This is a genomic window from Snodgrassella sp. B3882, assembly GCF_026535915.1.
In the GTDB taxonomy this organism is placed as follows: Bacteria; Pseudomonadota; Gammaproteobacteria; order Burkholderiales; family Neisseriaceae; genus Snodgrassella.
In genome coordinates this window covers 1,119,998-1,177,668 of sequence record NZ_JAFNPF010000001.1, presented here as the reverse complement: position 1 = coordinate 1,177,668, position 57,671 = coordinate 1,119,998, and the positions used below count along the sequence as shown (strand labels likewise).

The window sequence follows — 57,671 nt, the reverse complement described above, 5'->3', positions numbered from 1 at the left end:
TGCAATTTCTTCCGAACCGAAATGATAGCGATAGTTAAAGTGACACAGGCAATCAGCACCATGGGCCAAGCGTTGTGAAGAATTTCACCCGCTGGCATATTTTTTAAAAAAACGCCATGTAAAATAATCAGATAGTGTTTAAACGGCATCAACTCTGCTAGCCATTGCAGCACCTGCGGCATATTTTCTACTGGCGTAGCAAATCCGGACATCATGACCATCGGTATCATGACCCCAAACACCCCTAAAATAGCCTGTTGCTGGGTAGAGCAAAATGCGGATATAGCCAGCCCGATACCAGTAATGGAAACAATAAATACCATCATCGCCATCAGCAACAACAGCAATGAACCGGTAAACGGAATGTTGAAAACGAGCACTGCCGCCAAAATCATCATGGAAGACAAAATAATACTGATCATGAAACCAGGGACACATTTTGCAATGATGATTTCAGCCGGCGTACAAGGTGATACCAGCAGCTGATCAAAAGTGCCCAGTTCTCGCTCACGTGCAATCGATAGAGCAGCTGTCATCAGCGCAATCACAAAGATCAGGATGCCGGATAATGCTGGAACCACAAACCAACGATAATTCAAATTTGGATTAAAGAAATTTCTAGCCGCAATCCGTTCTGTCTTCTGTGCCTGCACGCCCATCTTCTGGACAATTCTCTCAATATAGGAATAGGCAATCTGGCCGGCATTGGCACGACGGCCATCTATAATCACCTGCAAACTGGCAGGTTGACCGGCAGCGATAGCGCGCGAAAAATCTTCTGGAATAGAAATCGCCAGCAGTACCTGTTTGCGGTCAATATCGGCATGCAATGCAGATGGATTGTCTGTAACCAGCACCTCTTTTACAAAACCAGCGTGTTCTATGGTTCGCACTAGCTCCTGCGACCAGTAACCATTGTCACGGTTATAAACCCCCACTGTGACATTGCGTACATCCAGAGTAATCGCGAAAGAAAAAATCATTAATTGCATAATCGGCGGCACAATCAAAATAAATCGCGCCCTTTTATCACGCAGCAAACACAGAATTTCCTTGATAATCTGCGCGCGCAACTGAAGCGAAAACAGCATCCTTATCCCTCCAGACTTTTATGACATTTTGCTCGAGCCAACATAAACAGTAGACCGCCAATGAGTAGCATGGCTAGCATATCGGTCAATAACAGCGACCATACATTGCCTACCAAAAAAACCGTTTGCAGCGCTTCAACAAAATAACGCGTCGGAATAATATGAGTGATCAATCGGATCGGCCACGGCATACTGTCTGTTTCATATAAAAAGCCGGACAACATAAACGCTGGCAAAAAACCCGTGAATGCAGCCAATTGCGCGGCGATAAACTGATTTTTAGCTAATATTGATATCACCAACCCCTGTCCCAGAGCCGGAATTAAAAACACGGCTGCCAGTAGCATCAATACCAGCCAGCTACCTCTTAGCGGTACATCGAAAGCAAAAACGGCCAGCAGTGCTGAACCAAGTGTCGCCAGCATACCCAGCACAAAATACGGTAACAGTTTACCCAGTAGTATTTCTGTAATCGTTGCCGGCGTAGACAGCAATCCCTCCATCGTCCCACGCTCCCACTCTCTGGCCACCACTAATGCCGTTAACAACGTACCAATCATAGTCATAATAATGGCAATCGAACCCGGAATCAGTGAACGCCGGCTTTCTAACTCAGCGTTAAACCAGAAACGCGGTTGTACAGAGACAGGAGCGACAGAAACATAACCATGCTGAGCCTGCCACAGCGAAACAATGCCTTGCGCATAGGCGGTGACAAAATTTGCGGTATTAGGTTGCGACCCATCGGCAATCACCTGAATCAGCGCATCATCAGTCCGACTATGCAGACGGGTTTCTATGTCAGCCGGAATCACTACATAACCCCTTATTTTACTGGCTATAATTGCTGATTTTGCTTCCTGCGTATGACGCATAGGCAAAACAGCAAAGTAACGTGAACCAGAAAAAGCTGCCGCCAGCGATTGTGCCGTCGGCGTATCAGAACTTAGCACCACACCTACCGGAACTTTACGTACATCCAACGAAACAGCAAAAGCAAACAACAGCAACAAAATCACTGGCAACACAAAAGCAACAAATATTGCTGAAGGGTCACGCACAATTTGTAGACTTTCCTTATAAATCAGAGCAGCGAGACGGTTCTTACCTGCACTTTTGTTTGGTGTCATACAGCCTCCGTGCAAGTTTTAGCTTCAGCAGAATCTTCACAATTCACTGCTTCAATAAGACGGATAAATGCTTGCTCCATGGTCGGTTCTTCGGTTTCACTGACACGTACCTTTTCTTTAAGCCGGTCAGGTGTATCCAAAGCAATCAATCGCCCCTGATACATCAATGCCACACGGTCACAATATTCAGCTTCATCCATAAAATGTGTCGTCACCATCACCGTCATCCCTTTCTGCACCATCCCATTAATATGAATCCAGAATTCCCGACGGGTGACGGGGTCTACGCCAGAAGTAGGCTCATCCAGAAACAAAACCGGCGGACGATGCATTAGCGCACAGGCCAGAGCCAGCCGCTGTTTAAAACCCAAAGGCAACTCATCCGGCGAACGTCTGAGGTAAGGTGTTAACTGAAAAATATGAATCATTTCCTCAATGCGCTGCTGCTTAATGAACCCACTTAAACCATACATACCCGCAAATAGATTCAGGTTTTGCTCCACATTTAACAAGCCGTAAAGCGAAAATTTCTGCGCCATATAGCCCAGTTGCAACTTGGCTTTTTTCGTGGCATGGCTCAAATCTATTCCAGCCACATGTGCTTGCCCGCTGCTCGGACGCAACAGACCACACAGCATTTTGAATGTGGTAGATTTACCAGCACCATTAGGGCCAAGCAATCCAAAAATTTCTCCTTGTTTCACCTGAAAACTGGAATCATCGGTGGCCACAAAATCACCAAATTTTTTGGTCAGATGAATACATTCCACCGCAGCCGAAGCCAAAACCGGAAAAGACGACATTGTTGCCGCCAACGCTGAAGTTCCAGCCGGTCCTCCGCCAAGTAAATCAATAAATGCATCTTCGAATCTGGGCAAAACAGCCTGTATTTCTCCACCAACTGTTGCCGCTAGTTCATCGATTTGTTTTCTGTCCTGCCCTTTTTTGAGTACTAATCGCAAAGATGCGCCTTGAATCGTACCGTCACAGACACTGGGCAAATTTAATGCCTGAGTTAAAAGCTGACGACGATCCTGTGTAAAACCACTCATGCGGTAACTTCGTCCGCTTAATGCTGCAGTCAACGCTGGAGGTTCGCCAGCAAAAACCAACTCTCCTTCATTTAATAACAGCACCGCTTCGCATTGTTCTGCTTCATCCAAATAAGCAGTCGCCCAGACAACGGCAACGCCTTCATCGGTCAGCTCAGCCACCATTTGCCATAAATCCTGTCGGCTAACCGGATCCACGCCCACACCGGGTTCATCCAACAGTAATACTTTGGGTGAAGCCATCATGGCACAGGCTAGCCCTAACTTTTGTTTCATACCTCCGGAAAGCCGACCGGCAAGTCGATGAGAAAAAGGCTGCAAACGGGTAAATGCCAACAGACGGCTAAATGTCTTTTCACTGGATTGAGCACTCAACCCACGCAAATGCGCATATAACTTCATATTTTCCAGCACCGTTAGATCTTCATATAACCCAAAGCGCTGCGGCATATAACCAACATACTGAGCTATGCAATCCGCATTTTTCACCGTATCCAAGCCTGCAATAGTGATCTGACCGGCAGCCGGCTGCAACAAACCGGTCATCAACCGCATCAACGTCGTTTTTCCGGCGCCATCTGGACCCGCTAATGCCGTTAATCGCCCGGGATAGATCGCCGCATTAACCTGATGTAATGCCCTTACTTCGCCAAAGTAACGGGAGACATGATCAAGAACGATCACCGGCTGATCAGACATATCACACTCCCTTTGAGTCAAAACGAATCGTCACCGGCATACCCTGTTTCAGCGCATCATCATCATTCAACACAGTAATTCTGAGCCGATAGACCAAATCTGTACGTAAATCTGTGGTTTCAACAGATTTAGGTGTAAATTCTGCACGTGGTGAAATAAAACCTATCTGGCCGGAATAAACTTTAGCCGAAGAATCCGTATAAATAAAAACCCGCATCCCTTGCGCAATTTTGCCCAAAGCGGGTTCATCAACATAAGCACGAACATATACTGGCTTGCGTAGCGACAGCGTATACACCGCATCCTGTGTACTTAGCATACTGCCCGGTTCCCGCACACGGCTCATCACCACTGCATCATCCGGTGCACTCAGCACCGTATCATTTAATGCCGTACGCGCTTGCGACAACTTTGCCTGAGCACCTTGTAAGTTCGCCCTCGCTGCCGCAATTTCTTCAATTCTTGCTCCTGATTTTTGTAGCGATAAAGTCTGCTGTGCGGAAGCCAGAGACGCAACCGCTACATCCCGATCCCTACGTGCCTGTTCAAGCGTTTTTTCACTTGCATCACCTGCTTTAACTAATTGCTGCTGACGCTTTAGATCCGCTTCACTCTGCTGCAACACCGCCTGTGCTTTTGTTACTGCAGCAGCTGCTACCTTGATATCCTGCTGTCTGTTTCCGGCTTCAAGTTTTTGCAGCTCTGCCTGCGCTTTTGCCACTTCAGCTTCAGCCTGAGCTAATGCATGGCGATAAGGCACATCATCCAGCAACGCCAATATTTGCCCCTTTTTAACCTTATCACCTTCTTTCACTTTTACCGACATCAGACGGCCTGGCTGACGAAAACCCATATTCACTTCGCGGATATCAACATTTCCATAAAGCGTCAGCGGCTGCCTGGCAGCCTGATAAAAATGCCATCCTGAGTACAAGGCAATTAAAGCGATAACGACAACCACAACAGTCAGCATCCGTTTTCTGCTAATCATGCTCATTCTCCCTCAGGCAAAGACCAACGCAATAATGTTGCGATGCACAACTGGCAATATTTTCTGCAATTCTTCCTCACCAATTGTTGTCCAGTTCATTCGTCTCAGAATACCCGTACGGACCACTCGCCAGACAACGAGCAACCCAAAAACACTGAACGTGATCATTGCAGCCTCATCTTCATCAGTATTACGCAAAACTTTTATCAAACTAATAATTTGCGTCAGCATCGGTCTGATAAAGGTTGAAAACACATATTCAAAAGCAGCTGTAGGCTCCTGCTGTTCACGCATAATCAATTGCGCCCACTCTTTGGTTTTATCACTGGTCAGTAGTTGCAAAAATACATTTGCCATCTCCAGTAACAACGGCAAAAGAATTTCCTTCCTTCCATCCATATCCAAAGTCGACCAATCATGTCTTTCTAGACAGAGGCGAATCTTGTCTTCTACCGGAACTATTTCACTTTTTATCTGGGTGGTAATTTCCTCAAAAGCCGCTAAATACAGCCCTTGTTTTCCTTTAAAATAGTAGTTAATCAGCGCCAAATTCACATTGGCTGCATTAGCAAGCTCCCGTGTACTAGCCGCATGAAAGCCATCTCGAGCAAACACCTTTATTGCCGCATCAATCAATGCCTTGCGAGTGGCATCTCCACGTTCAACATCCTTATATTTATCATTCATGCCAAAACCTTTGCTTAAATCATGCCTGCTATTTTAATTAAACGATTGATTAAATCAAGCGTTTAATTAAATTTTAGATTTAAATTATCTTAATAACCTGTTTTTCCAAAATATTTTTTTTACTCAGCTCTGGACTTTATTCCTGCGTTATTTAACCAGCGCAAACATCGCTAGCCAATATTCAGATGACTGAAACAAGCATATAGCTTTCAGACCATGCAACATAATTAAGATTTCTTCTAAGCGAGGTTCATCTTAAAGTTTTAAATAAACATGATCATAGCAACACATCAGAAAGATAAGATTCGCCCTGAAGCTTGAAGGTAATAGATAGAAACCAATTATCATACCAAATTTTTTTGACTACGATTTTAAACTGCTAATATGAGGATTTTTATGATATTTTTGAATAAATTAACCGCCTAGCAAATCACCTGAGAGCAAATAGGTTATTTGAAAAGCTTATTAGCAAACTTCCACCGACAGAACTGCCTCAGTGTTAAGAGATTGTAGCTAAGCCATGAATACAATATTGGCAAAATACAATACCATCATTACGCTAGTCTAACTTTTGATTACATGCATGGCACTTTAGATAAATTAATTTGGCTAGCGTTATAATCAAACAGTAAACATAAAACGATGGTCTGAATAAAAAATTTCAAATACGATTACTCAAACTTTTGCTCTCGTTGACTATTCTCTTTTGCCTCAAGCTCTCTTTGATCATCTATTTTCTTATTTAACTCAATAAGCTTATCCCTCGTAATTTTTTGCACCTCAAAAGAAGGATGATTTAATAACTCAGCAAATGCCTGAAATCTTTCTTCTAAAATATTTGCTAGCGACCCTATCCAGCCTTTCATTATAGTCTTATTGAGTATAGTATTATCGAATATAGTCTCTACCATAGCAGTTTTATCTTCAGCCACATCAAAAAGTGCTTTAATATGAGGACTAAGAGTTACTTCTTTTGACTTTTCTGGCAGTCGAGATTTTTTATCTAAGCATATGTAAGGTGATACCAAGCTTGCCACTCTTTGAATTCTATTTTGATCTCCATTACACCAATTTAATACGCGCTCAATAGATAATAAATTTATCGGTGAAACTTCTTCAAATGTTTTATCTTGAACAAAAAGACAGTCTACAAGCTTCTCACTACTTTCGCTAATCAAGAATATGCGGTCTAAAACGTATTCTGCATAATGCCCCATTAAATAGTTTATAAATTTTTTTTCAAAATAACTGAAAGTAAGGCTTACTGTTTCAACACTTTTTTCAACATTTTTACACAGCAGGTCGATGATATTACGTACTTCATTCTCTGTTGCCGATTTAGGCAAACAGTTATTTATTAAAAATTTTATTTCTCTACTCCCAATCTTTTGAATGTGTTCTTCATCTCGTGGCAATGAAAGCAGTTTTACAATAATATGTTTTCCAATAGCATATAATTTTTTGCTTGCAGTTTTTGCTAATAATCGTAAATACAATAACCTAGAGGCTACATATATTCCATCTTTTAAATCATTTATAGCAAGCAGCAATTTTGATAATTCATTTTCTTCAAAATAATTTTCTAAATAAAATTGCATGTCCCTAAAACTTGATATTTCTAATTCTTCCATTCTTGTTAATTCAATAAGTTTGTCTGTTTTCCAAGACGCTTTAGGTGTGGTCAGCAAAATTTTGATAAAATGTGGTTTTAGTTCTGGAACATCTAATATTGACAATTGAAGTTTGCGCGATAAAAGAGGATTAGTTTCATAAACGCCTGTAATAAAGCCTTGAAAAACTGTAGATTGAACTTCTGCCAACTTTTGCTGCTGCATTAAATAGATAAGTGTTTCAAAGGTTGAAGTTTGGTCTAATGAACCTTTCGCTAATCCCTTACCAAACATAATAAGGGCGTTACTTGGGGTCAGCCACAGTTTAGGTGCTAAGCGTTTCAGATATTCTGATTTTGCTACCGTAAGCTCCCCTAATTTTTCTATTTTCTGATAAAGTTCTTCTAATTTATTTTCCTTATTCTCGCACCAAAGCTCAATGTGATCCGATGTATTAGTAAGTGCGTAGTATTCAATCTCGGAATATAGATCAGTTGGTGCAGCTAAACTCTCTAATTCTTTTAGCCTACTTAATATTTCAGGACTTGGCTTGTTTTCAGGATTATGAATGGTTTCTTTTATAGCCTTCCAAACACCAGGCCACTTACCAGCAACGCCATGTCTTTTCACAATATCCTCGAGAACATCATAGCAACCAGCATATTGCCAGAGTTGCTCAAAATTCTTCGCCAGTATGCCTTCTGCCCAACTAATTTTAGATTCATCGTTTGAGTCAAAGAATGGTATCAATAGCTTAATAAAACCGGCATACCAATCTAATTGCTCTTGAACAGTTTCTGGCTGCCACCCAAAATCCCTCTGACGAGCACCAAAATCAAATTGTTCAGATGAAGTCCAATGAACTGTCTCAAATGCAGAATGAAAAATAGCCTCTGCAATCTCACGTTGCCACACACCATCACAATCTAATATTTTTTCAACAAAGGAAAATCTTTGAATTGGTTTAGCCTGTGTACCTGAAATAAATAAAGAGAATAGCCCCGCCAAAGAGGAAACTATCCCAAGGTTTGTTCCCTCTTTTATTTCTGATTTTGCAAAAAATAAAATCAATTCAGCCGCACGATTAAAATACTGATCTTCATATGCAAGTTTGCGAAGTAAGCGTACAATAATTTTTAAATGATGGTGATTTCTTAAGTAAAAGTCTAAACTTATTGAGGCATTTTCTATAAGGGATAATACCTTATTTGGGAATATTGGGGCAATATATTCTAGGATAGTTAATTCTTCTGCATTGCATTGTGTAATATCATGAAATGGTTCGTAATTTTTCAGCCAAGAACTGGCAAGGGTTTGAGCAGGCTCAAAATCGTGTAAATATCCTAAACGATGAGCACATGATTTAAAGAGTCGCCTGTTATTTGCTTTTAACAACTCCGCATTAATCTGATCTGGATGAATGTTTTGAAGAGCTCGACGTGCCAGTCGATTAGCTAAAGCATGTGGTAATATCGCTAGCCACTCTCCGCGTTGTTGAACCAGCTGCCGCCGAAACAGTTCAGCACGATCACGATATAGCTTTTTGCGATCTGACCCTCCAATTTGAGAAAGAACGCTAAGTTCATCATTATACTCATTCGAAGATATATTAAATGAATAGACTAATGATAAAATTTCAGCACTCTCCAGCAAACCATCAGATTTGCCTTTTCGTTGATTGAATATTCTTCGGAACAATTCTTCATCGGAAAAATTGGTTAAAGTTTCATCTGCCTCTACTCGACTAGCCAATACAATAGCTAAACGGGCATTGCCGCCAGAGAACTCGGCAACCTTGTCTGCGTTTACACGCCCAAGAAATGGAAATCGTTTCAGAACGAGTTTACTAATAATTCTTATACTTGAGGGCTCGATATTTATTACTTCTGTTTCCTCAGGTTGGTCATCTGAAATATCATATTCAATCGTAAGAAGGCTTAATTTTGCTCGATGAGATACTTCCTTTTGTATTGTCCTATGGATCTCTGGCGGGCAGTTATCTAATACAACATAACATGTACAATCATTTGTTTTTAGGTAAGTAACCAGATTCAAAACTGATGGCGTAGGTTCATTACCAAGATCAGCATAGATTACGTTGGTTTTGGGTAGTGGATTTTCACCGACATTTTCTTCAAAAAGTGCTTGGGCAAATCGCGTTTTTCCAACTCCTGAAAGCCCAATTAGTCTTATCACCGCACCAGATTTACCTAGCTTTTCACGCACTAAATTAATACCACTGGCTATGGACATAGGTTTTTTATGCCGAGAATTTAAGTCAGTGACACATAGATGTTCATCCATCAAAAATTCATCATCCATTTCCTTAGGCGTTCCAGCCCATCTCTGATAAGGAAACCATCCAGATACAGATTGTCCACCTAATTTCGAACGAACCCATAAGGAAACGCTAGGATATTGTCTTAGCCAAGCACTCAGTCGATCCCTACCATAGAAGTCAAGAAAAATCTGCTCCTTGCTAGTTATATTTTCAATAGCAGACTGCATACCCTTAATACGATCAGTTAGCATTTTATCCGAGCAATCATCTTTGCCACTAACAATGATATAAGCCCCTTGTTGCTCGATTAAACTGCGTATCACCTCCTTTACTTCTCCCCTCATAAGCATTTCTTCTCTGCAAGCTGCTTTGCCCATACTGCTTTTTTTTATTTGAAAACCAGTATTTTTACGTGGCACAAAGCCGGGGTTTAATAAGGGAATTTCGCTTTTTACGCGAATATCCAGTCCTCCATCAGCAGCTTCTTGCGCCCCACCCCATAAAATACAAGAACGCTGTATTTTTTGGTCATGTAGTTCAGCTTCACAAAGCCTGGCAACCATTTCTCTTAGGTCAGCATCATTTAGGTTTGAAATATCCGAAGGCTTGAGTTCAAAGAAATTCATCAATTAATCATCTCTAATATTCATTATTTTTATGACACCAACTATTTACACAGTAAATAGTTAAATACATAGAATTCAACGGTATATGAAATTTTTTCTGCTAAAATTTATCTAATGTAATCAACCGGATGATTTATTATAATCTGCTGGATTGATTGTTAATGTTAATATATTTAAGTAAAGATATGGTGATATTGATCCAAATATCAAGATATTCCTTGGTCTAAATTTTGCTCAGTATTTTAGCTTTGCTAATAACTCTCAATTTTTGGAATACCTGATTTAGACATTAAGATAACAACTGGCAAAAATCCATTAATCATCAGTTAAGTCAGATGTATATACTAACGAAAAAACTGTCTATTTAATGCACTATTACTCTGTTACTACTTTGATTCTTGACTCAATCAGTCCCATTCTTCCAAGAAGCTAAATGCTGCTTTCGGAATAATGTAGATGTTTGAACGGAACTTAAATCTTTAAAATGCAAATATAAAGACAAACTAACTTTTGCCATTTATTAATGCAAATAACATATTTAATCTTGATCATATATAGAATCGCTCAAAGCTGGATCAATTGCTAACATATCTAAAATAATGTTTGGTTTATGCATCTCGAACACATAAAACCATTTTTAGCTCCGGCCAAGTGCATCAGCAACTCGCAAGGACGAGCAATGAACTGAGGTCTTAAAGCTCTTGGTAAGGTTTTTCATGCATTGACAGACAGGGCTATTCAAGTCCCATATTTGACTTAGTAACAATAATCATAAACTAATGCAAGCCTTGAATTGACCGCATCGAAAAATGGCGCACAAAATCTTAATACAGCGTAACAAGGTAAGCGGTACATGTATCAAAAAATAGATGGTTTAATCTGCCCACCTGCTCGCAGCAGATTTCAATACATATAAGTATTTTATTGAGTATAGGAATACGCAAGTCTGATTTAATAAAACTTTATGCTTAATAGATTAGAAATTAATCTTGTAATAAAGATATATTCGTCAAGAACGTTCGAGTGACGTGGCGGAGAGGAAGGGATTCGAACCCTCGATACGCTATTAACGTATACACGCTTTCCAGGCGTGCGACTTCAACCACTCATCCACCTCTCCGTGAGCATGGAAGCGCGCATTATAGCCATAGCAGCCGCTTATGGCAAGTACCATGATCATTCACTATAGAAACAATGACAACATACCGGCTGCGATCAATGGACCAACCGGCACTCCGCGCCAAAAAGCAACCCCAATAATCGTCCCGATCATCAATCCCGTGACAATGGGTGGATTCACCTGCATCAACTGAATGCCACGTCCACCTAACCACGCCACCACCGCGCCAACCAAAATCGCTGCCACAGTTTTCCAACTGGTAAACAATGCAGCGATTTGGGCCGCCGGTACTTTCCCTGTAATTAATGGCGCTAAAACCCCAATCATCAGCAGCATAATTCCCAGCTGCAAACCGTATTTTTCCAGCAATGGCGCAAATTTAAACAATGGAGTTTGCTGCACCAGTAAAATAATCAGAGCTGAAATCGTTATTGAAGGGTTATTGCCAATAATACCCAATGCAACAAACACCAATAACAACATTGCATTTGCATGACCTGCCCAAAAAGACATGTTCATCCTCGCTTATCAATCATTAACACTATATACAATTGCCCACTCTGCCAAGTAGCCAACCAGACAACTTAATCAATTACTACATTAAATCATAAACTGCACTGGAGTAAATTCAATCCTTATTAGCTGTTATTTGCCCAACTTCATGCGGATTAATACGCGCGTTATCTTCCTGCCCCAAGCCCACCAAACTCCGTAGGCGCGTCATATAAGCGTTCACATCAAGCCCTTGTCCATAGCGCTGTGCCTGCCAGAGTGTTTCCGCCAATGCTTCAATCATCTCATGTTCTGCTTTTACCCAATCACCGGCATAATGTGCACATAAACGTTGATGAATAGCCGCAATGCCTGCAGGTTGATCAATCGCCACTTGCTCTTGAACTGATAAATGTAACGACAAATGCAAAAAAGGGTTGGTTTCGCCCTCCTCTGGTCGCCAGGTTCGGTTCAGAAACTGCTCCACATTTTCTAAATACGGCGCATATTCAGTATGTGCAGCAATAATTCGCAACGCTTTTTGTTGTAATGCATTCAGTAACTGTGGCTGCTGGCGCTGCCGCCATACTTCAGCAAAAAAATAGCGCACATCATGGGTATTCACATCGTACATAACAGCATTCTTATCGAATTGAGCCTGAGCCATTATAAATCAATGCCATCTACATCGATACTTCTTGGTCAAGAGCTTAGCTACAGTGAACCGACATTTAGGCATCGCGCGTGGTCATTCTTTGTTTCAAACAATTTTTTGCAACCACAATTCTATTATTCCCAGCTCGATCAAGATTAAACCCTTAGTCTTAAATCCATAAATAAACTCAACCAACTTAAAATCGTGTTTAATAATGAATCTTCATCAATTGCAGGAACTAAGAGACTTTAAACTATTTAGTTAGCCATTAACCAAAAGTCATTGCAGCATCTGATTGGTTGAGGTCTTGTCTTGTTCACTTTGAAATTAATGTGTTTAACCACAGAATAGGACTTCACTTTCCTCTTTTATGGCTTGAAGTCAGGCTAAACGTAATCTGGAATTTTAGACAGGCTAATATAAAAAAAATGAGCATTTTTAGGTATGAACAACTTGTTAATTTATTTTAGATTGATTTTTAAAAGGTCACTTGCATGCCATTGCGTTGGAACTTAATGACCTATTTAGATCAATGCAAGTTTGGTACTGAAATATTTAACCAGACATGGTTAACAACAAAGAGAGCAAACTCAATTGATTTTTGTTACTAGGCATATAACCAAAAAAAAAGTATAATTACAACTTGCATCTGGGGGCGACCTTGGTTTCGACGGGGGTTGCAAAGCAGATGCGTGCATACCGGGGTCTCAGATACCCGTTAAACCCTGAATTTATATAGTCGCAAACGACGAATCTTACGCTTTAGCCGCTTAAGGCTAAACGTTGCAACGGTTGGCCGATGGGCCGTGTGAGGTAACTCACCGCAACGACATTTACATTGGCTGGTTTAGTGTTGTGTTGCTTAGCACTGAATAAGATTTAAGGCAACTGGTTTTCAAACAGCCTGTCTGTCGGCGGTTTGGAAATAAGATTTCAAGTTGGCAAGACTAAGTATGTAGATCGCTCTGTAGAGGACTTTCGGACGGGGGTTCGATTCCCCCCGCCTCCACCATCATTTCATCTCTTTTGTTTATTTTTTGTGGCTTTCTAATATTTCTATCATAGGTTTGGTTGCAATATCCAAAGGGCTTCTGCCATAGTTATTTTTGTGGTTAGGATCGGCACCATGTTCCATAAACAGTTTAACAATTAGTAGCTCATCTTTTTCTTTGCCTTTTATACCAGCATTATGAACAACAGAACCTAACGGTTGGTTTCCATAGGTATCAGTGATATTGATATCTGCCCCGTTATCCAGCAATAGTTTGGCAATCTGTAAGCGGTTTTCCGCTGTTGCACTCGGTACGATACCAGGGTCTCCGATGTAATAAAGTGGGGGCCTGCCATAAACATCTAACGCATTGACATTTGCCCCATATTTTATAAGCAGTTTTACTGATTCAACTAAACCATCTGAAACAGGAATAAATATAGGCGTCCATTTCATCCCTTTTTCCGGTTCATTAATCTGTTCTATTGAACATTTAGTCAGTACTTCTTCTAGTTTTTTATAATCTCGGTTAAAAGCGAGTTTATGTAGGTCGTGTTTGGGAGTGCCTCTAAATTTTTGGCGTAGACGTAGTATTAGTTGATGTAATATTTTACGCATTATTTATTTAATTCATATTTTTAAATTATTTGAAATAATATAGTATTTTTATTATCACTGGTCAAATTTATCATATGAATTGAATCTGTTCTCTTATACGTTTACTGTGTACTTCCTCTCGTTTTTTATCATCCTTTCTAAAACGCGTTTGTCTAAGTCGTATTTTATAATTGCCTCAAAATTTTGGCGTAAACACATGCTGGTTTTTTTATTTTTTGTGGCTTTCAAATATTTCTATCATAGGTTTGGTTGCCATATCCAAAGGGCTTCTGCCATAGTTATTTTTGCGGTTAGGATCGGCACTATGTACCAACAATTGGAAGCTCTTCTTTGCCTGTGATACCAGCATTATGAACTACAGAACCTAACGGTTGGTTTCCAGAGGTATCAGTGATATTGATATCTGTCCCATTATCCAACAATAGTTTGGCAATCTGTAAGCGGTTTCCTGCAGTTGCGCTCGGTACGGGGCTAGTGTCTCCGATGTAATAAAGCGGTGGTCTACCGTAAACATCTAACGCATTGACATTTGCCCCATATTTTATAAGCAGTTTTGCGGATTCAATTGCACTTGCTAAAACAAAAAAAAGATTGGAGTAAATCGCAACCCTTTTTTCGGTTCATTAATCTGTGATACTGAGCATTTACTCAATTCTTCCTCTAATTTCTGACAGTTATTTTTAAAAGCAAGTTTATTTGATTTGTCTTCCATATTTAACTTTTTTAATTTTTAAGTATCATTTTTATAACGTAGGATAATAAATAAATATTGAAAATTATAAATCAAAATCATCTACGAAGAAGTTTAACTCCTGCACTTGCACATGGCTGGTGGTCGGTGTTTCCTTTCTATAATATTGCGGGTCATTTTAACTGGCCACTAAACCGTTCATATTTTTTTAACATTACTGCTTCAATATTCTTTCTGCACCATATTTTAATTTAAATAAGTAGATTTTTATGGTTCAGCAATTGTCCCAACCGTTTTAATTCTCTCGCAGCAAACTTTTCAATTTAATAGCAAGAAATCGGTTCTTTTATCTTTTATTCTCGATTTTCTTTTATCATTCCTATGGGCTGAGCTAAGAGGTATTAACCCATTCCCATCTGTTATCCAATATATATGGGTAGGAGATAAATGATGTAAAAATCAGATATCATTGATCAAATTTAAGATAAAAGTTTAGTTGTCTGTAAACACTATCATTAAAAAATACCATTATTGCTAACATGCCCGTAACCAAGCTCAAAAACGCTATTGTATGTAGCCGAGTTTGCGTCCAACTTTTCAGATTCCATCATTGATTCTAAAGTAATATTTTATCGCGCCCAATTCTACAAAGAAAAAGTGTTTGATTCATTGGTGTCTCAGCATAATTTTTGCTTAAAAACTTGATTATATTTAATTAAAATTATTTTTTTTGCAGTGACATGATTAGTTCTTACTTATTTAATAGGCAATCACTAAAGAATATTAGAGGCAATTAGCCATTAAACAATAAATTTAATTGAATTAGCATAAAATAAATATTTTAATGCTTAGTCAGGATGTAAATTTCAACTTTATGACCAAAATCGGAGTAAGAAAGTGTGGTTTAAACCGAAATTCAGCGAAAAACTGTGTCTATTTCCGACAAAAATCCCCCTGAAATCCCGCAAAATACTTGACATAAATCAAATAATATTAACTTACCTGCATTTTTATATTTGGATCATAGTAAGTCTTATTCTTCTTTATTATGCTGATGACGTTCAATATAGTATTGTGCGAAATAATCATTTCCATTAATATTTTAATATTCAATATATTGAAAATTATCAATTTTATATTTTAACATCATATAAAAATGATAACTAATACAAGCAGATTTTCCTTATAGTAAAAATGTCCTGGATAGAAAATGTCTGCGTGATAAAAAACCATTAATATCCTATTAACAAAAAAATGAGATTATTTTTCATGATAAACGTTTATTTTATCTGTAAAAAAATACATCATCAAACCATTAGTATTAATTAATTTGCTATTCTTGCCATTGATTAGGTTTATATAGATAATTCGTAAACGTATATTAATTATGTAATAGATTAGTAAACGAAAAACCAGATGGTATTATCCATTTGAACTGAATTAATATGTATATAACATATTAAATTAACTGAAAATTTAGGATTTTAGACAAAATTTCCAAAAATTTTTTTTTCATTGTTTTCGTTGCAAAGAAAGGAATTACCAACATAATCTTAATGCTTATTAACATTACTTTATGTATAATAAGTTTTAATTTGACATTAAAATTTTAATATTTAATTAAATATTTTAATCTCTAATATGGTTTTAGCTTTAAATTTATGCTGCAGTTATAGTTTCAAAATCAATATTATACATTGAATAGGTAAAATAACTCTTGTCAAAATTTTAAGTTTAAAAAATATTTATCATATTAGTCATCTCAGAAACCATGAAATGTAAATTGAGAATAGCTATTAAAGAGCATTAACCATTTTAACAATCCATAGATGCACTAATTTAACTAGTCATTAAATTTTTTTTAGGACAAAAAAGGGAAATTATGTTTAGCGGGAAAAAATTGGGTGAAGCTATTGATGCGGCCATCAAATTAAAAGGGGTACGTAAAGCCGATGTTGCTCGGGCTTTCGCCATTAAGCCACCCTCTGTTACCAGCTGGATAAAAACAGGTAGAGTAAATAAAACCCATATTGACAAGCTGATATCATACTTTGCCGATGTGGTCACTCCAGAACATTTCGGTATTTCCTCTGTTGAACCATCCAGAAGTGATTACTGTAATGTCAAATTGCCTTTACTGACTTGGGAAGAAGCTGGCAAGTGGCAGCAAAGTTGTGCGGATTTAACTGCCGACAGATATATTTTAACTCCTGCATTTTATAAACCAAGTGACAAAACATTTGTGTTAAAGGTTTTAGGCGACAGCATGGAGCCAGAATTTGTTTCGAGTGACTTCATTATTGTTGAGCCTGAATTAGAACCACAGGATAAAAATTTCATTATTGTGTATGAAAATGAAGCAGAAGCCATGCTGAAACAGTTAATTATTGAAGGTAGCAGACATTATTTAAAACCATTAAATCCTCGTTATCCAATTATTGCTATGACAAGCCAGTTCAAAATCTGCGGTGTTGTGGTTGAGAAATTTAAAATTTATACCTAACCAATTGGTTAAATAGTAGATACAAATTAAATCTGTCACTCATTTGATCTTATCCAGCATTTAAAACAGCGTATGGTTTTTGGTTATTGATATTGGTAAAAAATCTGTAGCGCATTTTAGCCATGATGTGTTTGTCATCACGGCAATTATATGAGTATAAACTGATAAATTATTTAATAACGACGGCTTCTTATCAGTTGTGCCCGGCGTTTGAGATAAATTAATGTGCCAAACCCGCTCCAGACATGTACTAATCGGGTAAATGGGAATATCACAAATAAACTCATCCCCATAAACAAATGGAGTTTAAATATCGGGTGAACATGGGCTATGAGGTCAGCAGCGCCACTTCTGAATGTTACTATGTGTTGTGCCCACTGCATCAGGATGAGCATTTCTGAACCATCTCGATGATGGGCTGATACATGAATGGTTCCCAGACCCAGACACAGCGTGATCAATATCCAGAATAGAACTAATTTATCACGCCAGCTACTATTGGCTAATAAACGCGCACAACTAAATCTACGGTGAAGTAGGATGAGTATACCGATTAATGCCAGTAGACCCATAAAACCGCCAGCATACATTGCGGTTAGCTGCTTGGTTTGATGACTGATTCCTAGCGCATCCCATACGGCAACTGGGGTTAGCAAGCCAACTAGATGACCAAAAAAAAGCCCCAAAATGCCAATATGGAACAAAATATTGCCAGTACGCAGAAGATGCGGATATAACAGCTGGCTTGATTCAGATTTCCAAGAATACTGGTTGGTGTCAAACCGGATCAAACTGCCTAGAAAAAAGACGCTAGCAGCTATATATGGATAGATGCCGAAAATAAATTGATTTAGATAATACATGATGTCTCCCGGCTTAACTGTGTGTGTTTTGGCGGAAAAATTGCACTTCCTGCACTGATGGTTGATGCAATAATGGTTCCAACCCTTCTGCAGTCGGTCCAAATTTTTCCAGTGCTTCGTCCATATTTCGCACTGGCGCCGCTTGTAAGGGTTGCGCAGCCACTGGTGATAAAGCAACCACTGCATCCATTACTTCAGCATAAACAGATTGGTTTTTATGCAGATTCTTAGCTATGTAATTAATCACATGCACCGCATCAGTCATAAAATTTTGTGCTTGTTCCAGTTCAATGGTAGATAAAAATTCCAAAAATAAAGGCAGATAATCCGGTAGTTCGTTATTGTCGGGTTCCAGTCCGCGCGCTTGATATTCTGCGAGTAAATCTACCATTGCTTGCCCACGTGCACGGTCTTCGCCGTGAAGATGTTCAAACAGATGCAAGGAATGGTTGCGACTACGGTCGAATGTATTGACATAAATTTCCTGTAGGCTAATCTCATCGTGCTCGCGTAAATGGGAAAAAAAGGGATTTAACGCTGCAGCCTGTTCTGGTGTTGCCTCTTTTCTAATAGCGTCATGTAATTGGTCGACATGATCAAGCCAATATTGGCGCGGATAACTTAGCAAAATGGATAATATTTTATACATTTATCATCCTCTTAAACTGATTGACGGTCTTTTTTCTTACGCAGACCGTGAAAAACAATCGGGGCAGCTTTACGAGTGCCAAAAAGACTCTGTTGACTGTGTCCGTTATGACAGCCTTCACCAAAAGAGAAGCCACAAGCTGACTTTTCCGCAAATGTATTGTCGACCCATTCTCGATGGGCACTTGGAATGACGAAACGATCTTCATAATTGGCGATAGCCATAATCTGATACATCTGTTCAATTTGTTCCGCACTTAATCGCGCGCTATCCATCAATTGCTGCGCTCTTTCGTCAGAGTAGATAGATTTGTTGCGCATGTATTTGCGCATATCAACCATGGTCTGTAGCGCATTGACGATCGGTTCTGTTTTACCAGCTGTTAGCAAGTTAGCCAGATATTCGATGGGGATGCGCATATCTTTAATTTCCGGAATCAAACCATTCTGACCTACCACTCCAGATTCCAACGCAGACTGAATGGGAGATAATGGCGGGATGTACCATACCATGGGCAATGTCCGGTATTCAGGATGCAGCGGAAAGGCTATTTTCCATTCCACCGCCATTTTGTATACCGGTGAATTTTTTGCGGCTTCTATCCAGTCTGCCGAAATACCTTGTGCCAATGCTTGTTTTTCGATTTCAGGATCGTTCGGATCAAGGAAAATATCCAGTTGCTGCTGGTATAAATCCTGTGGATTTTCTACGGAAGCACTGGCGCTGATGCGATCGGCATCATAAAGTAAGACACCCAGATAGCGGATACGGCCAACGCAGGTTTCGGAACAAATGGTGGGTTGACCGCCTTCTATACGCGGATAACAAAATATGCATTTTTCGGCCTTACCAGCCACCCAGTTATAATAAATTTTTTTATACGGACAGCCGGAAACACACATGCGCCAGCCACGGCATTTGTCCTGATCTATGAGTACAATGCCATCTTCTTCGCGCTTATAAATCGAACCGGACGGGCAACTGGCCACGCAAGCAGGATTAAGGCAATGCTCACACAAACGTGGCAGATACATCATGAAGGTATTTTCAAAAGCAGCATAAATATCTTTTTGGATACCATCAAAAAGCTTATCTTTAGACCGTTTAGCAAATTCCCCACCCAAATCATCTTCCCAGTTTGGTCCCCATACAATCTTATCCATTTTGCGGCCGGTTAAGACTGATACTGGTTGAGCTGTAGGTGGTGTCTGCATCAGAGGAGCGTTTTGCAGATGTTCATAATCGTAGGTAAAGGGTTCGTAATATTGGTCAATAGCTGGCATATTGGGGTTAGCAAAAATATTCGCCAAAATTTTCAATCGATTACCCTGTTTCAGTTTGATTTGACCAGAGCTCTTTCTTACCCAGCCACCCTGATACTGTTCCTGATCTTCCCAATTTTTAGGATAACCAATACCTGGTTTGGTTTCGACATTATTAAACCATGCATATTCCACCCCATCACGGCTGGTCCAGACATTTTTACAGGTTACTGAGCAAGTATGGCAGCCAATACATTTGTCCAGATTTAACACCATTGCGATTTGTGCACGTATTTTCATGAGTGTGTCCCTTGCTTATTCTGCCAGCGGTTTTTCTGCTGGTTGATCCAGCCAATCCACTTTATTCATTTTGCGTACCACCACCAGCTCATCACGGTTGGTGCCGACTGTACCGTAGTAGTTAAAGCCCCATGAAAGCTGTGCATACCCACCGATCATATGCGTTGGCTTCATGACCACTTTGGTAACGGAATTATGAATTCCACCACGCTTGCCCGAAATTTCAGAACCAGGGACATTAACAATTTTCTCCTGCGCGTGATACATCATGATCATGGTTTCAGGCACGCGTTGGCTGACAACCACTCGTGCGGTCAGGGTTCCATTTACATTAAATACTTCTACCCAGTCGTTGTCCTGCAAACCGGCACGTTGGGCATCGATTTCAGATAGCCAGACATGTGGGCCACCACGTGACAATGTAAGCATGCGCAAATTGTCAGAATAAGTGCTGTGAATACCCCATTTCTGGTGTGGAGTAATGAAATTTAAAACGATTTCCGGATTGCCATTACTTTGGTGTCCCTGCACATTCAGAGTAGTTTTTAAATCAACCGCTGGGCGGTAAGATACCAGCCCCTCTCCAAATAGCCGCATCCATTGATGATCCTGATAAAACTGCTGTCGACCAGTCAGTGTGCGCCAGGGTATTAGTTCATGCACATTTGTATAGCCGGCGTTATAGCTGACTTTTTCACTTTCCACTCCTGACCAAATTGGTGACGAAATAATTTTACGTGGTTGCGCCTGCACATCACGAAAACGAATGGCATCATCTTCACGAGCTTTAGCTAAATGAGTATGGTCAATACCGGTATTTTGGGATAATGCTTCCCATGCTTTAACCGCTACATGTCCATTGGTTTCCGGAGCCAGCGTTAGAATCATTTCTGCTGCATCTATCGCACTGTAGATTTTTGGCTGACCTGCGGCGACACCTTCTTGCTGGGTATGATTGAGCTGACGTAATAAATCTATTTGTTCCGTGGTTTGCCAGGTAATGCCTTTGCCACCATTACCTATTTTTTCTAATAAGGGTCCGACTGAAGTAAATTTGTCATAGATTGCGCCATAGTCCCGTTCGACTACGGTCATTCTGGGCATGGTTTTGCCCGGCACGGCTTCACACTCACCCAACTTCCAGTCTTTAGGATCAAATGGTTGAGCCAATTCTTCTGGACTGTCATGCATTAACGGCGTTAACACCAGATCCTGTCGCACACCCAGATAATCTTTTGATAAGTCTGAAAATACTTTGGCCAATCCGCGATAAATATCCCAGTCAGTTTTACTTTCCCATAATGGTTTCACTGCTTCACTGAGCGGATGAATAAACGGGTGCATATCCGAAGTATTCAGATCATCCTTTTCATACCAAGTAGCTGTTGGCAACACTATATCGGCATAGAGACAAGTAGTCGACATGCGAAAATCCAGCACTGTAAGCAGATCAAGCTTGCCTTCAGCTGCGGGTCGTACTTTGACGTCTATGGGTTTAATGGCATCGCCTTCATCACTCATGAGGGCATTTTGTGTGCCGAGCAGATATTTGAGAAAATATTCATGTCCTTTACTGGAGGAACCCAGAATATTTGACCGCCATACAAATAGATTACGGGGGAAATTTTGCGGATTATCTGGATCTTCACTTGCCATCATTAACTGACCAGTTTTAAGCTGTTCAACCGTAAAAGCTATCGGATCTTGTTGCTGTTGGTTGGCTTTTCGCGTGATATCAAGCGGATTACAGCCTAATTGTGGCGCCGATGGCAACCACCCCATGCGTTCGGCTTTGACATTAAAATCCAATTGGCTCATATTTGCCATTTGCCCCGCATGAGTCGGTGCCATCACCTCAGCCATATGCAGTTTTTCGTGCCGCCACTGACTGGTATGAGCATAAAAGAAAGAAGTACCATTCATTTGGCGTGATGGTCGGTTCCAATCAGTGGCAAAAGCCAGCGGTGCCCAACCAGATTGTGGGCGCAGTTTTTCCTGTCCCACGTAATGACACCAGCCCCCTCCACTTTGTCCTATGCAACCACACATCATCAGCATATTGATGATGCCACGATACGCCATATCCATGTGATACCAGTGATTTAAACCGGCACCCAGTATTACCATGCTGCGGCCATGCGTTTCATGCGCATTAAGTGCAAATTCGCGCGCTACTTGAATCACTAACTCCGGTTTTACTCCGGTATGCTTTTGCTGCCACAAGGGGGTATACGGCACATCAGTCAGGTAATCATCTGTCACGCCATCTCCGCCAAAACCGCGGTCGATACCATAATTGGCACACATCAGATCGAAGACTGTGGTTACCAAGATTTCTTGCCCATCGGCACCAATTATTTTTTTTACCGGTATATTTTTAATAATAATGTCGGTTGCATCTTCGCCACCAAAGTAATCGAAAGCAACACCCATGATTGCATCCGCATTTTCAGCCAGCGAAATCTGCGCACGAATTTCTGCATTATTGGAATTTTCTGTTTTGAGGTTCCATTTTCCTTGCTCGCCCCAGCGAAACCCAATTGACCCTTTTGGTGCCACAATATCGCCTGTATGTTCATCGATAACCAGCGTTTTCCATTCTGGATGATTGGTTTCATTGAGATTATCGGCAATTTGACTGGCTCGTAAAAAATAACCCGGCAATAAGCGTCCGTTTTCCTGATGCAAAACCACCAGATTAGGCATGTCAGTTAAACGACGGCAATAATCAACAAAATAATTTGATGGGTTATGCAAATGAAATTCTTTCAGAATCACGTGCCCCATCGCCATGGCCAGCGCAGCATCTGTACCTTGTTTCGGTGCCAACCAAATGTCACTGAATTTCACCATTTCGCCATAATCAGATGACACCGCAACCGTTTTTGTACCCTTATAGCGAACTTCGGTATAAAAATGCGCGTCCGGAGTACGTGTCATGGGGACATTAGAGCCCCATACCATTAAATAATTCGCGTTGTACCAGTCAGCAGATTCAGCCACATCAGTCTGTTCGCCCCATGTCTGCGGGCTGGACGGAGGTAGATCACAGTACCAGTCGTAAAACGACAACGGCACCCCGCCAATTAGACTCAAATAGCGCGAACCGGCAGCATAGCTCACCATTGACATTGCCGGAATGGGTGAAAAGCCTATTACTCGATCAGGACCAAACTCTTTGATGGTAAAGGCATTGGCTGCAGCGATAATTTCATATGCTTCATTCCAGTCCAAGCGCACGAAACCACCCAGACCACGTTCAGATTTATATTTTTTCGCACTTTCGGGATTCTGAGTAATGCTTTGCCATGCAGCTATCGCGCCCATACTCTGACGTTTTTCGCGCCACATACGCAGTAAAGAAGCGCGAATCATCGGATATTTTACCCGTTGGGCAGAATACACATACCAGCTATAAGATGCGCCACGTGGGCACCCTCGAGGCTCATGATTGGGCAAGTCAGCTCGCGTGCGCGGGTAATCTGTTTGCTGCATTTCCCATGTGATTAGCCCATTTTTGACAAATACTCGCCAGCTACAAGAACCAGTACAATTGACTCCATGAGTAGAGCGCACCACTTTATCGTGTTGCCAGCGCTGCCGATAGGCTTCTTCCCAATCTCTGCCCTCTGCCACCACTGCACCATGACCGGCAGAAAAGGTTTCTTTGGTTTTACGTAAAAAATTAAGTCTGTCTAAAAAATGGCTCATGAATTTGTGCTCCGTTGAGGTTCAAGCCTCAAATATTTTTTTATATTTATTTTTTTAACGTAATGACCAACAATATGGTTTTGTGGCAACTTTACGATGTAATGGCATTAAATATTATTTTGCAGTAATAATCTCTTTGCTTCGATCAAAAAATGAATCACTATTGATTGTTCTTAGTGGCTAATCTCTATACTTCAGTTAAGAAATCAAACCTCTAGGTTTTAGTCTCTCACAAGATCATGATTACCTCTCGGCACATAGCCACCCGTTTAAACATTTCTGAAACGGACCCTCAAGATCGAGCAGCATCGGAAGATAAGCATCATTTAGTTCAGTCAAGACTAATTACATCTTTACAAGCCATGTTATGCCATTTACCAGCAACATACCTAACCAACAAATTATAGCAAACCATTCAAGCATTAAGCCGGATCAATGCCCTCAATTCGGTCTATTTCGGTTGAGCTTATTTGCCCAATCAGCCAGGTGAGCAAGTTAATCCTTACTCACCATCAGCCTAAATTAAGGCAGCCTAAATTAAGGTCGTTGGTTCTTCAGCGAAAAATGCATCCAAATCAAACTGATACTTACAGTACCGAACATCAACATGAATGAACTGGAACGGATACCAGTCCAGTCCACCAGCATACCGAACATAATGGGCAACAAAAAGCCACCCAGACCGCCGGCTAACCCTACTACACCAGATACCGTTCCCATATCATCAGGGAATTCATCGGAAATAAACTTAAACACCGAAGCTTTACCAATGGCCAACGCCACACCAACGATGAATAACAAAATGGTAAACAGGGTTGCATTCAAACCAATGTGCATATCTAAATGACCAGAAACAGTCTGAATAGACATTTGTGTTTGCGGATAAGATAAGACAAAAAAGGCTAGCCAGCACACCCACATCACCAGCCATGTAACTTTATATGCACCATATTTGTCTGATAGCCATCCTCCGAAGGCACGTAAAACACCACCAGGGAGTGAAAAACAAGCAGCCAGCAGAGCAGCGTGGGTCAGGTCAAATTTGTATTCACCAACGTAATAACTCACCATCCACAAAGATATGCCAACATACCCACCAAATACCACTGAATACAACTGACTGTATTTCAGTACTTGCGGGTTTTTCATCAACATCAACTGCGCCTTAAGGGTGGGTTGTTTGCTATTGGCTGCTTTCGGTTCAGGATAACTGAAAAACCAAAATAAAATGGTGATAACCAGCAAAATGATCGCATAAACCCTTGGTACAGCTTTCCAGCCATAAGCTGCAATGAGGGCTGGTGCCAAAAATTTGTTTAATGCTGCACCAGCATTACCAGCACCAAAAATACCCATCGCCAGACCTTGACGATCTTTGCGAAACCATTTTGCTACATATGGGGTACCGACAGAAAAGGATCCGCCTACCAACCCCAGCCATAAAGCAATCCATAAAAACTGACCAAATGTGTGCGCATATTCCAGCAACCAAACCGCAGGAACACAGATCAGCATGAGCAAAAAATAAACGATACGGCCACCGAAACGATCAGCCCAAATACCCAATGGTACTCTAATCAGCGAACCAGATAGCACAGGCATAGCTGTCAGTAATCCAAATTCAGTTTCATTTAACTGTAGCTGTTTTTTAATCGGCATACCCAACACGGCAAACACCATCCAAATCATGAAACAGATGATAAATGCAATAGTGCTGGAAGTAAGCACTGTGACTGATTTTCTGAATTCAGATTCCATCCAACCACTCCTGATAAATAATGCCACAAGTGTACGTAATCCCACGCATACAGGACATAAGTCGGAGGAGGCAAGATTACTCAGCCGAAATAACGAGGACATATAAGTAAAAAGATCTATTGACAATTCAATAGACCTGATTTAGCAAATAAAAACCCTCATTGGACATGTATTCTTCATAAGCTACTTATCCATACCATGCTCAACAGCATACACGGCTGCCTGAACTCTGCTGGCCACATTCAATTTACGCAAAATGTTTTGCACATGTACTTTTACCGTACTCTCAGCAACTTCCAGATTGCGCGCAATGATTTTGTTACTGTGACCACGAGCGAGCCAACGCAAAATTTCGCGTTCGCGTGGTGTTAAAGGTTCAGCAATAGCCAGATTGATTTTTTCCTGCTGACGTAACTGAGTGACTAATTTACTCGTCATCTCAGGCGATAATACGCTATCTCCATCAATGGCTTTTTCTATACTGTCCAGCAAAAATTCAGTATCAATATTCTTTAACAAATAACCTCGCGCCCCTAGGCGCATACATTCGAGCAAATCATGGCCATCTTCCGACACCGTGAGCATTAACACCACTTGTTGCGGATGATGGTCCATCATCTGAGGTAATGCCTCCAGTCCACGCATCACCGGCATATCCAAATCCAACAAGACTGCATCCGGTTGCAATTGCTGCTGCATTTTCACCCCTTCCAGCCCATCGGTGGCTTCTCCTACCACCTCAAAGCGAGGGCAGCTATCTATCAGCGCGCGCAATCCACGCCGAAACAGCGTATGATCGTCAACGATCAGTATCCGGTATTTTTTTCCGTTTAACATCTTCAAATCTCAGAATCACTATTGCGAAGTATGGATATACTGACGCGGTACGGTGAGTTCCACAGTCGTTCCTGCCCCAACCAACGCGCTTATACGCAATTGACCATTAATTTTACTGGCACGTTCTTTCATAATATGAATACCCACATGCCCCTGTTTTTCTTTCACCTGTAATACATCTTCCGCTAAACCCTTGCCATTATCCTGAATACATAAATTCAGACGATCGGTCATATATTGCAGATGTACCCGAACCGCATTGGCTTGAGCATGCTTACGAACATTCGATAAAGCTTCTTGCACAATAAACACCACTTGGAGTTGTACATCCGACTCTACTTCATACACATCACCCTCTACCGACCAATCTGGCACTATACCGGTTTGCTGCTCAAACCGCTTCATCACCCCTTGCAAGGAGCTGATCAAGCCTTCTGATACCAGTCGTACACGAAAATTAGATAACAACTCGCGTACATCATCATAACATTGTTGAATACCTTCATGAATAAAATCTAAGGTTTGTGCAGCTTGCTTATCCTTGTGTTCTGATAGTGCTTTTCCCAAAACCTGAACTTGCATATTCAAAAAAGACAAAGTTTGCGCAATGCTGTCATGCAATCCTTGAGCCAGCAAATTGCGTTCTTCCAAAATCGCCATTTGCTTATCCAATTCATTTAAACGCAAACTTTCAATCGCAATGCCAAATTGGCTACAAACAGTTGAAATCAGCCGTTGATGCTGTTCATTTAAAGCAAACGCTTCATGAGCAAACAAATGCAGCGTGCCGATATCATCTTCAACTGACTTAACTGCAAACGTCAGGCAAAATGGAAATATCTTACGGACGTGGCAACCTACATTATCGTCAGTACTGATGATTAATTCTTCAATCGAATTGAGTTCATCTGTTGATATCACCGGCACACAAAGAACACCATTGCAGTGACAATCACGAAATTGTTCCACCTGTTCTTCCGTCAAACCATCGGAACCGGCGACTTCCAACAGATGCGAATGATGATTTTTCAACTGTACTACGCAAGCATTAGCCCCACTGAACTCCTTCATTTTTTGCATAAATAGCTGCACCAATACCGCCAAATCCTGCTGCTCTTGAAACAACGAAGCCATGGCATACAACATTGCTAACTCATTATTGCGTTTCACTAATGCTTGCGTTTGCTCCGCGACCCGATTTTCCAGCGTATCGTATACCTCATTCAGTTTAGCCACCATCAGATTAAAGCCCTGCGCCACCTGCCCAAACTCATTAGCCGTATTCACCTGCAAATGGGTATCAAAAAATCCCTTACCAATCCGGCTTATACCTTGATTTAGGCGCTGCAAAGGTGCAATGACCAGATGATTTAGCAGCAACAAAGACATGACTGTAGAAACTAATGCCATCACTAATACCAGTAACTGCAACCACCGCAGTAACTGTATGTTATGCGTATTATCCTGCTCGATCAGTAATACCAATCGATCAATGAGTGCAGTAAACTGTCGCGCTTTATCCAGAAAGGTAGCGCTGTCTATTTGACCTTGCTGAAAAGCATTACGGTTACCTAAAAAATCCTGCCAGTATTTTTCAATTTCTATGACTTGATCCATTAGCTGCTGATGACGCTGCCCTTGGAGAAATCCCGTTTCATGCAAGCCGCGCAGATGAGCCAAAATTTGTTCGAACTGTTGTTTTTCCTGATTAAAATTTTGAGCCATTGCAGGTGTTTCGCTCACCAACACCATATAAAACACCCGTTTACGTAAGCTGCCAGCTTCATTGATTGCCATTCCCAGCTCCTCTAGCCGCCAGGATGTATTCATCGACAGGCCAACCAGACTGGTAGCAAAGAACAGCCAGATGCCAATCATCATTACCAGCACCTTAGAAATCTTTTGCCCGCTTAGAAAAGATCGGTCAAATTTTTGCCATAGTTTTTTCATAACAGCTCAATCAAAACATTGGCAGCAGTGTAACGTAAAACCTTTAGCGAGAAAATGACTACTTTTTAGATAGAGAATAAATGATATGGCTGATGCAAGTTAAGCCATTGCATTGATGCGTACTGCATTAGCTCAAATAAGTTGAATTGATCACAAGAGCGAGCAGTAGAATAAGAGAGGTCACTTTGTATTAGTTAAAACAGTACAATTTAAATAAACCAATAATGAGAAATGAATAGTCTAGCATTGCTAAGTAATATCAATTAAAAAAGTACAATGCAATATAATTAATTTAATACTTTTCATTTAACGATAGCCACACTGCTAAGACCTAATCTATTTTTTTACGGCAAAATGGTGTTGTTAAAATTCAAAACAGCAATAGCAGCCATCACCACTATTGCTGTTGAAAATTAAATCACCACTTAAATTCGATAATCATGACCATAACGGTTTGGTTTGCCTGGTAGCACCATCAAAATAAAGAACCAGATTTCTCCAATGATCGGAATGAGTAAAATCAAAATCCACCACGCAGAACGGTTAGTATCATGCAGGCGCCTGAATTGCAAAGATAATGTAGCCAACCAAACGCAAAAGGTCACCACCATGACCAGAAAATTAATCGTCCAGTCTCCCCAAGTATAAATATCATTGATTGAATGACCAAGAAATCTTTGCAGCGCACAGATAATCAAAAATCCCAGCACGTGATTAATAATTATTGGCCACCAATAATCTCTGCGATTGGCTGTTCCTGAAAAATTGAATATGTTTTGCCAGAATCGTTTGTAAGATTCAATCATTATTTCTCTCCTGTGTGTGTTTAAACTTAGATAATATTAATAAATTTAATTATTTACTTTCATATCTTAAGGGCAAACACCAAAGAAGACAAATTTTTTATTATTAAAAACAACATATTACCCAAATTCATAAAACAACAGAGTATTTCAGTTTTGGGTAAATATTTAATATCTATCCTAATAGAAGGTAATATAAATTAAATCATTGTTAGAAATACGTTTTTTCCATTCGATATATTTTCGATTATTCTCAAAGTAACCTATTTTCTCCATCGATGCTCTTTATGCATTTTTCTAATTAAATCGATATTGCCACAGCAATCTTACAGAGCCTGCAGAATATGCTATAGATAAAAATTGAGGTTTATATAACTAATTCTTAAGTTATCTTGTTGCTATTTGTATTGCAGTTTTTAGATTTATGCCTATAAAAGCTGCTGTAATTTACTTTTTGGATTCAATCCTAACCTTCACTTCAGGCGCTGTAATCATCGCAAAAAAGAATTGATTTTGAGAAACGAGAACGTGAATGCGATAAGTAAATGGCCAGCCTCCGATTAAGGCTAGCCATTCTGCTTTTACTGACTATCAACCATCAAGATGATTGTTTTGTGGCGCTAAAACTGTGCGGTTACCATTTCCCTCTGGAGCGGAGACCACGCCATCTGCTTCCATTTGTTCAACCAAGCGGGCGGCACGGTTATAACCAATACGCAAATGCCGTTGCACAGAAGAAATACTGGCTTTGCGCGTCTTCACCACTAACGCCACTGCATCATCATACAAAGGATCCTGATCATCTTCTAGATTGCGACCAGACGAAGCGTTGCTAAATAGATCATCTTCACTAACCCCAGCGGTGAGAATATCATCTATATAGTGAGGTTCACCAAACTGTTTTAGATAATTCACGACACGGTGAACTTCCTCATCAGCGACAAAAGCACCATGGACACGCTCTGGATAGGCCGTTCCGGGTGGTAAAAATAACATATCACCCTGTCCCAGCAGGTTTTCAGCGCCCATCTGATCCAAAATGGTGCGGCTATCTACCTTACTGGATACCTGAAAAGCAATACGAGTTGGAATATTGGCCTTAATCAAGCCAGTGATCACATCCACACTGGGACGTTGGGTTGCCAAAATTAAATGTATACCAGCCGCACGCGCTTTTTGCGCCAAACGAGCAATCAGTTCTTCAATTTTCTTCCCTGCCGTCATCATCAGATCAGCAAACTCATCCACCACTACCACAATATAAGGCAGTTTTTCCAGAAGCTCAGGATCACTTGGATTGAGTGAGAACGGATTAACTAATTTCTCACCTTGTTGCGCCTTTTCTGCGATTTTCTGATTGAATCCAGCCAGATTACGCACACCGACATAACTCATCAGGCGGTAACGTTTTTCCATTTCATTAACACACCAGGTCAAGGCATTAGCCGCCAGTTTCATATCTGTAACAACCGGAGCCAGCAGATGAGGAATACCTTCGTATATACTTAATTCCAACATTTTCGGATCTATCATGATCAGGCGGACATCGTCTGGCGTGGCTTTATACAACATGGACAAAATCATGGCATTCACACCCACCGATTTACCAGATCCGGTGGTGCCGGCAACCAATAGGTGAGGCGCTTTCGCCAGATCAGTTACGATAGGTTGTCCGGTAATACCATGTCCCAATGCCAAAGTTAATTTTGATTGAGACTGTTGAAAAACCGGTGCTGAAAAAATTTCACTAAGCCGAATAATCTGCCGTTTCGGATTGGGAAGCTCAATACCCATACAGGTTTTACCGGGTATGGTTTCTACAATGCGAATAGAAGCAAAGCCTAAGCTGCGTGCCAAATCTTTTTCAAGATTGACAACCTGACTGCCCCGTACACCCTGTGCTGGTTCAATTTCATAGCGCGTAATAACCGGACCAGCAAAAGCGTCAATTACCTTCACTTTTACTTTAAATTCCGCCAGCTTTTCTTCAATTGTTATGCCATTTTCCAGCAAAGTTTCCTCACTTTGCTGTGCCGCCGAATCATAATGCGCCGGCAAGAGCAAGTCCATACTCGGTAGAATTGGTATTTGCTGCATGGCTACTGGTGCAGAGGTATAGTTAACGGTAGGTGTAGTCGGTCTAAAACGATTTGGCTGCACCGATAATTGAACCGGCGCACTCCCACTAGGAGCCGAAATAACATTTTCTCCAGTCATCTTATTTGACTGTGCGTGCATAGGGCTGGCACTCAAATGGGCATTGGTGCTTGCGGCTTGATCTTGACTTAACTGCTGCGCAATGGTGCCGGCCGAATAGGCAATTTCAGCGCTAACCAGCTCATTTTCCACGTCGTCATCAGCAAAATGCCAGTTAGGCGCAGCAGTGCTCATTGGCTCTGTATCAGCATCCTCAATATAGTGAAATGGTGAAGTAGGATGTACAGATGGAGATGGCTTGGTATTAGTGGACGAGGAATATTCACTGTATCCATGATGACCTGAATCACTGATTACCCACTGTTGTGTAGACACATCTTGATCCGCATCATCACTGCCATGTAGTTTAAACACTTCCTCTGGCGAAGCGGAATCACGCAAGTGTTGATCGGCATCAGCGATATTGTTGTAGTCTGAATAAGGATGTGATTCGTCATACTCTTCGGAATCAATAGCATAATCTACTTGATGAGTCGTGCCTGTTGACCAGATTGCCTCATCACCCTTGTTTAGCTCTGACTCTGGGCTATAAATCACATTAGCCGAACTTGAATTATCCAATGCCTCTTGCACTGGGTGACGCTCAAGTCCTGCTCCTACTGCTTCAACCGTAGGCTTATGCGCTTCTGGCATTGGTTGAAACGGTGTAAATCGTGTAGACAATGGCACATGTCTATCTACAAACGCCTCACTGGAGCTTTTGTCTGCAGACAATTCCCCTATAGGAACCATCATCTGCACCGCTTGCTGCTCACCAATTCGAGCGGCAGCTGGTATCACACTTTCACGCACCGTAGGACGTTTAAACTTCTGTTTATTGATCGGTGAATCGGTTTTAGCTAAATTTAAAATAACCTCTTCTTCTTCAATAACCGGTACCGAAAATGCATGATCAGGGTTACGATTGTTATTTTGTTGGCGCAATCGCGCCAGACGCTGGCGCAAAAGATTGATTCTGATGTCTTCCTCATCAATAATCTGCTTATTCTGTCTTTGATCAGAAAACAGATTTCTGCCTGTTGAAGTATGAGCCAAATGAGCGGGAACTTGACGCAGGGAATGTTGCGTTGCTAGCTCTAGTTCAACCGGATCAAAATTTTTAAGTGCACGTTCTTGTAACAATGCTTCCTGTTCAGCTTTAGTATGTGAACGCACTCTGGCTAACAATGGATCGTCTGGCTTGATTTCATTGATTGTGTGGCGCGGGTGATTCTGTCGGTGGATTTGCTGTTTTTGCTGCCAGTTCAGCTCAATCCCGTCCATGTTAGATGCGTCTGCGAAATAATCGTCGTCAGTCGCATCATGATTTGCCATGTTACGTCTGGCTTCTTCTAAGGTGATGACCGGCAAGCTCTCATCCACCGCCATCTTTTCAGTGACACTCTCTTCTGACGTTGACAGATCAGTATTTGCTAAATCAGATGCGCCAGCAGAAATTTCAAAGGAAGTGGAGTCTAATAAAGATGAATCAGCATCCTCTCTTGCGATCGAAATGTCCTCAAAGGGATCAATAGATGGTGTTGCTAATTGATATTCAGCCATTGGCGCTGAGTGATGCTGTTGCAATGGCGATATCTGAGAGGTAGCGCTGATTTCTACCGGCTCAGAATAATCCGCTGACCAAGCCGCTTGTGATGGCAAAGGTGAAGATTCGATCACGGTGATCTGCGGTTGAAGGGTGTTTTCTGCATTTAATAAAGAAGATGTGGCAACATGTGCTTGATCAGACATGTTAACCGGTATTCCTTGTGCTGCGTCAGAGGGGATGGACTGTTCCTGTACTTCTTCAACAAATAACGCATTATGTTCATTTCCAGCTGATTGGATGTGACTGTGTACGTCAGCTTGGTGATCAGCCATGCTGTGCATTTGAGCAAGATCAGGAGACTCATTTTGGACAGAATGAACACGGGCTGTGCCATGCTGTTCATGCCGTGTTAAATAAGTCATTTCCCTCTGCCAACGCTGTTCCTGAAGATGACGCCACCATAACAAAGCCGCCATAGCAGCCATGATCAGTATTAAAACAATCCACCACATACGCGTATATGTTCCCTTTTGCTATTATTTCGTTTTTGACCGCGGGTTTACCGGATTATTTCCCCTTAACTAATGCGATAAATTTACTTCTAGATTATCAATCAACCGTGTACGTCCCAATACCGCTGCTGCCAGTATAACGATTTCTTGATCGGTACACTGTGCTTTTTGCAGTGTATTCGCCTGTCGAATTTCAATATAATCGACACGCCATCCCAATTGATTCAACGCTGCTGTAGCCGTTTGTTCCAAAACATCAAAGTCTCTTCTGCCTTGGATAATATCTGCAGCAATCGCCTGCAGTTGTTGATATAACTGCGCTGATTGTTGCAACTCTTCTGCAGAAAGATAACCATTGCGACTAGATAGCGCCAAACCGCTGCTGGCACGTTCAGTCGCCACCGGAATAATGCGGATATCCATATTCAAATCCTGCACCATCGCGGTTAACACGGCCAGTTGTTGATAATCTTTTTTACCAAAACAAGCCACATTTGGCTGAACGATATTGAATAGTTTAGTTACAACCGTAGCGACCCCGCGAAAATGACCAGGTCGTGTTCGACCACATAATTCATTTTGTAATGGCGGCGGTTCGACAAAATATTGCTGTGCGCCATGCGGATACATTTCTTGCACCGAGGGTGCAAATATCACATCAGCACCAGCTTGCTGAAGTTTTTCTGCATCTTGTTCCAGCGTGCGCGGATATTGTTCGAAATCTTCCCCCTGACCAAACTGAATCGGGTTAACAAAAATACTGACCACCACTTTATCGGCATGTTTTTTGGCTTCGTGTACCAAAGCCATATGTCCTGCATGCAAGTTTCCCATAGTCGGAACAAAGGCAACCGTTCCTGCTTGCTTGCGCCATGCACGTAACTGAGCAATGGTTGATATTATTTGCATTTAATCATCCTATTCTGTTGAACTGGCTATATTTATCAGCAATCAAAGCTGAAGGCAGCAATGAAGCGTACATAATATAACAATTATATCACTGCTTATCCGCTAGTTTGACATTATTCCTACACCAAATATCAACCACACGACTGACCAATTGATACAGACTAAAACTAAACCACTAATAGTAATATGATAATGTCACCGCTATAGGTGATTTATTTGTGATAACATAACTCAACTATTTCATACAGTGTTCAGATTGATGGCGTAACCTGAAGCTGTTTTAAACAAAAACCCAATAACGTAATGTTTAAGGAGTAACTATGAAGATCAAAACTTGGTTAGCGACTGCGCTCTGTCTTACCGCTTTAGCTGCCTGTGGTGGTGGCGGAAGTCAGTCTGGTGCTTCGCAGCCGACTCAAAACAGTTCACAAGGAGAAAAAACACTCGTTGTTGGCACCAATGCAGAATTTGCACCTTTTGAATCACGCCAAGCAGACGGAAAATTAACCGGATTTGATGTTGATCTGATTAATGCCATGGCAAAAGCAGGCAATTTCAAAGTAGAGTTTAAAGATCAGCCTTGGGATGGATTGTTTGCCAGTTTAAATAATGGTGACTTAGATGTTGTCGCCTCAGGGGTAACCATCACCGAGGAGCGTCAACAAACCTTAGGATTTACTGATCCTTATTTCGATATATCCATGATTGTATTGACGCCCAATAACAAAAAATTTAACGCACTTGATGACTTGAAAAACATGACGCGCGTGGCTGTGTGTACAGGTCAGACCGGCGATTTAGCTGTACAAAAAATTCTCGGTGCGCAAAGTCCTAAAATTGCTCGTTTTGATACCGTGCCATTAGCGATCAAAGAGCTGCAAAACGGCGGCGTTGAAGCAATGGTGTCTGATGGTGCAGTCATCAGCAATTATGTTAAAGCTAATGGTGTAGACAATGTTACCATCAACAAAGTACCTGAATTCGGCACCGACCATTACGGCTTCGTGGTTAGAAAAAATGATACAGCAACTGTCACCATGCTTAACGATGCGCTGAAAAAAATTCGCGCAAATGGCGAATATGACAAAATTTATGCCAAATATTTCACCAATTAAGCCAAAATAAACCATACACTATTGCCCGTGATCATCAGATCACGGGCTTTTTACTGGCTGATTATCATATCTAGCATTACATGTGCCACTGAGCCAGCAGAAAAGAGCCTACTGGCACCAATTACACCGACAAGCAATCTTATTGTGGATTTAATCAAAGGGATGCGTGAAAAGATCACGCCGAGTAAAACACACGTTTTATATATTCAACCCTATTATTTATACTTAATCCAAGTCCAAACATAATAGATGGCTTTGTAAACGCTAAAGCGCGATGTCATCTTATTATGCAAGCTTTTTGATTTTTTAAATCTCTTATCATCCAACCAAACATTAAACTTTTATTTCTCGTTTTAAACTGATGGAAAAATAAGCACAATTGGCTAACAACATCTCTAATTTAAATCTATTTCTACTGTATAATTTTACATTGAGACCTACATCCTATTTATAAATAAATGAACCGTTTATTTTCTTTACTCATCGTTTTAACTCTATCTGCAGCGCTTAAAACCCCCGCCTCAGCTCGTTATTATCCCGCGGTTGATCCTTTTATAACTACGGAAAATGCACAGCGTCTTAAAGCCATGAGGAAAATATCACCTGCTGCGATGCACAGTATCGAACCTGTTATTCGCGATTGGCTGCAATTTTACCATTTGGATATCTCTAAGTTTTATCTTGGTAAAAAAGGTTCGTGGCTGTTTTATCAAGATTATCCATCCTATGCCAGAGACTTTGACGCCAAAAATGATGATGTTTATATCCCGCAAAAGTTTGATTATTCACCCAGTAAGCAAAAATATCTGGATTACAAACTCATTGATAAATTAGGAAATCAATATGTGTTTGCAGGTCATGAAGACAGCGAAGAATTATATTTAGTGGATCGGAAACAAAAAACCAAAAAAATCATCCAATGGTTTGGTAGTGCGCAAATGACTGAGGCGACATTCTGGCTAGATGAAGAGCATTTTATTATCGTGGGTTTGGTCTTTCCAAATAGTTACTTTATTTATACTCTAGGTCCAGAAGACCAATTGGTCAGTTACTACTATGAATCGACACCAGAACAATTTAAAACAGGCTATGAAACCAGATTTCTTCAATCAAAAGGCGTTATCATACCCAAAGAATAAAGCGCTTTTCTAAACATCAAGGCATTTATCAATTCCGAAACATTGGCCATACCGTTTTCGACATTCATTACACCCAATTTGTCCTCACGGCTATTCTGTATTCAGATATGATTATGCCTTAAAATACACCATCCAAAATCGAAAATAAAACGATCATCACAATATAAACGATTCAACCATTTCTAGATCATTTACCTAAAATGATATCTATTCGAACCTAATATCAATGACTAAACCAGAATATGAATTACCAGATCACTCTTTTACCCAGTGGTGAAACTTATTTCGCTGATGAAAATCAATCAATTCTACAAGCTGCGCTCAATAACTCAATCATGCTACCGCATGCCTGCAAAAGCGGTTGCTGCGGTGCATGTAAGGCTCAATTGCGTAGTGGCACAACCCGACCCATGCAGGAAAATTGCGCAATAAATCTAACCGAGAATGACCAACATGAAATATTATTATGTTGCCATACTCCGCAAAGCAACCTATCAATTTACCTACCCCAATATTCAGGTCAAACTAATCAGGTAGTCAAAAAAATCAAGGCGCGTATTGACCACATCCGCATCTGCAACCATTACGCCGTCATTCATCTGCAATTGCCCAGCAAAAAAACCTTTACCTACCAAGCTGGTCAATATATCGATATCATCTTACAAAACGGTCAACGTCGTAGTTACTCCATTGCCGGATACAATGCAAATACACATCAATTAATTATTCATGTTCGTTACCATGAAGGCGGTGCTTTTTCTGCACCGATTTTTGACGGCCGTATGCAATGTAAAGATATGCTCCAAATCGAAGGACCTTTAGGCAGCTTTCAGCTTAGCGATCAGCCCAAAGACCTGATTATGTTGGCAACAGGTACCGGACTGGCGCCACTTATGGCCATGCTTAGTTGCTTGAGTGAACAACACTTTTCGCAGAATATCTATTTATATTGGGGTGTAGCGACCGAACAAGATCTATATGATGCACAACTATTAGATCAACTTTGTGATCAACTATCCAATGCCAAATGGACACCAGTACTATCACGTCCCGCCAGCGATTGGACCGGTAAACAAGGTTATGTACAGCAAATAGCGCTCCAACAACATGCTGACATGAGTCAGTATCAAGTTTATGCCTGTGGCAATCCGCAGATGATTGCCCAGGCGCAGGCTTTATTTACCAGTCAGGCCAATTTGGCCACAAATGCATTTTTTGCGGATAATTTTACGCCAACGATCTGAGTACAAAATGAAATTAATCTTTTCAAAAAGCTACGCTGTTACACTTCTATTACTATTACTAAATAGCTTGGTACTAATCTGGGCATTTGCCTATCCACCCAATCCTAATCGCATTATTGAAACTTGGTTTATAGCAATTTTATTGCATCGTTATTGGCCACGTTGCTGGCGCTTCATCATGTGGATGAGTGCCGTGCTTATACTTCTCTACCATCCCACAGCTGCGCATTATGGCCGCCCAAGTTTTGGTATCGTTGCCTCTTTACTCAGTACCACAGCTAGTGAAGCGAGTGAATACATCACCACCCTCTCCTGGCAAACATATTTAAGCAGTATTCTTTTGGCACTTATTCCTTTACTGATTTTGCGTTGGTGTAAAACCAGACCGGCTCCACACTGGCGTGCTCGTTGGGCATTAATGTTGATAGTCATTGTGAGCGTAATGAGTGTACAAACTGCGCGTAAAGGCTATACCGTTGGCGGATTTGCACTGCGGGCACAACCGTTTGAACTCTTGGCTGATGCCTATTTACAACCACGTGCTTATTTTGCCGAATTAAAAAAACTCAAAGAAGATTTGAACAAGCCAGATCAATGGACGATTACCCATACTCAGCAGCCATTCAAAAATTATGTCCTAATCATCGGTGAAAGTGCTCGCGCAGATTACCTGCATTTATATGGTTTCAAATATCCCAATACCCCTTTTTTAAACAGCCACGCCAATGTGATTATGGATAATATGCTGTCGGCTGGTCCCAATACACCTATTTCTTTGTTATACGGTTTAACCTTAAGCCATGGTCAACCCTTTGCGATCCAGAATAATATCATTTCATTAGCTAAAAAAGCTGGTATGCAAACCGTTTGGCTATCTAACCAAGGCGCTTTGGGGCAGTATGATACTTCGATTTCCACCATTGCTCATCACGCCGATCAAAGTATTTTTCTGAAAAAAACCGGCTATGATTTTGGTGAAAAAAGTCATGATGATCAGCTTATCGAACCTTTAAAAAAAGTGTTAGCCACGCCCATTCCAGCCACGCAATCACGCCTGATCGTTGTACACATCATGGGCTCTCATCCCAATCCATGTGATCGTCTGGCTCAACCACCGCATCACTATATTGAAAATAGCAACAGCAATTGTTATATCGACAGCATCAAGCAAACTGATGCATTACTGGCGCAAATCCATACAGTACTGCAAAACACCCAACAACCATACAGTATGTTTTATTTTAGTGACCATGGATTAAGTCACGATAAAAATACGTATGAAAAAAACAGTTTGGTTCGCGCCAGTAGTATTTTGCGCCATAACGACCATTATTTGCAGAACTACCACATTCCCTTAGTGGTGATTAATAGCAACCAGACAACTCAAACTCGAATTAAATCTCGACGCAGTGGTTTGGAGCTGATAGATGGCATCGCGTTTTGGCTCGGGATTAGCAGTCCGCAATTACCTTATAGTCAATCGTTTTTCGGTTCGGATGACAGCCAGAGTCTGAATGTTTTAGACATGAACCAACATTTGCAGCCAGCCAATCAGTTGCAAGACGACCCACTACCGATCGAACTGCGTCCGTAAGGGAAAACCACAGCGATCACCACAAGATAACAGAAAACAACATAAGCATAAAACAAGCAGGACAAAACAATATAATCTAAACAAATATTAATTTATCTTAATATATGGTTACTTTTTTGACTTATATCAATACACATTTTGTGAAAAAAAATATAATGAAATCACTTTGATTGGTTTCCTCTTGATGTGTGTGTTTATGTGTGGCGCTTAGCCACACTTTTTTTTTGGCAATTCTGATTTCCCTAGAAAATTCAATGTTTGGCACTTTATATCGGTAATTTTTCTGCATTAAATTTTTTATGCAAAGATCGCCTGCAAAAACATTCTTAGGTGAAATGAAAACTTAAAACTTACTGATTACACTGCCTGACAGATTTGTTAACAGAAATTCAAACATAATTTAACATTGTTATCCGCCTTCACGGTTTTTTATGCGTTGTCAAATCATCTAAAGTAATAAACATCCCATTCTCCGTGATTCAAACGTACGAAATCCTCATGAGTGAACATATCCCATGTCGAATCGGATAACGGAAAATGTCCCTTTATACTTCCTATTCATTCATCGTGTATTCTACTTCTCCAGATTCATCGGAAATAATATAAAAAAAATTCATACATCTGTCCAAATTAGTTCGGATTCCCCGATTACTATCCAGCCCTGATCACCATTTACCTCAAATTATGAATTAAATTGAACTCTTTAAATTTGATTTCTGAGTGACGGAAATTGCTGTTGAAAATCTTTTGCTATTTGCATTGTTTTTTTCATCCAGATTCAAATATCAATATTCTAGGAAAGATCCATATTAGAAGAGCGCATGGTTCTATATAACCATCAAATGAACACAATTGAACGCGTAATGCTAATGTAATATTTCATCACTTCAGTTATTTACTTTAATATTTATTAATATGCACTTAATTATTCAGCATACTTTATGATCAATTATTTCCGCAAAAATTATGGTGATAATCATTTATCACTTAATGATTTAAAAGCTCAAAAATATTGAGCTTTTAAAATCCAATTTTTTTCATGGGGTTAAATATCTTACCAGCGCAATCCTGCTAAAGTTAAATGCAAGCTCTAAACAACAGAAGATAAAATACAATTCCTAAATTAAGCATTTACCCAAAAACGTGAATTAAATATGCTTTATTAATAATTGAATGTTTAACATACCTTGATTTTGGAATTGAAATCCATTCAATAATCAATTGCTCACCTTTTAATCAGATTAATGCATCATTTATTTGAAAAATGAAAGGTGTTATGGAGGCTAAATCGATATTTCGCCGGCAAAGTCTCTCTTTAATCCATTACTCATAACCAAAAGCACACTTAAATTTTTGTATACTGATAAGTAATCTAGACGGTCTTCAGCTTTAAATTATTCAACCCTCAATAATCACATCATTTAGCTGCCACTGACCCAATACATAAAAGTTTGCTATTTAGCTATCGTGCATAGGTAAAGCATGTTGTTTTTGCTGACTCAGTCGCGAAGAGAGTGAAAAATCTAGCTGAATTTGCTTAGTGGCGGCATCATAATCAATGCATACTTCGCCTCCGTCACTTAAATGACCAAACAATAGCTCATCAGCCAGAATTTTACGGATTTTCTCCTGAATCAAACGCTGCATGGGTCGTGCACCCATCGCGCTATCAAAGCCGTTTTCAGCTAGATACTCATGTAGCGCCGGAGTGAATTCCACCACAACCTGTTTCGCCAATAGCTGCTGTTCCAACCCCAATAGAAATTTATCGACTACCTTAGCAATCACCTCTTTATTCAATGGTGCAAAGGGGATAATCGCATCTATTCGATTACGAAACTCTGGCGTAAACGCTTTCTCAATAATAGCCATGCTGTCATTTTGTTCACGTTGTCCAGTAAACCCAAAATCTGGTCTGGCCAATTCTGCTGCACCAGCATTAGTGGTCATAATCAAAATCACATTACGAAAATCAGCACTTCGACCATTGTTATCAGTGAGCTTGGCATAGTCCATAACCTGTAATAACACATTGAAAATATCCGGATGCGCTTTTTCAATTTCATCAAGCAGCAGCACACAATACGGCTGCTTAGAAATAGATTCGGTTAACAAACCACCTTGTTCAAAGCCGACATAACCCGGTGGAGAGCCGATCAGACGTGATACAGCATGCCGTTCCATGTATTCCGACATATCGAAACGCAATAACGGTAAATCGAGTAATTCGGCCAGCTGCCTGGCTACCTCGGTTTTACCCACTCCTGTCGGACCGGCAAACAGAAAACTACCAATAGGTTTATCTGGTTGGTTTAAACCTGAGCGGGCCATTTTAATGGCTGCAGCTAAGGTATCGATCGCTTGTTCTTGTCCAAATACCTTGGCTTTCAAATTTTCAGCCAGATGGCGAAGAACTTGCTTGTCATCATGTGAAACTGTTTTTTCTGGGATACGTGCCACACGGGCAACAATTGCTTCAATTTCAGCTTTGCCAATGGTTTTGCGCTGCTTTGATTTCGGTTGTATTTTCTGAGCTGCCGCCGCTTCATCGATCACATCTATCGCTTTATCGGGTAAAAAGCGCTCATTAATATAGCGTGCTGACAGCTCTGCCGCGGCTTCTAATGCTTCACGGGTATAACGCACTTGATGGTAATGTTCAAAAGCCGGCCGTAAACCTTGTAAAATTTGAATGGTCTCGGGAATGGTTGGCTCCAATACATCTATTTTCTGAAATCGACGGCTCAAAGCATGATCTTTATCAAAAATGGTGCGAAATTCTTGATAGGTTGTGGCACCGATACAGCGCATACTGCCTTTAGCTAAAGCTGGTTTTAATAAATTGGAAGCATCCATCGTACCGCCAGACACACTTCCGGCACCAATAATGGTGTGAATTTCATCAATAAATAGCACCGCCTTATCCATTTCGCCCAATTCTTGAATCACGGCTTTAAGGCGAGCCTCAAAATCGCCTCGATACTTGGTACCGGCTAGCAAGGCCCCCATATCCAGTAAAAACACCACTGATCCTTTAATCGCCTCAGGAACTTTATCGTGCACCAGCTGATAAGCCAAACCTTCTGCTAAGGTGGTTTTACCTACTCCGGCCTCACCGACCAGTAAAGGATTATTTTTGCGCCGTCGGCATAAGGTTTGGATCAAACGCTTCATTTCTTCTGCGCGACCAATCAAAGGATCAACACGTCCGGCCAGAACTTCTTTATTCAAATTAATCGTATATTGATCCAGAGCTTTAGTGGATTCAGGAGCGGAATTTTCTGTGGTCACTGCTTCAATTTCGGCTGCATTTTTGCCTAAGGTCAGGTAGCGCAACACATCCAACCGGTTGACCGATTGCATTTCCAGACAGTAGACAGCATGACTATCCTTTTCCGACATAATTGCAATCAGTACATCCACTGGGGTGACTTCGCTTTTTGCTTCAGTTGCACGAACATGAAAAATCGCCTGCTGTAATACGCGCTGAAAACCAATCGTTGGCTGCAACTCTTCTTGTTGTGCTGAATTGGCAGGAAGTATTGGCGTATTTTCCAAAATATTATGCTGTAATTCTTTAGCCAATACAGCATTGTCGACCCCAAGCGCTGCCAAAATCTCGGCAACTTCATCACTTTTTTGTACAAGACCCAACAGTAAATGTTCAACGCCAATGAATTCGAATGCTTGGCTGCGCGCTTCAGCATATATATGTTGTAGAATCTTTTCTAATCGCGCTGAAATCATTTCCATCCTCCTGTTGACGCCTGTAACATAATGTTTTCCATCTATAAAATTTCTTAAATCACTATAATGCAAATCGCAAGACTCAAGTAAATTTATACCAGAGTTTACTATTTAATCAGTTTGGTTAGGAATATTTACGCCTCTTTGATAATACATTGAAGCGGATGCCCGGCTGAGGTGGCTCGTTTAATCACCTGCAGGCACTTGGTTTCAGCCACATCTTTTTGATAAATACCGCACACCCCTTGACCCGTTTCATGCACCAACAACATCACAGCAATGGCCTGAGTGGATGATAAATGAAAAATCTCCATAAGAAGATTCACCACAAATTCCATCGGGGTGAAATCATCATTTAACAACATCACCAGATATTTTTTCGGCGGACGTATTCGGTTTTTTTGTTTCTGACTGATGGCTTGTATATTAGTGGTCGACATTATGTTTATCTTGATGAGTATCCAAGGGTTTGTAATAACATTTTTACTGAATCAATCATTTTGGCCAACTCAGCGTTCATCAGTTTTTCCCCAAAAATTTGGGTGGGTGTAACACGGTTTTTTGTTTCTGGCTAATAGTTTGTATATTAGTAGTTGACATTATGCGTATATTTACATGTATCTGTGGGTTTTTAGTAACGGTTTTAATAATTTTATCATTTTTCGGTAAGCTTACTTGACGTTAGTTCTTAACCTATGTAAAAAGGTTACTTAAGCAAGTTAGACATATATTGCTTACAAAAAACTGTTCGTTTGTGCACTACTTTGTTGGCCTTTATGTCTGAATCTTGTTCTTTATCTTGTTTTTTAGTATAGGAAGTTTCATGGCAACTGGTATTGTTAAGTGGTTTAACGACGCTAAAGGTTTTGGTTTTATTACTCCAGATGAGGGTGGCGAAGATTTGTTTGCTCATTTCTCTGCGATCAACATGAATGGTTTTAAAACCTTAAAAGAAGGTCAACGTGTATCATTCGATGTGACTACCGGACCAAAAGGTAAACAGGCAGCCAATATTCAAGCAGCTTGATTTGGAGCGGTTGTTTAGTTAATCAAAATAGCGACTTCAAGTCGCTATTTTGGTGTCTACACGCATCACTTATCTCAATTAGGCTGTGATACATCAATCTAAGTTATTTGAGCGCCCGCATTGGTTAGCTATTAAAACCTTAATCTCTAGCTGTAAGCTATTCAGTTGTTACCAATCCAATCAATCTCGCACCCAGCTAGCCGGATAGCGCTGTGTATCTAATCCTAACTTCTTAGCGATATCCAGTTAGCCATATCCAGCGCTGACATTATCAGAGTAAGGCAAAAGAAATTAATTTTGCAGGTTAAATGGCAATAGCCAAAAACTGAACAGGGATAGAAAATTATTCAGTACCATTTAGATACTGTCCCTTTAATCGGCAAAATGTCCCATTTTAGTGAATTTAGTATGCAGATAATGTTCATTTTCATCATTAATACCAACATGCAAAGGCACTCTTTGCGTGACCTCAATACCCATTTGCTGCATCGTGCTCACTTTTTGGGGATTGTTAGTCATTAAACGAATACTCTGCACACCCAAATACTCCAATATATATTTGGCCAAATTAAAATCGCGGGCGTCTATGGGTAAGTTTAAAGCCAGATTGGCTTCGACCGTATCCATGCCTTCATCCTGCAAATGGTAGGCACGTATTTTATTCAGTAAACCTATTCCGCGCCCTTCCTGCCGCAAATAAACAATAATACCCTGCCCAGCTGCCTGAACTGCTTGCATTGCTGCTTGTAGCTGCGGACCACAATCACAGCGTTTGGAAAACAATGCATCTCCAGTCAGACATTCAGAATGAATTCGAGCCAGTACAGCTGGTTGAGCATCTACTTTACCTAATGTCAGAGCGATATGTTCCTGTCCATAGCGCACATCTTCAAAACCATACATGGTAAATTCACCCCATTGCGTGGGCAATCGACAGGAGTCTACAAAGCGCAATGGACAATTATCTGTAGTTTTATTGTATTCGGTATGAGTCATCATTTATTCCTCTGGTGGCTGCTGCGTTGACAACAGCATGCAGATTAACCATGAGCGGCTCGATGGCAATTGCCATGCCGATCCAGTCTATCAATTGAGTGGTGTTAAAAGCTTCTATAGTCTCGTGCGACACAAAAATCACGCCAATTACCCGTCCTTCATCATCATTGACGGGCAAAGATAACTGACTGAGCCCTGTTTGCGTGCCTGTCAAGCTACCATCTTGCAGCCATTCATTGATGTCTTCAATCAGATATAACCAGCCGGTAAAAGCGGTTCGCACAAACAGATTAAGCTGCATTTGCTGCTCATCGCAGTGAATGTACGTCGGTAGAATCTCCCCTCGATTAACCAGCCGTAGCAAATAATGATCTGTTTCATGCTTCTCCATTAAATATAAGCCGACAGACAGATTGCGATGACGGCTATACCAGGAATCGATGGCTAAAAACAACTGACGCATCATTGACAAACTGTCATCTGTAGCAGTCAAACAATCCACTTTATCTCGTACAGCAGATGGCTGCTCATTAATGCCCAGTTTTTGCGTCAGATTAGTTTGATCATCCTGATGAAATAATACCGAGTGGTCAATTTCAGCCTGTGCCATGTGCAACACTGTTTGCGCAGCAAGCACCGCCATTTCAACTTCTTCTGCCGGCAATTTTAAACCTTGGGTATTCAAATATTCACACACAGCTTTTCGGCTCATGCTTGGTCCTACCATTGCTAATCCAAACAGTTATTGTAACCGAAAATGACCTGCATTCTCAGGATCAAAGTGATATCCATTGCTAAGCCATGATTTTGCATTAATCTGACCCCAATGCTTCACCTAAGGAGCAATGAATGCCATAACAGCAAGATGCTTCTATTCTGATCAAAGTTCAACATCATCCTTTTATTCTTAACACTAAGATACATGTCGTTAATTCGAGTTCATTATATTAAATATTTGCGAAAAACTTGCATTATTTCAAATACTTATTAATATAAGCATTGTTGTCCGTTTATTCGCAACCTTCTATAGAGGAAACTTAAAATGAGTAATTTAAAACCAGGTGATAACACAGGTACCAATGGTGGCATCTATCAGGAAGTTGATCAGCATGGCCATGCTATCGAAAACTTCGTCACCACTAAAGATCATGAAAAATTACCGCCAACTCAACATGCTGGTAATTCATGGAAACTCATTAATAGAACACCTGATAGCAAACATTAAGTCAGACGGTATTGAGAAGTGAAATTGAGATCTTGTGCAAAAAAGGGTGAATCCTGTAGTGATTCACCCTTTTTGGTTAATTTGATCATTCAACTTGGAGCTAATTATTTTCCTGCTTTGTAGTCAAAGTCTGATTAAACTTGCATTACAAATGGATAAACTTGATAGGCTAGCCAGCCGAGCAATGCTCCAAAGGGCAAATCAATAAAATAGTGTTGCTTAGTGAAGAGACAGGAAAAGCCTATTAGGGTCGGAAATAAAAAAACCACCGGACCAAGTGTGGGGAGCGCAAACATAGCGGTCAGAGTAGCCACAGAAACGTGCATGCTGGGAAAGCAATTTGAGCTGTCATCATATTTCTGTACCAATTGCAAAAATTTTTCCGAAGCGGTTTTGCCTTGATTGATAGTGCGCCAGTGGGCCGGCGTGGCAACTGGAAATGCGACAAAGCACATCATTTGTAAAAACATTAAACAAACAAATGTCAGCGCGATCATGGTGAATTGGCGCATATCGACAATGATCCAATTAAGATACAAAATTGCCGGATAATATAGAAAACTATATACCCAAGACCATATAGGCCAGTAAGGGATTTTTTCATCCAAAGGAGAGTTATAAATTTTAACTCGATTTGCCGTAAAACGCTGGGTGAAAAAATAAAACTGATAAACCCCAATTATCATAATACCGCTAAGAATTAAGGTAACTATTCGATCTAAAAACTGCATGAATGTTTACTTTCAAAAGTGAAAAATACAAGTATTTAAAACAACAGATAAATTGATAAAATTATTAATTGAGTGATAAATATTATTAAGAATATTGTAGCGTAATATACAATTCCACACAAATAATTGTCTTGATCTGGCTCTAAAAGTTGGCTTTTGATGTGATTTGAAACGATCTTCATAGCACAATTACCGTCACTCACATGATTTATCTCTGCCTAAATAAATGAATCATCTTCTTAGATATCCAGCAACATATTAAGATCGTCAAATGCCGATCTGTAAGAACATGCGTACTACTGCTTAAAGCAGCTGCTGTATAAATAAAAATAGCTAAATAGTGTTTAACATTCCCTGCGAACTACGGCACAATATCTGCAATTGAATGGATTAATGACAGACTACATATTATGGATATATATCTGGTTGGGGGAGCCGTCAGAGATAAATATTTACAGCGAGCTGTAACTGATCGCGATTGGGTAGTAGTTGGTGCTACAGCCCAAAATATGCTGGATGCTGGCTATAAACCAGTTGGCAAAGACTTTCCGGTATTTTTACATCCGCAGACGCAGGAAGAATATGCTTTAGCACGAACTGAACGTAAAATCGCAGCTGGCTACGGCGGTTTTCAGTTTTATGCAGATCCCAATGTCACTTTAGAGCAGGATCTAATGCGTCGGGATTTAACCATCAATGCCATGGCAGAAGATGCTCAAGGCAATTTGATTGATCCCTATCATGGTCTGAAAGATTTACAACAAGGCATATTACGCCATGTTAGCCCTGCTTTTGCTGAGGATCCCGTGCGTATATTGCGCATTGCCCGTTTTGCAGCGCGCTATGGTTTTCGCATTGCACCAGAAACCATGATCTTAATGCAAAAAATGGTTGCAAATGGCGAAGTAGCCGCTTTAGTCGCTGAACGGGTATGGCAGGAGCTATCTAAAGGTTTGATGGAGCAGCAACCTAGGCTAATGATAGAAACTTTACGGGAATGTGGTGCCTTAAAAATCATTTTGCCTGAATTAGATGCGCTCTTTGGCGTGCCACAACGGGCTGACTACCATCCAGAAGTAGATAGCGGTGAACATACCCTGCTGACTTTGCAATATGCAGCCGATCATGATTATTCTTTAGAAGAACGTTATGCAGCTTTAACCCATGATCTGGGTAAAGCTTGCACGCCACAGCATGTTTTACCTCATCACTATGGTCATGATTTGGCCGGCATAAAACCTCTAGAAAATCTGAATCGTCGCTGGCACATCCCTAAGGCCTGCGCACAACTGGCTGTATTGAGCTGTACCTATCACATTCGCATCCATAGCGTAAGCCAGCTTAAGCCAGCTACCATTTTGAACATACTAAAAAAAACCGATGCTTTTCGCCGACCAGAACGTTTTGAAAAAATTCTACGGGTTTGTCTGGCTGACATTCGTGGCAGAAAGGGTTTTGAACATCAGCAGTACCCGCAACACCAACATTGGCTGCAATTACTGGCAGCTGCCAGCAATATTGATGCCCAAGCTATTGCCCAGAATCAAAGCAGTCCGGATCAGATAGCCAGTGCAATTGACGAAGCACGGTTGCGTCAAATCATACCGGTTCACAATGCTTATCTTCAATCCCAAGCTCAAAGCCATTAATTATGCTCAATAACAATGTCATAGCGCATCTGGCGCAGGATTTACAGCAACAAAAAGCCGCTGCCGCGCAAGCTTATCGCCAGCAAAGACTGCCCTACGTTTATTTCCAACAATATGATGAAGCCATTACACAAACCTTGACGTTATTGTGGCGGGAATTTTTTCAGGATCAACCGTTGTGCTTATTGGCTATTGGCGGATTTGGGCGCTGTGAAATGTATCCTTTTTCGGATATGGATATTGCTATTGTTTGTGCACAGGAACTCGACGAGGGTTTAGAAGAAAAAATTGGTCTATTTATTCAGACCCTGTGGGATTTTCATCTGCAACCCGCTCCCAAAGTAGGCACCATTGCGCAACTGTGTGACAGCGCCAAAGCAGATCTGACCGGTGATTCTGCTTTTTTGGAAAGTCGCTATATCTGTGGACAAGCTCAACTGGCAACCGAATTGATTTCACAGTTAGATTTACAACGCGATGTGGCCGCATTTATTGAAGGGAAAATTTTAGAACAACAACAGCGTTATATTAAAACCGCTGGAGAAGCAACCTTATTGGAGGCGAATGTTAAAACCGCGCCGGGTGGTCTGCGTGATATTCATACTTTGCTGTGGCTGGCTAAAGTACAGGGACTCCCGCCACGGTTGCAACTATTAATGAAACAAGGCTTATTGACCCGCAATGAAGTTCAGCTTTTATTGAACTGTCAGATTACTCTGGCTCAAATCCGCATTGATTTACATCTGGCGGCTAATCGTGCGGAAGATCGGCTAATATTCGATCTGCAAAATCAAGTAGCTGTAAATATGGGTTACATGGGTGAGCCATCTTCTCCCGCTAGTGAAAAACTGATGCGCGATTTTTATCGGGCAACAAAAGGGGTTAAACAGCTGAGCGGTATATTTCTGCCCATGTTGCGCGATCGAGTTTATGCCTCTTTACCGAGAGTCATTGTTGAACTGGATGAAAACTATTATCAAGTGGGTAATTTACTGGCTTGTAAAGATGAGCGCATATTCTGGCGTGAACCCAGCCATATTTTTACTATTTTGCATATCGCTCAGGCTCACAATGACGTGATTGGTTTTTATCCGCAAACTCTGCGTGCATGGTGGTCAGCAGTGCACGAACTGGTCAACGAAGACTTTTATCGAAATCCAGCACATCGGGCAAGCTTTTTGAAGTTTTTCAAGCATGGCGAAGGTTTGACCCATTTGTTGCGATTTATGAATCTGTATGGGGTATTGGGTTGCTATTTACCTGAATGGAATAAAATTGTCGGCTTATTACAGAATGATCTCATTCACATCTATCCGGTTGATGATCACATTCTCATGGTTGTCCGCAATATGCGCCGGCTGGCATTGGATCAGCACAGTCATGAACTACCCTTTGCCTCAACCTTAATGCACGATTTTCCCAAAAAACATATTCTGTATTTGGCGGCATTATTTCATGATATTGCCAAAGGACGTGGTGGTGATCATGCGATAAAGGGCAAGATTGATGCTCAACGTTTTGCTGCAGATCATTTTTTGAATGCAGAAGATGCAGAACTACTCATCTGGTTGGTACAAGACCATTTATTGATGTCCATGACCGCTCAAAAAGAAGACATTAATGATCCCACCGTAGTGAAACGCTTTGCTGAACGCGTCAAAACCCCAGAACGGCTGAATGCGTTATTTTTGCTCACCACGGCCGACATACGCGGTACCAATCCAAAAATCTGGAATTCATGGAAAGCCAGCTTACTGGAAAATGTATACAAAGCCACGTTGTATCAATTGCTCGGGCAAAAGAACAATCCTGAAACCATCATCACCGATCGCCAGCAGCTGGCTATTCAGGCACTAACTAAATGTAACGTTGAAGCCTCTAAGCAACGCAAACTCTGGCACATACTTGGAGAGGCATATTTCGTTCGTCATGAATGGATTGATATTTTGTGGCATATTTCCAAACTGATCAATTATGAAGAACAAGCACAAACACATAGTCAGCTGCTACCTGATACCAATACCCTCAAAGTAATGATATATATGCCTAACCGGCCGAAATTGTTTGCCGAACTGGCCTCGATTTTTAGCCATAATGGTATGAACATTTTGGCGGCGAGAGCTTATATTACCGAACATAATTTTATTCTCGATACCTTTATTGTGCAGTTTCCCGATAGCTGTCTTAAACAAGATTATTTGTCCATTCAAAGTACCTTAGATCTGGCGCTGAACCAATTTGTTAATAATCAGCTAAGCCTAAGCAGCCAACAACCAGCCATATTGAGTCGACGCAGTCGCCATATGCCGTTGGCTCCGCGCATAGATATTTATGAAGAAGAAACCACGGGTTGGTATAGCTTAGATATCATTGCCACCAACCGCCGCTTCTTACTGGCCAATATTGCCGCTGTTCTATCTGAACTGAATATCAGCATTCGTTTTGCCAAAATCGCCACGCTGGATGAACGTGTTGAAGACAGTTTCTTAGTGTATGCACCTGAATTAGCTGATACACGCCAACAGTTAAAATTGAAAAATGCATTGCTGGATCAGATTATTCTTCAATAATATAGAGCCAGACTCCAAGCAGCAGGTTATAACATGAATCATTTTCACATAGAGAGCAAACTGCTACATCAATGGCAGCGGCACGCAAAATTATCTTTTCCCGCCTTATGTCAGGCACGTTTAGCTGAAAGTCATAAAGGCACGTATGGCACCGTGGCGATCCTGGGCGGGCAAGCGGGCATGTCTGGGGCAATTATATTGGCTGGATCGGCTGCACTGAACAGTGGATGCGGTAAAGTGTGGTTAGGTTTTAAGCAAGCGGATATTCCCCTCGCCGTCATAGCCAACCAACCCGAACTCATGCTCAATACGGCGGAGCACCTGCTCACACGCCAAGATGTGACAACTTGGGTAATGGGTTGCGGTTTGGGCACCGATAGCACGGCACAGCGTTTACTAACACAATGTCTGCAAAAGTCCCCTAGCCCAATTCTTCTGGATGCTGATGCGCTCAACATTCTGGCACAACAGCCACACTTAATCACTCACCAACAACCCAGTTGTCTTGTTCTTACACCCCATCCGGGAGAAGCAGCGCGTTTACTGCACTGTAGCATTGCAGAAATACAAAGTAACCGGCATCAAGCTGTCAGCCGTCTGGCAGAGCAGTTTGCAGCATGGGTGGTGTTAAAAGGTAACCATAGCCTGATCGCCTCACCAAGCGGTCAAATCCGCCAAAATCAAAGCGGTAATCCCGGATTGGCTACCGCTGGGTCAGGAGATGTTTTATCTGGCATCATTGGCAGCCTATTGGCACAACACATTCCGCCTGAACAGGCTGTCAATGGTGGGGTGTGGTTACATGGGCTTGCAGCAGAAATACTCGCACTCAATCAGATTGGACCAATCGGCTTATGTGCTCATGAAATTGTGGCAGCAGTACGCTGGTTAAGAAATCGGCTCACAGATTAAGTTAAACCGGCTAAAACATTCTCTTAGCCGGTTTAACTTAATCATTAAAAATTGCTACAGCAAGCATATGATAATAAGCATTTTCTTTATTCTCTAAATCCATATCACATTTACCACCTATTTATTTCCAATAAGTCTCTGCTATATATATTGTCAATCAATCCAATAATTTAGAGTTTTTTTTAGTTCAAATCCACTTTTAAATTTACTCTATCCAGTTTTCCAATTCAACTAACGACTTAATACCATAATCCCATTTTAGATTATGGTTTTAGCAAATTCTTTCGAAAAGAATCCATTTTAGTCTCAACAAACATATCTATTCTTAAAAATTATGTTGTGCTTAGCTCGAAATTAATATTTAACATTTGAGATATCTATACATAATTTATAGATGGTATATGCTCATTTTTAGCAAAAGATTTAAGTGTTGTTGCTAAATTCTCTTTTAAATTAATATCGGCATTATATTTTAATAACAACCTTATTATGTCTAAGTTAGGTTCTGCTTTAAAACTTTCCAAATAATCATTATTTTTAACTGCGGTTTCAATCGCCTCTATTAATGGTGTATTGCTACCAGAATCCCAAAAATTAGGGTCTGCTCCATTGTTCAGTAGAAATTCTGCCATAGCAATATTTGCAGAATCTTTTGCTGCTAAAAGAGGTTATTTGCTTGAGTAATAATAAAATTTAAATTGGGTTGATTAAACAGGATTCAATTTTTTGCTTGATTAAACTCGTGTTTAAAAATAAGTGTTGTTAATTCCATCGTATTTTTTATCGGTATTTCTTTTTATATACTATTTGAATATTAAATCCATGACGTTCTTTTTAAAGAAGTCAATAGCAACATCCAAATAGTCATTCTGTCAGCAAAAAATAGATTCAGTCTAGGCTAAAGCCAAATCAACAGCAGCTTTAGCATGAATCGCTGTTGTATCAAAAATAGGCACCACACTATCAGCCTGTGAAATCAATAACATAATTTCTGTACACCCCAGAATAATCGCTTCTGCTCCTCTATCCACAAGTTTTTGCATGATCTGCCGATACTGCTGTCTGGATTCTTCTTTAATCACACCCGCCACCAGCTCTTGATAGATAATTCGATGCACAGTTTGACAGTCTTCATCATTCGGTATGATGACGTCCAGCGCAAATTTTTCCGCCAACCGTCCTGTGTAAAACTGTTGTTTCATCGTAAATTCAGTTCCCAGCAGACCAACCTTTTTAATATTTTTTCGCTGAATCTCGCTACCCGTGGCATCGGCGATATGTAATAAAGGTATGCTTATACTCGCCTCAACCTCCTCAGCCATACGATGCATGGTATTGGTACAAATAACAATAAAATCAGCGCCCCCTTTTTGCAAATTCTGTGCTGCCTGACACATTTTATCCGTAAGCTCAGACCACTTGCCTGCATGCTGTAATTCTTCAATTTCAGCAAAGTCTACAGACCACATCAAACTTTTCGCAGAATGATTACCACCGAGCCGCAGCCGTACGTCTTGATTAATCAGTCGATAATACTCTAGAGAACTCTCCCAACTCATTCCACCAATTAAACCAATCGTTTTCATCATTTTTCCTTAAATAATTGAATACTTAGATCTAAATTAAATCGATCAATGCACAACTCATCGAACTAAAGCTGCATAATTAACCAATGTAAAACTTTTTCAATACATTTGCAATAAAACCACCATGAGAATGACAATTAAATGTATTAGGTTAGCGATGATTTCTTGGTTTCTTTATGATGTATTTTTCGTACTGCACAATCTTATCAACTGGTGTTTGCAGTGTAGAGACTTCTTCATCTAAAGCCTGTTCTATATCAGGCTGTACTTGAGCAGTAGTATTGCTCGTATGATGGGTAGTACTGCTCTTAGTAATGGTAGAGCCTGCACCGACAATAAAAATACTATTTAATGAGGCAGAATGAACAATTTTGTCTTCATTGTCGCCATCATTGTTTATTTCTCGGTATTTTTGCGCGATTCGTTCAGCAAGTTTAAAATTTTTATAAAGTGTATATAAATGAATTGCAACTCATTGCTTAAGAGTTGATCCTGTGCTTATTTCTAAATGAATTCCGAAACGATAAAAACTTTATTTACGGATAAGTGACTTGTTGGCTAATCTTTATTTGTCTTGGTGACCGCCATTGCGCTTCGGTTAATAGCTCTAGGTTTAGTAAAATTGACTTTTTATGCTGAACTCTATGCTTGATAAAACCGATTTGGAACTGCCCTTTTGCGGTTCTATTCTGGAATAGTCAAACTGATAATCAACTACATTGTCCTAAAGAACGGCGGACGATTAGAGGTATTATCTTCCCCCTGCATGATCATTAAGCGTATCAACAATAGTTAAAATTTGCCCTATATGATCAATAGAATGATCCACCGGCCAAGTTTGGATTTGATCAGTTTGCGCGATGTAACCCCATTTAGCTAACACAGTGTGCATGTCCGCATTTTTGCCTGCTTGCATGTCACGCTCAGCATCACCAACGTATAAACAATCTCTGGCAGCTACTTGAATTTGATCGCAGGCATAAAACATGGGGATGGTGCTTGGTTTAGGCGCAGAAGTGGTATCACCACTAACAACAATGGCGGGGTTGACTTCCAATCCCAGTTGCGGAACGAGGCGATCAGTAAAACGTTGTGGCTTATTGGTGATAATGCCCCATTTGATATTTTTTTCAGCTAAAGCGCGTAATAAATCATTTACCCCAGCGAATAAGACTGTTTGATCCGCAAAGCATAATTCATATTCATCCAGAAATTCTTGTCGCAATGCGGCATGTTCAACCTGATCTCTACTGATGCCCGTGCCTAATTCAATTAAACCAGATGCGCCATGACTGGCTAGAGGACGGATCGCCTGCATTGGCTGCTTTGGCAAACCATGCTTTTGCAACACTCGATTCAGCGCAGCGCCAAGATCCAACGCCGTATCGGCCAAAGTACCATCCAGATCGAATAAAACAGCTTTGATCATTGTTCTTTCCATGAATAATTGTTTCTAAAGGCTATTCGCTTTGTTAATTCAAGCTATTAAGTTGTCAACTTTGATTAACTTGTCGAGCAATGTATATTATCAATAATTTATCATTTGAAGAATCTAAATAAAAACTCTCTTTAGACTCGCAGAGATGATTTTTGATTTACCTGACACCAAAACATCCGAAAAAAAACCAAAATTGAATTATATTTGATATTTAAGCAGGAAAATATTTTGATTTAGTTACAGTCAGTTTTGCTCAGCTCTGATAACTGAACCAATTATAGTGAGTTTTAGGTGGTAATGATATCCACCTTTTGTGTCCATTACATGAATACCCATTCAAGCCAAGATTGAATCTAAATACATTATCTTAATTTCAGCTTATTCAGGATCAATCGAATGGTGCCGCTCAGATTAGCGTACTCTATCTGCTGGTCATGTTATTACTGTTATATTGGATTGATTCGATTAGTTCTGATAGTGGATAAGTAAAGCGTTAACAATAAGAATTTTTATCTCATCTAAAACGAAATTTTATCTTTGGCCACGATTTTCTAAGCGTTTCAAAACTCAGTAAAAATCTGCTCACCGTTAGTCGCCAATTTATGCTGATGAAAAAGCTGGATGATATATTGCTCAAGGTTATCAGATATACGATTTCTCAATACTTCTTTGGTTCCAATTACACTGATGTCTCGAGTGATTGAAGAAACCAGAATCTTCAAAATCACTGAACCGTTTTTAGAATAGATAAATTCTATATCCCTGTGGGTTAATCCCGACAATTGATTTGAATAAGAAGCGGTATTGATTAATAATTGGTTCAGCAATTTAACTTGTTTAGCAGATAAAACCACTTCTTGTTCATCGACACTAATGGCTTTAACTTGTGGAAAGGTAGAGTCAGTGTCTTTAGTGTTGTTGTCGCGGTATACCATTCGAACTTGGTCATAATCCTGATGCAATACGTGTCCGACATAAGCTGTCATTTCCGCCTTATCATTGAGAAAAGTCTGGCTGTATGCAACGGGGATGGCCAAAAACCCGAGTATCCATAAAATAAGTATTCGAAGCATATTCATCCTATAAGTGCCAAGAAGCAAAATAACCTACTCATTAATCTGCTACACACTGACTAAATTGAATCTAATCATAAAAAATTGCTCATGTATTATTAAAAATAAACTTGTAGCAAAGTTAAAGTTCGGACAAAACCATCCTTTTTTAACCCCACAAGCTGTCATTTAAAGTAGATGGGCAGTCAAATTAAAAGCCATTTAATTTATGCATCGTGCGAATAAATGATGATCAGTGACAACGCTTTTGTGTCATAGCAATAAGCCTTCAAATTTAATGGTTATGATGGTGATTTTCGCTATGGCAACACAATAAATCTTCACCGTGCTTATGTTGGCTACTCTCAGTCTGCACCGTTACATGATGAATATGGTGTTTGTGCAATTGTTCAGTGAGCTCATTCACCAACTCTTCTGCCTGAGACACAGTTAAGTTGCCATCAACAACAATATGACACGATAAAGCATTCATGTTGCTGGTAATGGTCCATGCGTGTAAATCATGTACCGCTAAGATACCTGGTATGGTCAGGATGACCTGACTGAGTTGCTCCAGCTCCATTTCATCCGGAGTCCCTTCCATCAAAATGCGCATGGTGGTTTTTAAAATGCCATATCCACTGAATGCAATTAATAAAGCTACCAAAATACTGGCTGCCGGATCAGCCCATTTCCAACCAAACAACATCATGAGTATGGCGGCAACGATGGCGCCAACAGAGCCGAGTAAATCGCCCATGACATGCAGAAAAGCACCATGCATATTGACATTGTCTTTAATCTCGGTGCTGCGATGCATATACCACGCCACAATGATATTGATGAGTAAGCCAATGGCACTGATGATGAGCATTCCCCATGTCGCTATTTGTGGGGGATGTATAAACCGCCCTATTGCCTCATAGATGATTAAAACGGCAATAATCACTAAGGCCAAACCATTAATAGCCGCGGCGATAATTTCGAATCGACGATAACCATAGGTTTGGCGCTGGTCAACTGGTCGTTCACTGATGTGAAACGCCACCAAAGACAGCAATAAGGCCAAAGCATCTGAAAACATATGGCCTGCATCGGACAGTAACGCCA

Annotated in this window: 40 protein-coding genes, 1 tRNA gene, 1 other RNA gene and 1 pseudogene (2 of these 43 running past the window's edge); 11 read left to right on the top strand and 32 right to left on the bottom strand. The window is 40.6% G+C overall.

Annotated elements, in window-relative coordinates; genetic code table 11:
* From J3U68_RS04990 to J3U68_RS04950, 9 genes are all read right to left on the bottom strand, one after another.
* A protein-coding gene (locus J3U68_RS04990; RefSeq protein WP_267375239.1) for an ABC transporter permease crosses the window boundary here: on the bottom strand, positions 1 to 1,091 show its 5' portion. The gene continues 4 nt to the left of window position 1, outside the view; 1,091 of the gene's 1,095 nt are visible here — the first part of the coding sequence; the start codon lies at positions 1,089 to 1,091; the stop codon falls past the left edge of the window.
* 2 nt (positions 1,092 to 1,093) lie between these two features.
* The gene (locus J3U68_RS04985) at positions 1,094 to 2,221 is read right to left on the bottom strand and encodes an ABC transporter permease (protein ID WP_267375237.1); all 1,128 of its coding nucleotides are present in this window, start codon (positions 2,219 to 2,221) and stop codon (positions 1,094 to 1,096) included.
* A complete protein-coding gene (locus J3U68_RS04980; protein WP_267375236.1) occupies positions 2,218 to 3,972 on the bottom strand; it encodes an ATP-binding cassette domain-containing protein in 1,755 nt (584 codons plus the stop codon). Before J3U68_RS04980 ends, J3U68_RS04985 begins: the two co-directional genes overlap by 4 nt.
* A 1-nt stretch (position 3,973) precedes the next feature.
* Positions 3,974 to 4,963 carry a secretion protein HlyD gene (gene hlyD / locus J3U68_RS04975; protein WP_323811426.1) on the bottom strand — a complete coding sequence of 330 codons (990 nt, stop codon included), beginning with the start codon at positions 4,961 to 4,963 and terminating at the stop codon, positions 3,974 to 3,976.
* 12 nt (positions 4,964 to 4,975) lie between these two features.
* Positions 4,976 to 5,650, bottom strand: a complete 675-nt coding sequence (locus tag J3U68_RS04970; protein ID WP_267375233.1) for a CerR family C-terminal domain-containing protein — start codon at positions 5,648 to 5,650, stop codon at positions 4,976 to 4,978.
* Positions 5,651 to 6,321: 671 nt separating this feature from the next.
* Entirely contained in the window at positions 6,322 to 10,167 is a 3,846-nt protein-coding gene (locus J3U68_RS04965; protein WP_267375232.1) for a hypothetical protein, read from the bottom strand.
* 1,029 nt (positions 10,168 to 11,196) lie between these two features.
* Positions 11,197 to 11,287, bottom strand: a tRNA-Ser gene (locus tag J3U68_RS04960).
* A gap of 63 nt (positions 11,288 to 11,350) precedes the next feature.
* Positions 11,351 to 11,806 (bottom strand): DUF441 domain-containing protein, encoded by a 456-nt coding sequence (locus J3U68_RS04955; RefSeq protein WP_267375231.1) that lies wholly within the window; start codon positions 11,804 to 11,806, stop codon positions 11,351 to 11,353.
* Between the two features lie 109 nt (positions 11,807 to 11,915).
* Positions 11,916 to 12,413 (bottom strand): DUF1841 family protein, encoded by a 498-nt coding sequence (locus J3U68_RS04950; RefSeq protein WP_267376214.1) that lies wholly within the window; start codon positions 12,411 to 12,413, stop codon positions 11,916 to 11,918.
* A gap of 672 nt (positions 12,414 to 13,085) precedes the next feature.
* Between J3U68_RS04950 and ssrA the strand changes: the two genes are divergently transcribed.
* Positions 13,086 to 13,446, top strand: a transfer-messenger RNA (tmRNA) gene (gene ssrA, locus J3U68_RS04945).
* An 18-nt stretch (positions 13,447 to 13,464) separates the two neighbouring features.
* On the opposite strand, the gene J3U68_RS04940 is transcribed toward ssrA, so the two are convergent.
* The gene (locus J3U68_RS04940; protein WP_267375230.1) at positions 13,465 to 14,043 is read right to left on the bottom strand and encodes an ankyrin repeat domain-containing protein; all 579 of its coding nucleotides are present in this window, start codon (positions 14,041 to 14,043) and stop codon (positions 13,465 to 13,467) included.
* Between the two features lie 302 nt (positions 14,044 to 14,345).
* The gene (locus J3U68_RS10665) at positions 14,346 to 14,528 is read right to left on the bottom strand and encodes an ankyrin repeat domain-containing protein (protein WP_416384656.1); all 183 of its coding nucleotides are present in this window, start codon (positions 14,526 to 14,528) and stop codon (positions 14,346 to 14,348) included.
* Between the two features lie 2,088 nt (positions 14,529 to 16,616).
* On the opposite strand from J3U68_RS10665, the gene J3U68_RS04935 reads away from it, so the two are divergent.
* Entirely contained in the window at positions 16,617 to 17,237 is a 621-nt protein-coding gene (locus tag J3U68_RS04935; protein ID WP_267375229.1) for a LexA family protein, read from the top strand.
* A 173-nt stretch (positions 17,238 to 17,410) separates the two neighbouring features.
* Here J3U68_RS04935 and narI read toward each other — a convergent pair whose 3' ends face one another.
* The 10 genes from narI to panC all read right to left on the bottom strand — a co-directional run bounded on the left by narI (position 17,411) and on the right by panC (position 34,536).
* Positions 17,411 to 18,100, bottom strand: coding sequence for a respiratory nitrate reductase subunit gamma (narI, locus tag J3U68_RS04930; protein ID WP_267375228.1), 690 nt, complete (start codon positions 18,098 to 18,100; stop codon positions 17,411 to 17,413).
* 13 nt (positions 18,101 to 18,113) lie between these two features.
* Positions 18,114 to 18,749: a nitrate reductase molybdenum cofactor assembly chaperone gene (gene narJ / locus J3U68_RS04925; RefSeq protein ID WP_267375227.1), complete on the bottom strand. Its 636-nt coding sequence runs from the start codon at positions 18,747 to 18,749 to the stop codon at positions 18,114 to 18,116.
* 11 nt (positions 18,750 to 18,760) lie between these two features.
* Positions 18,761 to 20,311 (bottom strand): nitrate reductase subunit beta, encoded by a 1,551-nt coding sequence (gene narH, locus J3U68_RS04920; protein ID WP_267375226.1) that lies wholly within the window; start codon positions 20,309 to 20,311, stop codon positions 18,761 to 18,763.
* Between the two features lie 15 nt (positions 20,312 to 20,326).
* Positions 20,327 to 24,022, bottom strand: a complete 3,696-nt coding sequence (locus J3U68_RS04915; RefSeq protein WP_267375224.1) for a nitrate reductase subunit alpha — start codon at positions 24,020 to 24,022, stop codon at positions 20,327 to 20,329.
* A gap of 537 nt (positions 24,023 to 24,559) precedes the next feature.
* Positions 24,560 to 25,780, bottom strand: coding sequence for an MFS transporter (locus tag J3U68_RS04910; RefSeq protein ID WP_267375222.1), 1,221 nt, complete (start codon positions 25,778 to 25,780; stop codon positions 24,560 to 24,562).
* A gap of 183 nt (positions 25,781 to 25,963) precedes the next feature.
* Positions 25,964 to 26,617, bottom strand: a complete 654-nt coding sequence (locus tag J3U68_RS04905) for a response regulator (protein ID WP_267375221.1) — start codon at positions 26,615 to 26,617, stop codon at positions 25,964 to 25,966.
* 18 nt (positions 26,618 to 26,635) lie between these two features.
* Positions 26,636 to 28,567 carry a histidine kinase gene (locus J3U68_RS04900; protein WP_267375220.1) on the bottom strand — a complete coding sequence of 644 codons (1,932 nt, stop codon included), beginning with the start codon at positions 28,565 to 28,567 and terminating at the stop codon, positions 26,636 to 26,638.
* 425 nt (positions 28,568 to 28,992) lie between these two features.
* Positions 28,993 to 29,373, bottom strand: a complete 381-nt coding sequence (locus tag J3U68_RS04895; RefSeq protein ID WP_267375219.1) for a DUF805 domain-containing protein — start codon at positions 29,371 to 29,373, stop codon at positions 28,993 to 28,995.
* Positions 29,374 to 29,961: 588 nt separating this feature from the next.
* A complete protein-coding gene (locus J3U68_RS04890) occupies positions 29,962 to 33,627 on the bottom strand; it encodes a DNA translocase FtsK (RefSeq protein WP_267375218.1) in 3,666 nt (1,221 codons plus the stop codon).
* A gap of 69 nt (positions 33,628 to 33,696) precedes the next feature.
* Positions 33,697 to 34,536, bottom strand: coding sequence for a pantoate--beta-alanine ligase (panC, locus tag J3U68_RS04885; RefSeq protein ID WP_267375217.1), 840 nt, complete (start codon positions 34,534 to 34,536; stop codon positions 33,697 to 33,699).
* 320 nt (positions 34,537 to 34,856) lie between these two features.
* Between panC and J3U68_RS04880 the strand changes: the two genes are divergently transcribed.
* From J3U68_RS04880 to J3U68_RS04865, 4 genes are all read left to right on the top strand, one after another.
* Positions 34,857 to 35,651: a basic amino acid ABC transporter substrate-binding protein gene (locus J3U68_RS04880; RefSeq protein ID WP_267375216.1), complete on the top strand. Its 795-nt coding sequence runs from the start codon at positions 34,857 to 34,859 to the stop codon at positions 35,649 to 35,651.
* A gap of 458 nt (positions 35,652 to 36,109) precedes the next feature.
* On the top strand, positions 36,110 to 36,790 hold the full coding sequence (locus tag J3U68_RS04875; protein WP_267375215.1) for a hypothetical protein: 681 nt from the start codon (positions 36,110 to 36,112) through the stop codon (positions 36,788 to 36,790).
* Between the two features lie 242 nt (positions 36,791 to 37,032).
* Positions 37,033 to 38,034, top strand: a complete 1,002-nt coding sequence (locus J3U68_RS04870) for a 2Fe-2S iron-sulfur cluster-binding protein (RefSeq protein WP_267375214.1) — start codon at positions 37,033 to 37,035, stop codon at positions 38,032 to 38,034.
* 7 nt (positions 38,035 to 38,041) lie between these two features.
* On the top strand, positions 38,042 to 39,628 hold the full coding sequence (locus tag J3U68_RS04865) for a phosphoethanolamine transferase (RefSeq protein ID WP_267375213.1): 1,587 nt from the start codon (positions 38,042 to 38,044) through the stop codon (positions 39,626 to 39,628).
* A 1,458-nt stretch (positions 39,629 to 41,086) separates the two neighbouring features.
* Here J3U68_RS04865 and clpA read toward each other — a convergent pair.
* Together clpA and clpS are read right to left on the bottom strand one after the other, a co-directional pair.
* Positions 41,087 to 43,375, bottom strand: coding sequence for an ATP-dependent Clp protease ATP-binding subunit ClpA (gene clpA / locus J3U68_RS04860; protein ID WP_267375212.1), 2,289 nt, complete (start codon positions 43,373 to 43,375; stop codon positions 41,087 to 41,089).
* Between the two features lie 134 nt (positions 43,376 to 43,509).
* Entirely contained in the window at positions 43,510 to 43,815 is a 306-nt protein-coding gene (gene clpS / locus J3U68_RS04855; RefSeq protein ID WP_267375211.1) for an ATP-dependent Clp protease adapter ClpS, read from the bottom strand.
* A gap of 383 nt (positions 43,816 to 44,198) precedes the next feature.
* On the opposite strand from clpS, the gene J3U68_RS04850 reads away from it, so the two are divergent.
* Positions 44,199 to 44,402, top strand: coding sequence for a cold-shock protein (locus J3U68_RS04850; RefSeq protein WP_025330479.1), 204 nt, complete (start codon positions 44,199 to 44,201; stop codon positions 44,400 to 44,402).
* A 372-nt stretch (positions 44,403 to 44,774) separates the two neighbouring features.
* On the opposite strand, the gene ribA is transcribed toward J3U68_RS04850, so the two are convergent.
* Together ribA and J3U68_RS04840 are read right to left on the bottom strand one after the other, a co-directional pair.
* A complete protein-coding gene (gene ribA / locus J3U68_RS04845) occupies positions 44,775 to 45,398 on the bottom strand; it encodes a GTP cyclohydrolase II (RefSeq protein WP_267375209.1) in 624 nt (207 codons plus the stop codon).
* Complete coding sequence (locus J3U68_RS04840; RefSeq protein WP_267375208.1) at positions 45,376 to 46,110, bottom strand: hypothetical protein; 735 nt, start codon at positions 46,108 to 46,110, stop codon at positions 45,376 to 45,378. The genes ribA and J3U68_RS04840 overlap by 23 nt, the downstream gene beginning before the upstream one ends.
* 330 nt (positions 46,111 to 46,440) lie before the next feature.
* Here J3U68_RS04840 and J3U68_RS04835 point away from each other — a divergent pair, with 330 nt between their 5' ends.
* Positions 46,441 to 46,623: a hypothetical protein gene (locus J3U68_RS04835; protein ID WP_267375207.1), complete on the top strand. Its 183-nt coding sequence runs from the start codon at positions 46,441 to 46,443 to the stop codon at positions 46,621 to 46,623.
* Positions 46,624 to 46,757: 134 nt separating this feature from the next.
* On the opposite strand, the gene J3U68_RS04830 is transcribed toward J3U68_RS04835, so the two are convergent.
* Complete coding sequence (locus J3U68_RS04830) at positions 46,758 to 47,354, bottom strand: phosphatase PAP2 family protein (protein ID WP_267375205.1); 597 nt, start codon at positions 47,352 to 47,354, stop codon at positions 46,758 to 46,760.
* Between the two features lie 410 nt (positions 47,355 to 47,764).
* Between J3U68_RS04830 and J3U68_RS04825 the strand changes: the two genes are divergently transcribed.
* From J3U68_RS04825 to J3U68_RS04815, 3 genes are read left to right on the top strand one after another with little or no spacing between them, the layout of a single operon-like run.
* Entirely contained in the window at positions 47,765 to 49,003 is a 1,239-nt protein-coding gene (locus J3U68_RS04825; protein WP_267375204.1) for a multifunctional CCA addition/repair protein, read from the top strand.
* A 2-nt stretch (positions 49,004 to 49,005) separates the two neighbouring features.
* A complete protein-coding gene (gene glnD, locus J3U68_RS04820) occupies positions 49,006 to 51,573 on the top strand; it encodes a [protein-PII] uridylyltransferase (RefSeq protein ID WP_267375203.1) in 2,568 nt (855 codons plus the stop codon).
* Between the two features lie 33 nt (positions 51,574 to 51,606).
* A complete protein-coding gene (locus J3U68_RS04815; protein WP_267375202.1) occupies positions 51,607 to 52,485 on the top strand; it encodes an NAD(P)H-hydrate dehydratase in 879 nt (292 codons plus the stop codon).
* Positions 52,486 to 52,862: 377 nt separating this feature from the next.
* On the opposite strand, the gene J3U68_RS04810 is transcribed toward J3U68_RS04815, so the two are convergent.
* The 6 genes and pseudogenes from J3U68_RS04810 to J3U68_RS04790 form a co-directional block, all read right to left on the bottom strand.
* The gene (locus tag J3U68_RS04810) at positions 52,863 to 53,102 is read right to left on the bottom strand and encodes a hypothetical protein (RefSeq protein ID WP_416384655.1); all 240 of its coding nucleotides are present in this window, start codon (positions 53,100 to 53,102) and stop codon (positions 52,863 to 52,865) included.
* Positions 53,082 to 53,135, bottom strand: a pseudogene (locus J3U68_RS10620) (hypothetical protein); the annotation flags it as partial. The gene J3U68_RS04810 and the pseudogene J3U68_RS10620, both read right to left, overlap by 21 nt.
* 243 nt (positions 53,136 to 53,378) lie before the next feature.
* Positions 53,379 to 54,071, bottom strand: coding sequence for an aspartate/glutamate racemase family protein (locus J3U68_RS04805; RefSeq protein ID WP_267375200.1), 693 nt, complete (start codon positions 54,069 to 54,071; stop codon positions 53,379 to 53,381).
* Positions 54,072 to 54,822: 751 nt separating this feature from the next.
* On the bottom strand, positions 54,823 to 55,500 hold the full coding sequence (locus J3U68_RS04800; protein ID WP_267375198.1) for an HAD family hydrolase: 678 nt from the start codon (positions 55,498 to 55,500) through the stop codon (positions 54,823 to 54,825).
* Positions 55,501 to 56,069: 569 nt separating this feature from the next.
* On the bottom strand, positions 56,070 to 56,582 hold the full coding sequence (locus tag J3U68_RS04795; protein ID WP_267375197.1) for a hypothetical protein: 513 nt from the start codon (positions 56,580 to 56,582) through the stop codon (positions 56,070 to 56,072).
* A 274-nt stretch (positions 56,583 to 56,856) separates the two neighbouring features.
* Positions 56,857 to 57,671: the 3' portion of a cation diffusion facilitator family transporter gene (locus J3U68_RS04790; RefSeq protein ID WP_267375196.1), read on the bottom strand. Its footprint extends 145 nt past the window's final position; only the last 815 of its 960 coding nucleotides appear in the window; its start codon lies off the right edge, out of view; the stop codon is at positions 56,857 to 56,859.

Coding starts and splice junctions, on each gene's coding strand:
- J3U68_RS04915 (WP_267375224.1), bottom strand. CDS start 24,022: ATGAGCCATTTTTTAGACAGACTTAATTTTTTACGTAAAACCAAAGAA.
- J3U68_RS04965 (WP_267375232.1), bottom strand. CDS start 10,167: ATGAATTTCTTTGAACTCAAGCCTTCGGATATTTCAAACCTAAATGAT.
- J3U68_RS04875 (WP_267375215.1), top strand. CDS start 36,110: ATGAACCGTTTATTTTCTTTACTCATCGTTTTAACTCTATCTGCAGCG.
- J3U68_RS04865 (WP_267375213.1), top strand. CDS start 38,042: ATGAAATTAATCTTTTCAAAAAGCTACGCTGTTACACTTCTATTACTA.
- J3U68_RS04815 (WP_267375202.1), top strand. CDS start 51,607: ATGAATCATTTTCACATAGAGAGCAAACTGCTACATCAATGGCAGCGG.
- glnD (WP_267375203.1), top strand. CDS start 49,006: ATGCTCAATAACAATGTCATAGCGCATCTGGCGCAGGATTTACAGCAA.
- clpS (WP_267375211.1), bottom strand. CDS start 43,815: ATGTCGACCACTAATATACAAGCCATCAGTCAGAAACAAAAAAACCGA.
- J3U68_RS04955 (WP_267375231.1), bottom strand. CDS start 11,806: ATGAACATGTCTTTTTGGGCAGGTCATGCAAATGCAATGTTGTTATTG.
- J3U68_RS04800 (WP_267375198.1), bottom strand. CDS start 55,500: ATGATCAAAGCTGTTTTATTCGATCTGGATGGTACTTTGGCCGATACG.
- J3U68_RS04950 (WP_267376214.1), bottom strand. CDS start 12,413: ATGTACGATGTGAATACCCATGATGTGCGCTATTTTTTTGCTGAAGTA.
- J3U68_RS04940 (WP_267375230.1), bottom strand. CDS start 14,043: ATGCGTAAAATATTACATCAACTAATACTACGTCTACGCCAAAAATTT.
- J3U68_RS04835 (WP_267375207.1), top strand. CDS start 46,441: ATGAGTAATTTAAAACCAGGTGATAACACAGGTACCAATGGTGGCATC.
- J3U68_RS04900 (WP_267375220.1), bottom strand. CDS start 28,567: ATGAAAAAACTATGGCAAAAATTTGACCGATCTTTTCTAAGCGGGCAA.
- J3U68_RS04840 (WP_267375208.1), bottom strand. CDS start 46,110: ATGAGCCGAAAAGCTGTGTGTGAATATTTGAATACCCAAGGTTTAAAA.
- J3U68_RS04870 (WP_267375214.1), top strand. CDS start 37,033: ATGAATTACCAGATCACTCTTTTACCCAGTGGTGAAACTTATTTCGCT.
- J3U68_RS04935 (WP_267375229.1), top strand. CDS start 16,617: ATGTTTAGCGGGAAAAAATTGGGTGAAGCTATTGATGCGGCCATCAAA.
- J3U68_RS04850 (WP_025330479.1), top strand. CDS start 44,199: ATGGCAACTGGTATTGTTAAGTGGTTTAACGACGCTAAAGGTTTTGGT.
- J3U68_RS04805 (WP_267375200.1), bottom strand. CDS start 54,071: ATGAAAACGATTGGTTTAATTGGTGGAATGAGTTGGGAGAGTTCTCTA.
- J3U68_RS04905 (WP_267375221.1), bottom strand. CDS start 26,617: ATGTTAAACGGAAAAAAATACCGGATACTGATCGTTGACGATCATACG.
- J3U68_RS04895 (WP_267375219.1), bottom strand. CDS start 29,373: ATGATTGAATCTTACAAACGATTCTGGCAAAACATATTCAATTTTTCA.
- J3U68_RS04970 (WP_267375233.1), bottom strand. CDS start 5,650: ATGAATGATAAATATAAGGATGTTGAACGTGGAGATGCCACTCGCAAG.
- clpA (WP_267375212.1), bottom strand. CDS start 43,375: ATGATTTCAGCGCGATTAGAAAAGATTCTACAACATATATATGCTGAA.
- narH (WP_267375226.1), bottom strand. CDS start 20,311: ATGAAAATACGTGCACAAATCGCAATGGTGTTAAATCTGGACAAATGT.
- J3U68_RS04795 (WP_267375197.1), bottom strand. CDS start 56,582: ATGCTTCGAATACTTATTTTATGGATACTCGGGTTTTTGGCCATCCCC.
- J3U68_RS04830 (WP_267375205.1), bottom strand. CDS start 47,354: ATGCAGTTTTTAGATCGAATAGTTACCTTAATTCTTAGCGGTATTATG.
- J3U68_RS04890 (WP_267375218.1), bottom strand. CDS start 33,627: ATGTGGTGGATTGTTTTAATACTGATCATGGCTGCTATGGCGGCTTTG.
- narI (WP_267375228.1), bottom strand. CDS start 18,100: ATGTATTATCTAAATCAATTTATTTTCGGCATCTATCCATATATAGCT.
- J3U68_RS04910 (WP_267375222.1), bottom strand. CDS start 25,780: ATGGAATCTGAATTCAGAAAATCAGTCACAGTGCTTACTTCCAGCACT.
- J3U68_RS04825 (WP_267375204.1), top strand. CDS start 47,765: ATGGATATATATCTGGTTGGGGGAGCCGTCAGAGATAAATATTTACAG.
- J3U68_RS04880 (WP_267375216.1), top strand. CDS start 34,857: ATGAAGATCAAAACTTGGTTAGCGACTGCGCTCTGTCTTACCGCTTTA.
- hlyD (WP_323811426.1), bottom strand. CDS start 4,963: ATGATTAGCAGAAAACGGATGCTGACTGTTGTGGTTGTCGTTATCGCT.
- ribA (WP_267375209.1), bottom strand. CDS start 45,398: ATGACTCATACCGAATACAATAAAACTACAGATAATTGTCCATTGCGC.
- panC (WP_267375217.1), bottom strand. CDS start 34,536: ATGCAAATAATATCAACCATTGCTCAGTTACGTGCATGGCGCAAGCAA.
- J3U68_RS04980 (WP_267375236.1), bottom strand. CDS start 3,972: ATGTCTGATCAGCCGGTGATCGTTCTTGATCATGTCTCCCGTTACTTT.
- J3U68_RS04985 (WP_267375237.1), bottom strand. CDS start 2,221: ATGACACCAAACAAAAGTGCAGGTAAGAACCGTCTCGCTGCTCTGATT.
- narJ (WP_267375227.1), bottom strand. CDS start 18,749: ATGTATAAAATATTATCCATTTTGCTAAGTTATCCGCGCCAATATTGG.